50 protein-coding genes and 2 pseudogenes (2 of these 52 only partly in view) are annotated in these 56,207 nt (G+C 70.6%); 20 read left to right on the plus strand and 32 right to left on the minus strand.

The genetic code is table 11. The annotated features are described in order from the left end of the window. Positions 1-441 (plus strand): hypothetical protein (locus tag AB0M59_RS14705; protein WP_364614243.1); only part of this gene is annotated, 441 nt, incomplete at its 5' end. Between the two features lie 25 nt (positions 442-466). After that, positions 467-796, plus strand: a complete 330-nt coding sequence (locus AB0M59_RS14710) for a cytochrome P450 (RefSeq protein ID WP_364614836.1) — start codon at positions 467-469, stop codon at positions 794-796. Here AB0M59_RS14710 and AB0M59_RS14715 read toward each other — a convergent pair. Then, on the minus strand, positions 709-1,290 hold the full coding sequence (locus tag AB0M59_RS14715) for a TetR/AcrR family transcriptional regulator (protein WP_364614246.1): 582 nt from the start codon (positions 1,288-1,290) through the stop codon (positions 709-711). The genes AB0M59_RS14710 and AB0M59_RS14715 overlap by 88 nt on opposite strands. 74 nt (positions 1,291-1,364) lie before the next feature. On the opposite strand from AB0M59_RS14715, the gene AB0M59_RS14720 reads away from it, so the two are divergent. Both AB0M59_RS14720 and AB0M59_RS14725 read left to right on the plus strand, forming a co-directional pair. After that, on the plus strand, positions 1,365-2,393 hold the full coding sequence (locus tag AB0M59_RS14720; RefSeq protein WP_364614249.1) for an alcohol dehydrogenase catalytic domain-containing protein: 1,029 nt from the start codon (positions 1,365-1,367) through the stop codon (positions 2,391-2,393). 69 nt (positions 2,394-2,462) lie between these two features. Continuing rightward, on the plus strand, positions 2,463-3,281 hold the full coding sequence (locus tag AB0M59_RS14725) for a M55 family metallopeptidase (RefSeq protein WP_364614252.1): 819 nt from the start codon (positions 2,463-2,465) through the stop codon (positions 3,279-3,281). Positions 3,282-3,321: 40 nt separating this feature from the next. Here the strand turns inward: AB0M59_RS14725 and AB0M59_RS14730 are convergent, their stop codons facing one another. After that, a complete protein-coding gene (locus tag AB0M59_RS14730) occupies positions 3,322-4,173 on the minus strand; it encodes an NmrA family NAD(P)-binding protein (protein ID WP_364614255.1) in 852 nt (283 codons plus the stop codon). A gap of 32 nt (positions 4,174-4,205) precedes the next feature. Continuing rightward, positions 4,206-4,920, minus strand: a pseudogene (locus AB0M59_RS14735) (SDR family oxidoreductase). A gap of 84 nt (positions 4,921-5,004) precedes the next feature. Between AB0M59_RS14735 and AB0M59_RS14740 the strand changes: the two are divergent. After that, complete coding sequence (locus AB0M59_RS14740) at positions 5,005-5,637, plus strand: TetR/AcrR family transcriptional regulator (protein ID WP_364614258.1); 633 nt, start codon at positions 5,005-5,007, stop codon at positions 5,635-5,637. A 161-nt stretch (positions 5,638-5,798) separates the two neighbouring features. Here the strand turns inward: AB0M59_RS14740 and AB0M59_RS14745 are convergent, their stop codons facing one another. From AB0M59_RS14745 to AB0M59_RS14790, 10 genes are all read right to left on the minus strand, one after another. Then, complete coding sequence (locus tag AB0M59_RS14745) at positions 5,799-6,371, minus strand: alkaline shock response membrane anchor protein AmaP (RefSeq protein ID WP_364614261.1); 573 nt, start codon at positions 6,369-6,371, stop codon at positions 5,799-5,801. Beyond that, positions 6,368-6,895: a DUF6286 domain-containing protein gene (locus tag AB0M59_RS14750; RefSeq protein WP_364614264.1), complete on the minus strand. Its 528-nt coding sequence runs from the start codon at positions 6,893-6,895 to the stop codon at positions 6,368-6,370. Before AB0M59_RS14750 ends, AB0M59_RS14745 begins: the two co-directional genes overlap by 4 nt. After that, entirely contained in the window at positions 6,892-7,284 is a 393-nt protein-coding gene (locus AB0M59_RS14755) for an Asp23/Gls24 family envelope stress response protein (protein ID WP_364614266.1), read from the minus strand. Before AB0M59_RS14755 ends, AB0M59_RS14750 begins: the two co-directional genes overlap by 4 nt. 2 nt (positions 7,285-7,286) lie before the next feature. Next, positions 7,287-7,463 (minus strand): hypothetical protein, encoded by a 177-nt coding sequence (locus tag AB0M59_RS14760; protein WP_364614269.1) that lies wholly within the window; start codon positions 7,461-7,463, stop codon positions 7,287-7,289. Between the two features lie 58 nt (positions 7,464-7,521). Next, positions 7,522-7,860 carry a hypothetical protein gene (locus AB0M59_RS14765; RefSeq protein ID WP_364614271.1) on the minus strand — a complete coding sequence of 113 codons (339 nt, stop codon included), beginning with the start codon at positions 7,858-7,860 and terminating at the stop codon, positions 7,522-7,524. After that, positions 7,857-8,327, minus strand: coding sequence for an Asp23/Gls24 family envelope stress response protein (locus tag AB0M59_RS14770; protein ID WP_364614274.1), 471 nt, complete (start codon positions 8,325-8,327; stop codon positions 7,857-7,859). The genes AB0M59_RS14765 and AB0M59_RS14770 overlap by 4 nt, the downstream gene beginning before the upstream one ends. Positions 8,328-8,423: 96 nt before the next feature. Next, positions 8,424-8,732 carry a hypothetical protein gene (locus AB0M59_RS14775; RefSeq protein WP_364614276.1) on the minus strand — a complete coding sequence of 103 codons (309 nt, stop codon included), beginning with the start codon at positions 8,730-8,732 and terminating at the stop codon, positions 8,424-8,426. 893 nt (positions 8,733-9,625) lie between these two features. Beyond that, a complete protein-coding gene (locus AB0M59_RS14780) occupies positions 9,626-10,969 on the minus strand; it encodes an NtaA/DmoA family FMN-dependent monooxygenase (RefSeq protein WP_364614279.1) in 1,344 nt (447 codons plus the stop codon). Positions 10,970-10,979: 10 nt separating this feature from the next. After that, the gene (locus AB0M59_RS14785) at positions 10,980-12,185 is read right to left on the minus strand and encodes an LLM class flavin-dependent oxidoreductase (protein ID WP_364614282.1); all 1,206 of its coding nucleotides are present in this window, start codon (positions 12,183-12,185) and stop codon (positions 10,980-10,982) included. Between the two features lie 111 nt (positions 12,186-12,296). After that, on the minus strand, positions 12,297-12,785 hold the full coding sequence (locus AB0M59_RS14790; protein ID WP_364614285.1) for a carbonic anhydrase: 489 nt from the start codon (positions 12,783-12,785) through the stop codon (positions 12,297-12,299). 290 nt (positions 12,786-13,075) lie between these two features. Between AB0M59_RS14790 and AB0M59_RS14795 the strand changes: the two genes are divergently transcribed. From AB0M59_RS14795 to AB0M59_RS14810, 4 genes are read left to right on the plus strand one after another with little or no spacing between them, the layout of a single operon-like run. Beyond that, positions 13,076-14,683: an ABC transporter substrate-binding protein gene (locus AB0M59_RS14795; RefSeq protein ID WP_364614288.1), complete on the plus strand. Its 1,608-nt coding sequence runs from the start codon at positions 13,076-13,078 to the stop codon at positions 14,681-14,683. Continuing rightward, positions 14,680-15,633 carry an ABC transporter permease gene (locus AB0M59_RS14800; protein ID WP_364614839.1) on the plus strand — a complete coding sequence of 318 codons (954 nt, stop codon included), beginning with the start codon at positions 14,680-14,682 and terminating at the stop codon, positions 15,631-15,633. Before AB0M59_RS14795 ends, AB0M59_RS14800 begins: the two co-directional genes overlap by 4 nt. A gap of 31 nt (positions 15,634-15,664) precedes the next feature. Continuing rightward, positions 15,665-16,459 carry an ABC transporter permease gene (locus AB0M59_RS14805; protein ID WP_364614291.1) on the plus strand — a complete coding sequence of 265 codons (795 nt, stop codon included), beginning with the start codon at positions 15,665-15,667 and terminating at the stop codon, positions 16,457-16,459. Further along, positions 16,456-18,021, plus strand: a complete 1,566-nt coding sequence (locus AB0M59_RS14810; RefSeq protein ID WP_364614294.1) for an ABC transporter ATP-binding protein — start codon at positions 16,456-16,458, stop codon at positions 18,019-18,021. Before AB0M59_RS14805 ends, AB0M59_RS14810 begins: the two co-directional genes overlap by 4 nt. Positions 18,022-18,066: 45 nt before the next feature. Here AB0M59_RS14810 and AB0M59_RS14815 read toward each other — a convergent pair. The 4 genes and pseudogenes from AB0M59_RS14815 to AB0M59_RS14830 form a co-directional block, all read right to left on the minus strand. After that, positions 18,067-18,181, minus strand: a pseudogene (locus AB0M59_RS14815) (IS3 family transposase); the annotation flags it as partial. Positions 18,182-18,356: 175 nt separating this feature from the next. Further along, the gene (locus AB0M59_RS14820) at positions 18,357-19,271 is read right to left on the minus strand and encodes a type II CAAX endopeptidase family protein (RefSeq protein WP_364614297.1); all 915 of its coding nucleotides are present in this window, start codon (positions 19,269-19,271) and stop codon (positions 18,357-18,359) included. A 62-nt stretch (positions 19,272-19,333) separates the two neighbouring features. Then, complete coding sequence (locus tag AB0M59_RS14825) at positions 19,334-21,796, minus strand: FtsX-like permease family protein (RefSeq protein ID WP_364614300.1); 2,463 nt, start codon at positions 21,794-21,796, stop codon at positions 19,334-19,336. Then, complete coding sequence (locus tag AB0M59_RS14830; protein WP_364614303.1) at positions 21,796-22,545, minus strand: ABC transporter ATP-binding protein; 750 nt, start codon at positions 22,543-22,545, stop codon at positions 21,796-21,798. Before AB0M59_RS14830 ends, AB0M59_RS14825 begins: the two co-directional genes overlap by 1 nt. 160 nt (positions 22,546-22,705) lie before the next feature. Between AB0M59_RS14830 and AB0M59_RS14835 the strand changes: the two genes are divergently transcribed. Together AB0M59_RS14835 and AB0M59_RS14840 are read left to right on the plus strand one after the other, a co-directional pair. Then, complete coding sequence (locus AB0M59_RS14835; RefSeq protein WP_364614306.1) at positions 22,706-23,911, plus strand: sensor domain-containing protein; 1,206 nt, start codon at positions 22,706-22,708, stop codon at positions 23,909-23,911. Beyond that, positions 23,902-24,537, plus strand: coding sequence for a response regulator transcription factor (locus tag AB0M59_RS14840; RefSeq protein WP_364614309.1), 636 nt, complete (start codon positions 23,902-23,904; stop codon positions 24,535-24,537). The genes AB0M59_RS14835 and AB0M59_RS14840 overlap by 10 nt, the downstream gene beginning before the upstream one ends. Positions 24,538-24,782: 245 nt before the next feature. Here the strand turns inward: AB0M59_RS14840 and AB0M59_RS14845 are convergent, their stop codons facing one another. After that, positions 24,783-26,858 (minus strand): PQQ-dependent sugar dehydrogenase, encoded by a 2,076-nt coding sequence (locus AB0M59_RS14845; protein ID WP_364614312.1) that lies wholly within the window; start codon positions 26,856-26,858, stop codon positions 24,783-24,785. A 170-nt stretch (positions 26,859-27,028) separates the two neighbouring features. Here AB0M59_RS14845 and AB0M59_RS14850 point away from each other — a divergent pair, with 170 nt between their 5' ends. Beyond that, positions 27,029-29,827: a glycoside hydrolase family 2 TIM barrel-domain containing protein gene (locus AB0M59_RS14850; protein WP_364614315.1), complete on the plus strand. Its 2,799-nt coding sequence runs from the start codon at positions 27,029-27,031 to the stop codon at positions 29,825-29,827. Between the two features lie 471 nt (positions 29,828-30,298). On the opposite strand, the gene AB0M59_RS14855 is transcribed toward AB0M59_RS14850, so the two are convergent. The 8 genes from AB0M59_RS14855 to AB0M59_RS14890 are packed head-to-tail and all read right to left on the minus strand — an operon-like array spanning position 30,299 to position 39,717. Next, entirely contained in the window at positions 30,299-31,756 is a 1,458-nt protein-coding gene (locus AB0M59_RS14855; RefSeq protein WP_364614318.1) for a sulfatase, read from the minus strand. A gap of 34 nt (positions 31,757-31,790) precedes the next feature. After that, positions 31,791-32,450: a bifunctional 4-hydroxy-2-oxoglutarate aldolase/2-dehydro-3-deoxy-phosphogluconate aldolase gene (locus tag AB0M59_RS14860; RefSeq protein ID WP_364614321.1), complete on the minus strand. Its 660-nt coding sequence runs from the start codon at positions 32,448-32,450 to the stop codon at positions 31,791-31,793. Beyond that, a complete protein-coding gene (locus AB0M59_RS14865; protein ID WP_364614324.1) occupies positions 32,447-34,519 on the minus strand; it encodes an ABC transporter ATP-binding protein in 2,073 nt (690 codons plus the stop codon). Before AB0M59_RS14865 ends, AB0M59_RS14860 begins: the two co-directional genes overlap by 4 nt. 2 nt (positions 34,520-34,521) lie before the next feature. After that, positions 34,522-35,259: an SDR family oxidoreductase gene (locus tag AB0M59_RS14870; RefSeq protein ID WP_364614327.1), complete on the minus strand. Its 738-nt coding sequence runs from the start codon at positions 35,257-35,259 to the stop codon at positions 34,522-34,524. Further along, positions 35,256-36,119 (minus strand): ABC transporter permease, encoded by an 864-nt coding sequence (locus AB0M59_RS14875; protein ID WP_364614330.1) that lies wholly within the window; start codon positions 36,117-36,119, stop codon positions 35,256-35,258. Before AB0M59_RS14875 ends, AB0M59_RS14870 begins: the two co-directional genes overlap by 4 nt. Further along, positions 36,116-37,063, minus strand: a complete 948-nt coding sequence (locus AB0M59_RS14880) for an ABC transporter permease (RefSeq protein ID WP_364614332.1) — start codon at positions 37,061-37,063, stop codon at positions 36,116-36,118. The genes AB0M59_RS14875 and AB0M59_RS14880 overlap by 4 nt, the downstream gene beginning before the upstream one ends. 10 nt (positions 37,064-37,073) lie before the next feature. Continuing rightward, positions 37,074-38,600, minus strand: a complete 1,527-nt coding sequence (locus AB0M59_RS14885; protein ID WP_364614335.1) for an ABC transporter substrate-binding protein — start codon at positions 38,598-38,600, stop codon at positions 37,074-37,076. Positions 38,601-38,613: 13 nt separating this feature from the next. Beyond that, the gene (locus AB0M59_RS14890) at positions 38,614-39,717 is read right to left on the minus strand and encodes a mandelate racemase/muconate lactonizing enzyme family protein (protein WP_364614338.1); all 1,104 of its coding nucleotides are present in this window, start codon (positions 39,715-39,717) and stop codon (positions 38,614-38,616) included. 120 nt (positions 39,718-39,837) lie between these two features. Here AB0M59_RS14890 and AB0M59_RS14895 point away from each other — a divergent pair, with 120 nt between their 5' ends. Together AB0M59_RS14895 and AB0M59_RS14900 are read left to right on the plus strand one after the other, a co-directional pair. After that, the gene (locus tag AB0M59_RS14895) at positions 39,838-41,817 is read left to right on the plus strand and encodes a hypothetical protein (protein ID WP_364614341.1); all 1,980 of its coding nucleotides are present in this window, start codon (positions 39,838-39,840) and stop codon (positions 41,815-41,817) included. Beyond that, entirely contained in the window at positions 41,814-43,025 is a 1,212-nt protein-coding gene (locus AB0M59_RS14900) for an ROK family transcriptional regulator (RefSeq protein WP_364614344.1), read from the plus strand. The genes AB0M59_RS14895 and AB0M59_RS14900 overlap by 4 nt, the downstream gene beginning before the upstream one ends. Before the next feature lie 480 nt (positions 43,026-43,505). Here the strand turns inward: AB0M59_RS14900 and AB0M59_RS14905 are convergent, their stop codons facing one another. Continuing rightward, positions 43,506-45,152, minus strand: a complete 1,647-nt coding sequence (locus tag AB0M59_RS14905; RefSeq protein WP_364614347.1) for an MDR family MFS transporter — start codon at positions 45,150-45,152, stop codon at positions 43,506-43,508. A gap of 92 nt (positions 45,153-45,244) precedes the next feature. On the opposite strand from AB0M59_RS14905, the gene AB0M59_RS14910 reads away from it, so the two are divergent. Then, a complete protein-coding gene (locus AB0M59_RS14910; protein WP_364614350.1) occupies positions 45,245-45,844 on the plus strand; it encodes a helix-turn-helix domain-containing protein in 600 nt (199 codons plus the stop codon). A 202-nt stretch (positions 45,845-46,046) separates the two neighbouring features. Here AB0M59_RS14910 and AB0M59_RS14915 read toward each other — a convergent pair whose 3' ends face one another. Continuing rightward, positions 46,047-47,597: a family 43 glycosylhydrolase gene (locus AB0M59_RS14915; RefSeq protein ID WP_364614353.1), complete on the minus strand. Its 1,551-nt coding sequence runs from the start codon at positions 47,595-47,597 to the stop codon at positions 46,047-46,049. A 402-nt stretch (positions 47,598-47,999) separates the two neighbouring features. After that, positions 48,000-49,964, minus strand: a complete 1,965-nt coding sequence (locus AB0M59_RS14920; protein ID WP_364614356.1) for a right-handed parallel beta-helix repeat-containing protein — start codon at positions 49,962-49,964, stop codon at positions 48,000-48,002. A gap of 396 nt (positions 49,965-50,360) precedes the next feature. Between AB0M59_RS14920 and AB0M59_RS14925 the strand changes: the two genes are divergently transcribed. The 3 genes from AB0M59_RS14925 to AB0M59_RS14935 all read left to right on the plus strand — a co-directional run bounded on the left by AB0M59_RS14925 (position 50,361) and on the right by AB0M59_RS14935 (position 53,780). Next, on the plus strand, positions 50,361-51,203 hold the full coding sequence (locus tag AB0M59_RS14925) for an SAM-dependent methyltransferase (protein WP_364614842.1): 843 nt from the start codon (positions 50,361-50,363) through the stop codon (positions 51,201-51,203). A 147-nt stretch (positions 51,204-51,350) separates the two neighbouring features. Then, complete coding sequence (locus AB0M59_RS14930; RefSeq protein ID WP_364614359.1) at positions 51,351-52,670, plus strand: serine/threonine-protein kinase; 1,320 nt, start codon at positions 51,351-51,353, stop codon at positions 52,668-52,670. A 258-nt stretch (positions 52,671-52,928) separates the two neighbouring features. Beyond that, on the plus strand, positions 52,929-53,780 hold the full coding sequence (locus AB0M59_RS14935) for a formate/nitrite transporter family protein (protein WP_364614362.1): 852 nt from the start codon (positions 52,929-52,931) through the stop codon (positions 53,778-53,780). A gap of 101 nt (positions 53,781-53,881) precedes the next feature. Here the strand turns inward: AB0M59_RS14935 and AB0M59_RS14940 are convergent, their stop codons facing one another. After that, complete coding sequence (locus AB0M59_RS14940; RefSeq protein ID WP_364614365.1) at positions 53,882-54,745, minus strand: helix-turn-helix transcriptional regulator; 864 nt, start codon at positions 54,743-54,745, stop codon at positions 53,882-53,884. A 131-nt stretch (positions 54,746-54,876) separates the two neighbouring features. Here AB0M59_RS14940 and AB0M59_RS14945 point away from each other — a divergent pair, with 131 nt between their 5' ends. Both AB0M59_RS14945 and AB0M59_RS14950 read left to right on the plus strand, forming a co-directional pair. Further along, entirely contained in the window at positions 54,877-55,827 is a 951-nt protein-coding gene (locus tag AB0M59_RS14945) for an NADP-dependent oxidoreductase (protein WP_364614368.1), read from the plus strand. A 53-nt stretch (positions 55,828-55,880) separates the two neighbouring features. Next, entirely contained in the window at positions 55,881-56,078 is a 198-nt protein-coding gene (locus AB0M59_RS14950; RefSeq protein ID WP_364614370.1) for a hypothetical protein, read from the plus strand. 36 nt (positions 56,079-56,114) lie between these two features. Here AB0M59_RS14950 and AB0M59_RS14955 read toward each other — a convergent pair whose 3' ends face one another. Beyond that, a protein-coding gene (locus AB0M59_RS14955) for a hypothetical protein (RefSeq protein ID WP_364614373.1) crosses the window boundary here: on the minus strand, positions 56,115-56,207 show its 3' portion. It continues 69 nt past the right edge of the window; only the last 93 of its 162 coding nucleotides appear in the window; its start codon lies off the right edge, out of view; its stop codon occupies positions 56,115-56,117. Continuing rightward, positions 56,204-56,207, minus strand: the final stretch of a protein-coding gene (locus tag AB0M59_RS14960; protein WP_364614376.1) for a hypothetical protein. It continues 302 nt past the right edge of the window; only the last 4 of its 306 coding nucleotides appear in the window; the start codon falls outside the window, past its right edge; its stop codon occupies positions 56,204-56,206. The genes AB0M59_RS14955 and AB0M59_RS14960 overlap by 73 nt, the downstream gene beginning before the upstream one ends.

The raw sequence follows: 56,207 nt of genomic DNA on the forward strand, positions 1-56,207 counted from the left end.
GAACGCACCTTCGAAGAGCTGCACGCGTTGTTCCCCAACCCGTCCTCGTTCGACGGCCGAGCACCGCTCGACCGTCTCGAGGCGTGGTTCTCGGCGGCCTGCAGCTCCCTCGACCGGCGGCCCGACTACCTGCAGCTCCTGGTCGCCATCAGTGTCGGTCCGCAGAGGGACGCCGAAGCGGTTCAGGTGACCGTGCGCCGCATCCGCGACTACGCCCACGCCTCCTGGGTGGACGCGCTCACCCCGATCTTCGCGCCCAACGGCGGCAAGAACAACGAAGCCCTCGTCCAGCAGCTGGCCGTCCTCGGACGCGCCCTGACCGACGGCCTTTCGGTGACCAACAGCTTCGACGGCACGAGCTACACCTCGCAGGTCGCCCCGTTCGTCGCCCTGGTCCGCGGTCTGGCCGCGCAGCGGGACGGCGCGAAGCGGAAGCGCTGACCGCGGTCCCCCGCGCTCCTCGCTGCTGACCCGCCGGGCCACCGAGCCGACCACCCTCGGCGGGTACCGCATCCCGGTCGGCGCGGAGGTCGGGTTCAGCCTCACGGCGTTGCACCGCGATCCCCGGGCGTTCGACCCCGACCGGTGGCTCGATCGCCACGATCCTGCGGAAGTGGCACCTCGCCCACCGGCCGGGAACCAAGGTCCGGGAGCTGCCGATGGTCACCGTGCAGCCGTCCGGCCTGCGCGTGGTCGCGGAACGGCGACTCAATGCGGCGTCGTGAGCGCCGACCGGATGGTGCGCTCGACGATGTCCTCGAGAGTTGCCGGGATCTCCCGGTCGGCGCCGAGGTAGCGGCGCACGGCGGCGTAGGGCAGGTCGACGACGACGAGGAGGATCTCCGCTGTCGGGCGCCCGGTCACCGTCTTGAGGTCGGTCACCAGGCGGCGGATGTGCTGGTCCCAGCGGGCCTGGTCGGCATCTCGCAGGCTTCGGCTTTCCGCGGGCCAGGCAGCCGGCTCGAAGGAGCCGACGCCGGCCAGCAGCACCCGCGCGTCGGCCGGGCTGTCCCGGCACCAGGACACGGTCCGGCGCCCGAGAGCGACCGCCGCGGCCACCGGCTCATCGGCGAACAGCGGGGTCAGTTCGGCGTGGAAGCGCTGCACCGCCCGGTTCCAGACGGCGGCGAGCAGGGCCGCGCGGTTGGGGAACCGGTGGTAGACCGAGCCGCTGGACACCGCCGCTTCGCGGATCACGCCGGCGATGGTGATCGCGTCGGCACTGCCTGCGGCGAGCAGTCGTGCTGCCGCGTCGAGGATCGTCGACGTGTCGTGAACGAGGCGTGGCATGGGTTGACGATACCGAACACCCATTCTAGAGTCAGATCTCTAGAGGGTGTCGTCTAATCAGCGTCGGGAGATCCATGCGAAGCCTCGTTCTCACCGGTCCCCGCAGCCTGGAATGGCAGGACCGGCCGGCGCCCCGGCTCTCCGCGGGCGGAGACGCGCTGGTTCGGCCGATCGCCTCGTCCGCTTGCGATCTCGACCGCCGGCTCGTGGTGTCGCCCGCGCCGTTCGAGACCCCGTTCGCGCTCGGCCACGAGGCGGTCGGCGAGATCGTCGACCTCGCCGACGGCGATTCGGCGCTCCGGGTCGGCCAGCGGGTGGTCATCCCGTGGCACATCAGCTGCGGCACGTGCGAGAACTGCCGTCGTGGCCTCCCGGGCGCCTGCGCTTCGGTGCCGCGCCTCGCCTCCTACGGCACCAGCATCGGTGGCCGCTGGGGAGGGTTGTTCGACGAGCTGGTGCGCGTCCCGTGGGCCCAGTACAACCTCACGCCGCTACCACCGGCCATCGAGCCGTTCCTGGCCGCTTCCGCCGCCGACAACCTCACCGACGCTTTCCAGGCCGTCCGGCCGACCCTCGACGCCCACCCCGACGCCGAAGTGCTCGTGGTGGGGGGAACGGCCAGCCTCGGGCTGCTGGCCGTCTTGAGCGCCGTCGCGCTGGGCGCGGCGAACGTGACCTACTTCGACGTCGACGAAGGGCGCTGCGCCAAAGCCGCTGCCGCGGGCGCGACCGTCACGACTGCTGATGAGTACCCCGATCGGCTCGACGGCACCTTCGACCTGGTCGTGGATGCTTCGGCCGCGAGTGCGGGCTTCCGGTGCGCCCTGCTGTCCACCCGTCCGGGCGGTACGTGCGTCATCCGGTCGATCTACTTCGGAGAGCCACGTCTGCCGTACTTCTCCTTGTACGGCACGGGTGTCAACCTCGTCATCGGACCACCCCACGCCGGCCCGCACGTACCCGACGTGCTGAAGCTCCTCGGCGACCGAACCCTGGACCCGTCACCGATCCTGGCCGGCCCGTACAGCTACGACGACGCCGTCGAGGTGCTGCTGGACCCGCCGTCGGCCAAACCGGTCTTCACCCGCCCGGACGCCCGATGAGCCGGACCGGGTGGTGCGGCACCGTATCGTCGATCGCGGTCGGGTGGTCGACGGGAAGGTGGGGTCAGGGTGCGGGTTCTCGTCTCGGTCGACATGGAGGGCGTCGCCGGAGTAGTCCACAACGATGACATCCGTCCCGGTCACGGCGAATACGAGCGCAACCGCGCGCTGCTGACCGCGGAGGCCAATGCCGCGGTGCGAGGTGTGCACGCGTACGCGGCGGACGCGGAGGTGCTGGTGGCCGACGCGCACGCGCAGTTCCGGAACCTGGTGCCCGAACTGCTCGACCAGCGGGCCGAGCTGGTGCGGGGCACACCCAGGTCCCTCGGGATGATGGCCGGGCTCGCCGCCGACGTCGACGCCGTGCTGTTCATCGGCTACCACGGCAAGGCCGGTACGGCCCGTTCGGTGCTGGCGCACACGATTTCCGGTGCGGTCATCGCCGATGTGCGGTGCGATGGTGCGTCCCTCGGCGAACTCGGCCTCAATGCCGCCCTGGCCGCCCACTTCGACGTGCCGCCGGCCCTGGTCAGCGGTGACGACACCGTGGCCGCCGAGGCGGCCGAGGCGGCCCCGGGCATGCGCTGTGTGGTGGTCAAGTGGGCGCTCGGCGCTCATGCGGCCAGGACGGTGCATCCCCACGAGGCGTGCCGGCGAATCGAGCTCGAGGTGCCGCAGGCCCTCGACGAGCGCGCTGCGGTGCGCCCCCGTCGATTCGAAGGCCCGGTGCGGCTGGAGGTCCGGGTGCACCGGCCCCACATGGTCGAACACGCGTTGCTGGTGCCGGGGATGGAACGCACGGACGGGTGCACGGTGCGCTACGAAGCGCCCGACTTCCCGACCGCGTACGACGTCCTCGAACTCATCACGGTTCTCGGCGCCGTGTGATCAGGTCCGACGTGCGGTTGAGAAGCGCTTCCGTTGCAGCTCAAGCGAAGGCCGCGGCGTGCTCGGCGATGAAGGTCTGGAGACTATGCGGTGCGGTGCCGGTGAGGGTCGCCACTTCGTCGGTCAGCCAGGCCGCGTCGCCCTCGGCGATCAGCCCGAACGCCTGGGCGTTCGAGGTCGCCACGGCCTCGGGAACCCCGGCCCGGATCATCGCGGCTCGGTGCTCGTCCGGGCGGATCCGGCGGTACTCGATGTCGTGTCCCAGCGTGATGGACAGTTCTTTCGCGATGTCGGCGTAGGTGATCAAGCCCGGGCCGGTCAGCCGGTAGGTGCGGCCCGCGTGAGCCGCCGGTGCGATGGCGACCCGGGTCGCGACGGCCGCGACGTCCCTGGCGTCGATCATCCCGACCGGTCCGTCGCCGGCCGACATCGTGAAACCCCGGGTCTGCCGGACCACCGGCGCCAGGGCGAGCAGATTCTGCAGGTAGGCGTTGGACCGCAGCAACGTGTGGGGCAGGCCGGTGGTGGCCAGGTGCGCCTCGATCCGGGCCTGTCCCCGTCGCCGGTCGACCGGGGAATCGGCCGAGGCCTTGCTGGTGATCTTGACGAGGTGGGTCACGCCCTGCCGGACGGCGCTGTCGATGACCGCGATTTCCTGGGCGGGTACGGCCGGGCTCACCAGGATGACGGTGTCGATGCCGTCCATGGCCGTGTCCAATGTGTCCGGGTGATCGAAATCGCCGGTGACGATCTCGATCTCGCCGGCGAGGTCGGCGCGGTGCGCCACTCGGGACGGGTCGCGGACCAAAGCCCGCGCGGGATGGCGCCGCGCGGACAGCAGCCGCACGGCTTCGGAGCCGACCGTGCCGGTCGCGCCGGTGACCAGAATCATCGTGTTCCCTTCGGATGGTGGGGTGTGGACGTTCAGAGCGTGGCGACCCGGCCCGCGTCGACGGCGAGCACGGCGCCGGTGATCGGGCGGGCGTCCTCGCCGGCGAGGTAGGCGATGACGCGGGCGACCTCGTCGGGTTCGTTCGCCCGGCCCAGCGGGCTGGCGGCCGCGAGCGTGTCGAGCAGGTCGCCCATGCCCCGCGTGATTTCGGTCCGGCTCGGGCCGAGCGCGACGGCGTTGACGCGCACGCCGGCCGGGCCGAACTCGGCGGCCCACGAGCGAGTCAGCGCCTCCAGCGCCGCCTTGCTCGCCCCGTAGGCGGCCATGCCCGCGGCGCCCCGGGCGGCGACCACGGTGGACGTTCACGATCGCGCCGTGACCGCGTGCGGCCATGGGCGGGGCCAGCGCCGCGGTGAGGAAGAACGGAGCCCGGACGTTCACGGCGCTCATCGCGTCGAAGGCCGTGCCGGTGGTCTCGGCGGTCGGGCCCAGCTCCCAGTAGCCGGCGTTGTTGACCAGCACGTCGACCTCGCCCGCCTCGTCGGCCAGGCGTCGCACGTCCTCGAGCACGGCGAGATCGGCGCGGATGAAGCGTCCGCTGGTCTCGGCCGCGACCTCCTTGCCCCGGGCTTCGTCGCGGCCGGTGACGATCACCGTGGCTCCGCGCCGGCTGAACAGCTGCGCGGTCGCCCGGCCGATGCCCGAAGTGCCACCCGTGATCAGCACGGTCGTCGGCTCAGCACTCACTCGTCACCCCTTCTCGGATTGGATCGTGCTATCCAATCTAGGCACGGTAGGATTGGATAGTCAAATCCAGTACAGGAGGATTCGATGTCGGCTCGCGCGGCGCCGCAGGAGGCACCCAGCACGCGGAAGGGGCGCGCGACGCGCGACCGGATCGTCGCGGCCGCGGCCGACTTGATGTACCGCCACGGCGTGGCGGGCACCAGCACCCCGGCGGTGCGCGATGCGGCCGGAGTCAGCTCCTCGCAGATCTATCACTACTTCGCCGACAAGGACGACCTCACGCGAGCGGTCATCACGTTCCAGTCCGAGGCGATCCTGGCCCACCAGGCACCGTTGCTGGCCAGGCTCGACAGCATCGGAGCACTACGGTCGTGGCGCGACGTGGTCGTCGACGCCGCCCGCCGGCAGAACGGGGCCGGCGGCTGCCCGCTGGGCAGCCTGTCCAGCGAGCTGTCCGACGAGCACCAGTGGGCACGCGACGCCTTGGCCGACGGCTTCACCGCATGGTCCGAAGCCATTCGCGCCGGTTTGGCCGCCATGATCGAAAGCGGCGCTCTGCGGCCGGAGACCGATGCCACCGCGCTGTCGCTCGCGCTGCTGGCCGCGGTTCAGGGCGGCCTCGTCCTCGCGCAAGCCCAGCACACCACCGACGCCCTCGAAGCCGCTCTGGACACCGTGATCGCCCATATCCGCGACCACGCCGAACCGCCGGCCTGAATGTGCGGCCAAGCTCCTTGGGCAGGACGCCTGGTTCAGTTGGGGCACCTCGGCATCATCGCTGCGCTGGTCGCCATCCCGGTCGCCGCGGCCCTGCTCCCGCTGGCCGAAGAGGTGCTCGATCCCCGCCTCGACAAGGCCTGAGGACAACGTTCGGCGAGTCAGCTGATGCGGGTCCCGGCCTTCGTGGAGAACCGGAACTCGACGGTCGAGGGCAAGGCATCGAGATCGAGGGCTTGACGCAAGCGTGGGAGGCCCTCCTCCCCGATCCGGTCACGGATGGCGGCGACGTCGCCGTCCTGCTCGACGCTGACGACCAGCGCGACGGCCGGGTTCTCGCGGGTGCCGGCCAGGGTGGCGTGTGCGGCATGGACACCGGGGTAGGTCGACACTTCGGCGAGGAACGGCAGGATCGCGGTGCTCGCGGCCAGTTCGGTGCGGCCGGTGTCCGGGTCGGACTCGAAACGCCAGGTGTGGCTCTTGGGTTTGCGGACCAGCTGCGCGAGCAGCCACCGCAGCAGAAGCAACCCCAGGATGACCGCGACGGCAGCAGCGACGTACGGCGCCCAGGTCGGCGGGGTGCCCACGCCGGGAACCAAAGCCGAGTCCGAGACGAGAACATCGAGTCTGCCGAAGTGAGTGGCGACGACGAAGCCGCCGGCGGTGAGCAGGACCAGTCCGAGTAAGGCGAGAAGGATCCGGTTGAGACGAGCCGGGCGGTTGAGGCTGGTCATGACGCGCTCCTGGCGGCGTGGACCTTGATCTTGACGGTCGGGTGGACGACGGGGTTGATCTGGTCGAGCCGGTGCTCGATCGCGCCGCGCACGGCGTCGGCGAGCCCGTCGGTGTTGGTGCGCCCGGTGGTCACCTTCGCGGTGACCTTGCGACGCTTGAGAATCAGTTTCGCGCCGGCGACACCGTCCACAGTGGATGCCGCGGCGCGGAGAGTGGAACGGTAGCTGCGCCGCGAAGCACCGGAATCCAGCTCGCCGTGCAGCGGCAGGATCGTGAGCTTGCCGGGCAGGATCGCGGTCAGCAGCAGAATGATCCCGAGCAGCGCGACGCCGCCGCCGGCGAGCGCGGGGATCAGGTCGTTCCAGCGCGCGTCGTGCAGTGCGTCGGCGATCGCCTGGTAGCTGACCCAGGGGGTCTGGTTCAGGATCATCTGGATCGCGACCACGGCGACGAACGCGCTGGCAGCCAGCAGGAAGAGGGCGGTGAGCGTAGCCGGGGCGGAGCGGCGGGGGCGGCGTTTCACTGAACCCTCCTGGACGCGTTGGTGACGGTGTGCAGCGCGGTGACGGTGACGTCCACCCGCGACACGGTGAGGCCGGTGAGTTCGGCGACCCGCCGCATCAGGTGCCGGCGGACGTTTTCGGTGGTGCGGCCGACCGATCGCGGGTAGCTGAGGGAGAGCCGCACGTCGAGCGCGGCGGTGTCGCCGTGCACTTTCGCAGTGACTTTCGCGCTGTTGTCAGGGTCTTCGCCGCCGACGGCGACGCCGAGCACGCGGTTCGCCGCGCCGCCGGCACCCTCGACCTCCGTCACGACCTGGGCGGCGATCCGTTCGACGGTGCGGTCGGAGACGGTGAGGGTGCCTCGCTCGTCGAGGTCGGCGACGGCTGGGCGTTGCCGGGTGGCGGTCATGGTCAGCCCCGGTCGCGGCCGGTGAGCTGCGAGAGGTCGAGCTTGCCGTCGAGGACACGGCCGGCGAGCAGGCCGAGCGCGCCGAGAACGAGCACGACGAGGAAAGCGCCGAAGCCGCCGAACGCGGCGGCGAGACCGAGCGTGAGGCCGGTGAGGAGGCCGAGGTGGGTGGTGGACATGAGCTTCTCCTTGCTGGTTGCCGATCGGCCCACGAGAAGAGGGAGCCGGTCGGAATGGTCAGGAACGGGCCGGAGGTTCGGTCGTGGTGAGCGGTTCTTCGACGGTGACCGCGATCGAGGTGGGTGCCGCGACGTCGCAGATGCGCACGTGCACCGGGCGCCCGACCGGTCCGACCGCGGCGCGGACGTCGGCCGCGATCCGGTGGACGGTGGCCGGGTAGCGGCCGGTGACCCCGATGGTGATCTCGTCGGGGCGGATCCGGACGCCGGGGATGCGGCGGCCGGGCAGCAGGGTGGCGATCTCGCCGAACCGGCCGCTGTGCAGGCCGGCGATGTCGGGCAGGGCCTGCACAGCGGTGGCGATGCGGCCGGCGTCGATCTCGACGCCGGTGGTCACTGGACGCGGCCGGTCACGGCCTGGGTGTCGTCGCCGTCGTCGTCGCCGGGGATGTGCACGTCGGAGACGTTGATGTTGACCTCGACGATCTGCAGGCCCGTGGTCTGCTCGACGGCGGTGATCACGTTCTTGCGGACCGCGTGGGCCAGGTCGGCGATGGAGACGCCGTACTCGACGAGGATTTGCAGGTCGACGGCGGCCTGGCGCTCGCCGACCTCGACCGACACGCCCTGCGCGACCGAGGCGGACGCGCCCGGGATGCGCTCGCGGATCGCGCTGAACGCCCGCGCCGCACCGCCACCGAGGGCGTGGACGCCGGAGACCTCGCGGGTCGCCAGGCCGGCGACCTTCGCCACGACGGTGTCGGCGATCGTGGTCGAGCCCTGCGTCGAGGCCAGCGCACCGGCGGTGGTCTTCTCGACTTCGGTCGAGTGAGCGGGGGTCTTGGTGGTGGCCGGGTTCGTCATGACGGTTCTCCTCGTGTCGAATTCGTTTTGTGAGGCGGAAGTTCACGGGTTCCCGTTGCCCTTCCACACCGCTAAGACCCGACGTTCGGGAGATCGTCACGACCCGATCGTGTGACTACGGTCTCCCTGCCGGACGCGCGCCACGGGTTTATCTCCGCTGAACGCGGACGCGTCGAAGTCGGTGACCACCAGCCGCAGCCGGGCGTTCGTCCGGCCGGACTCGTCCAGTGCCGAGCGCAGCTCCGCTTCGGCGCGCAGCAGGATCGGCGGCAGCGGCAGCGCCAGGGCGATCACCCGGATCCGGACGAGATCGTCGTCCATGTCGACTGACGGCGCGTCGAGGTCCCACGGCACCCACATGCGCAGCTTGTCGAGTGATTTCGCCAGCAGACGCGAGATCTGCATCTGCGAGACGCCGCCTGCCGGTGATCGACAGCCCGATTATCCCGCCTGCGGTCGCTGCCGTGGGCCTGCGCAACGGCGCACCCGAGTTGACTCACCGGCTATCAGCCCTACACCCGGCTCGGCCGCCCCGATCACCCGCGCCGAGTACCTGCGGGATCTCGCCGGCTGCAGCGGCTGTTCGCAGCGCTCGGATTCGTCTGGTTGGCTTGTGTTCCGCAGTTCGAGCAGGGTGTCGAGCGCCTCGGCCGCCCGGCCCAGCCGCGAGCGGCAGAGGGCCTGGGCGCGCACCAGCCACCGGCAGGTCGACGCGCGTGCCGCCCGCAGCGCGGCCAGCGGGTCGTCGCTACCGGTCTCCGTGAACGCGTTGCCCAGCGCGAGGCCCGCTTCGGCGTGGGCGAGCGCGGCTTCGTGGTCACCGGCGCGGGCGAGTCGGGCGCACGCGGCGGCACTGAGCAGCAAAGCCGAGGCGTCGACCTGGTCTCGGCCAGCGCGAGCCGGTAGCCGGCGGGGGTTGCTTCGATGACGCCGGGACCGAGCTGGGCCCGGGCGCGGGAGACGAGGATCTGCAACGCCTTGGCCGGGTGCTCCGGTTGTTGGTCGGGCCAGATCCCTTCGATCAGGCGAGCGGTGCCGCAGCCGGTGCGCAGGTCGTCGGCGAGCAGGGCCAGCAGCCCGCCGAGGCGGGCTGGTGATTCCCGGCCCCTGCCCGGTGACGGCCACGTCGATTCTCTCGAAGTGCCGCTCGCCGCCCTGCGCAGCTGGGCGGAGGAGAACATGCCGGCGATCGACCGGGTCAACACCGCGGCACGGACTGAAGTCCGGTTCCCCGGATCAGCCCGGCACGCCTGCGGCCGGAAACGGTCCTCTTCGGACTGTCCGAAAAGGCTGGACCGTCAAGACCCGGCCGGCTCGATCCCGAGGTGGGCACGCAGCGTGGAGCCGGTGTACTCGGTCCGGAACGAGCCACGCTCCTGAAGCAGCGGGACGACCGTGTCGGCGAATTCGTCGAGGCCGCCGGGGGTGACGTGCGGGACGAGGATGAACCCGTCGCTCGCGTCGGCCTGGACGAGGTCGTCGATCGCGGTAGCGACCGTCGCGGGTGAGCCGATGAACGTCTGCCGGCCGGTGACTTCGACGATCAGGTCGCGGGTGGACAGGTTCTTCGCCTCGGCGAGCTGCCGCCATTCGCGGGCGGTCGCGAGGGGATCGCGGTACATGCGGACGCTGGCGCGGCCGGGGGCGATCGTCGTGTCCCCGACCACGGGGTCGGTCGAGGGCAGCGGGCCGTCGGGGTCGTGGCCGGACAGGTCGGTGTTCCAGACCTGCTCGAGGAACTTGATCGCGGTCTGCCCGCTGACCTGCTGTCGCCGCACGACGTGGGCGCGCTCGTGGGCGTCGGCGTCGGTGTCGCCGAGCACGAACGTCGCGGCGGGCAGGATCACCAGCTGCTCCGGTGTCCGGCCGTACTTCGCCAGGCGCCCCTTTACATCGGAGTAGAACGCCTGCCCGGCTTCGAGGGTGCCGTAGCGGCTGAAGATCGCGTCGGCGGTCGCCGCGGCGAACTCGCGCCCCTCGTCGGAGTCGCCGGCCTGGATGATCACCGGACGGCCCTGGGGGCTGCGCGGCACCGGGAACCGGCCCTCGATGTCGAAGTGCGCGTCGTGGTGGGCGAAAGCACCCGCGGCGGGGTTTCGCAAGAACACGCCGGTCTCGGCGTCGGCGGCGAGTTCGTCACCGCGCCAGGAGTCGAACAGCTCCCAGGCGGTGCGCAAGAACGTCTCGGCGCGGTCGTAGCGCTGGTCCTGGGGGAGGTACCCGCCGCGGCGGAAGTTCTCGCCGGTGAAAGCGTCCCAGGACGTGACGACGTTCCACGCGGCGCGGCCGGCGGAGAGGTGGTCGAGCGAGGCGAACTGGCGGGCCACCTCGAACGGCTCGTTGAACGTCGAGTTGATCGTGCCGGCCAGCCCGAGCCGCTCGGTGACGGCGGCCAGCGCGGAGAGCACGGTGAAGGTGTCCGGGCGGCCGACGACGTCGAGGTCGTAGATCTGCCCGTTCTGCTCGCGCAGCCGCAGGCCTTCGGCGAGGAAGAAGAAGTCGAACTTGGCGCGTTCGGCAGTCTGCGCGAGCTTGACGAAGGAGCTGAAGTCGATGTGGCTGCCGGCTTCGGGGGCGCTCCACACGGTCGTGTTGTTGACGCCGGGGAAGTGCGCCGCGAGGTGGATCTGCTTCCGGGACATCTCGGCCTCCTCAGACAGCGGCGTAGCGGTTGGCGGGCCGGGAAAGACCGAGCAGACCTCGGAGGGTGTCTGCTTCGTAGCCGGTCCGGAAAGCTCCACGGGACCTCAGTTCCGGGATCAGGCCGCGGGTGATCGCGGTCAGGTCGTGCGGGACTCCGCCGGGCCGCAGCCGGAAGCCGGAGAGCCCGGCGTTCTGCCAATCGAGCAGCAGGTCGGCAAGGCCGGCCGGGGTGCCGGTGAAGACGTGGGCGTCGGAGGTGTACTCCGCACCCGACAACTCGTCGAGCCGGGCTTTGCGGTCGGTGGCGGCTTGCTCGGTTTCTTCGAGGAACACGACGACGTCGCCGAAGACGTGCAGTGTCTCGGAGGCTCGTCCGGCGCGTTCCTGCTCCTCGCGCACCGCGGCGACGATCGTGGTGGCCTGCTCGCGGTCGAAGGGCGTCACGTAGACGACGTCGGCGGAGCGGGCGGCGAGCCGGTAGGGGACGGCGGCGTGCGCCAGTGCGGTGACCGGCGGCTGGGCCTGCGGTGGCCGCGGGGTGATCGACGGGCCCTTGACCGAGAACCAGCGCCCGGTGAAGTCGATGTAGTGCAGCTTGCCGCGGTCGATGAACCGGCCGGTGGCGACGTCGCGGATCTCGGCGTCGTCCTCCCAGCTGTCCCAGAGGCGGCGCAGCACCTCGACGTAGTCCGCGGCCTCGTCGAACAGGTCCACGAGTGGGCTGGGCCGGTCCGGTTCGGCCGAGTCCTCGAGCCGGAACTCGCCGAAGTCACGGCGCCCGAAGTGCCGGTTGTCGGCGGCGCGCCCGGCGACCTGCACGCGAACCCCGGCCCGCCCGGAGCTGACGTAGTCGAGCGTGGCGATGGCCTTCGCCAGGTGGAACGGCTCGGTGTGGGTGACCACCGCGGTCGGCACCAGCCCGATGTGCGAGGTCAGCGGCGCGACGCGCGCGGCGATCAGCACCGCGTCGAGCCGGCCCTGGACGATGTCGGTGCGTTCGCCCGGCCGGTCGAGGTAACTCACGGTCTGCAGGGCCAGCGAGTCCTCGATGGTGACGAAGTCCAGCTCGGCCGCCTCGGCCTCGCGGACCACGTCGGTCCAGTAGCCGGCGGTGAGCAGCTCACGGGGTCGTGCCCCGGGTTCACGCCACGCGGCGGGGTGCCACCCCGCCCCGTCCAGCGCGACGGCGATCCGTGGTCCGGTTGCTGTTGCCATCCCGGCGTCCCTCCTGTCGGCCCTGGTGCGCAGTCTGCGCCGGATTCCGCGCCTCGCGCGGAACCGGCCAACTGCTGGGACGAGCGCGGGACGCCGGGAATAAACCGCGGGTCAGCCGACTTCGTTCAGCCTTCCGGTGGCGACGTCGAAGACGAAGCCCCGCACGGAATCCTTCTTCGGGATGAACGGGCTGTTCCTGATCCGGGCGATCGACTGGCGGACGTCCTCGTCGAGATCGGTGAAGGATTCCGCGGCCCAGGCGGGTTTGACGCCGACGTCCTGCTGGATGGACTTCTTGAAGTCGTCGTCGGTGAAGGTGAGCATGCCGCAGTCGGTGTGGTGGATGAGGATGATCTCCTCGGTGCCGAGCAGGCGCTGGCTGATGGCGAGCGAGCGGATCTCGTCCTCGGTGACGACGCCGCCGGCGTTGCGGATCACGTGGGCTTCGCCCTCGGCGAGTCCGAGGACGCCGTAGACGTTGATGCGGGCGTCCATGCAGGCGAGCACGGCGACGTGTTTGGCAGGCGGCAGCGGCAGCGGCCCGGTGAAGTTCGCGGCGTATTCGGCGTTGTTGGCCAGGAGCTCATCGGTGACCGACATGGTGGTCCCTTCCGCGTAGTGGAGTCGACCGAGTGGACGCGTCCCCGCAGTCGTGCGCAACCGTGCCCACGACCTGGGAGACCGTCCATGGCAGATGGTTGACAGACCACCCGCACGGTCGGCGACTTACGTCCGGATGGTGGGAAGGTGGATCGATTTCGCTTGTGTGTCAAGGGCGTGTTGTCGCCGTGCCAGTGAATGAGACTCCGGTTCGGAGTGTGGGACGGCCTCGAAGGCATGGCTAGCGTCGTGTTTCGAAGACCCGTCCATTCCCCGCTGGAGGCCGTCCGGTGTCCCCCACTTCCCGTGCCCGCAACGCCGCGGCCCTGCTTGCTCTGCCCCTGCTGCTGACCGCCTGCTCCGCCGCGGGCACCGAACAAGCCGCTTCCGGTCCGCCGAAGCCCGGCGGCACGCTCCGCCTGGGCATCTCCTCCGCGCCTGACTGCATCGACCCGCAGCAGACCGCCACGAACGCGTCCATCAACGTCGCGCGCCAGCTGGTCGACTCACTGACCGACCAGGACCCGAAGACCGGCGAGATCAAGCCGTGGCTGGCCGAGAAGTGGGAGGTCAGCGCCGATTCGACGGCGTTCACCTTCCACCTGCGGCCCGGCGCGACCTTCTCCGACGACAGCCCGGTCGACGCCGCCGCGGTCAAGACGAGCTTCGACGGCATCAAGGCCCTGGGCACGAAAGCCCAGCTCGGCTACGGCTACCTCGCCGCGTACAAGGCGTCGACGGTCGTCGACCCGCGGACCGTCCGCCTCGAGTTTTCCGTGCCCAGCGCGCAATTCCTGCAGGCCAGCTCGACGATGTCGCTCGGCGTCCTCGCGCCCGCCGCGTTCCGGAAGACGCCGGAGCAGCGCTGCCAGGGCAACGGCCTGATCGGCTCCGGGCCGTTCGTCTTCGAAAGCCTGAAGCAGAACCAGGAAATCGTCCTGGCCAAGCGCAAGGGCTACACGTGGGGCTCGTCGTTGTTCAAGCACCAGGGCGAGGCGTACCTCGACAAGATCGACTACAAGATCGTGCCGGAACCCGGTGTCCGCACCGGCAGCCTCGCCTCCGGCCAGCTCGACGCGGCGACCGACATCCAGCCGGTCGACGAGCCGCAGTTCGCCGGCAACGGCTTCAGCGAGAACATCCGGCCCAACCCCGGAGTCGTGTTCAACCTGCACGCCAACACCACCCGCGGCGTGCTCACCGACGAGAAGGTGCGCCAGGCCGTACTGAAGGGCGTCGACCGCACCGAGGTCGTCAACACCGTGCTGACGGCGAGTTACAAGCCCGCCACCAGCATCCTCGGCTCGGCGACACCGCTGTACGACGACCTCTCGCAGCAGCTCGCGTACGACGAGAAGGGCGCGGCCGCGCTGCTCGACGCCGACGGCTGGGTGTCCGGACCCGACGGGATCCGCGCCAAGAACGGGCAGCCGCTGAGCGCGTCCGTCGTGTTCTCGCCGGTGTTCAACCAGAACCGCAGCGTGCTGGAACTGGTCCAGCAGCAGCTCCGCAAGATCGGCTTCGACCTGCGGATCGAGCAGCACACCACGGCCGAGACCACCCAGATCCAGCTGTCCGGCAACTACGACTTCCTCTGGTACAACGTCACGCGCGCCGACCCGGACATCCTGCGCGGCCAGTTCTCCACCAAGGCCGGCAACCGCAGCAAGCTGACACCGGGCAACCCGCTCGACGTCGCCCTCGACGCCCAGTCGTCCACTGTGGACAACGCCAAGCGCAAGCCGTCGGCCGACGAGGTGCAGAAGCTGATCGTCGACCACGCCTACGCGGTCCCGGTGTTCGAGCTGACCCAGGTCGTCGCACTGAGCTCGAAGGCCCACGCCGTCGACTTCGAGGCGTCGTCACGGCTGCAGCTCTTCGACGCGTGGCTCTCGTGAGGCGCTACCTGCTCCGCCGCGTCGGGCAGGCGGTGTTCGTGCTGTGGGCGGCGTTCACGCTGTCGTTCCTGATCCTCTACCTGCTGCCGGGCGACGCCGTTTCGGCGAAGCTCGCCAGCGGGGAGGCCGGTTCGTCGGCGACACCCGAGCAGCTCGCCGCCGCCCGCGCGGAGTACGGCCTCGACTCGCCGCTACCGGTCCAGTACCTGAAGCGGCTGGTCTCGGCGCTGCACGGCGACTTCGGCCGCAGCGTCGCGACCGGCGACGACGCGTCGCACATGGTCGTCACGGCGCTGCCGCCGACGCTCGCGGTGACGAGCCTGGCGCTGGTGTTCGCGGTGCTCTTCGGCGGCGGCTCGGCGTTCCTCGGCACGTTCACGCGGTTCCGCTGGCTGCGGCAGGCGCTGCTGTCCTTGCCGTCGCTGGCGATCTCGCTGCCGCCGTTCTGGGTCGGGCTGCTGCTGATCCAGTTCTTCTCGTTCCGGCTGCGCCTGCTGCCGGCGCTCGGCACACAGGGCTTCTCCGCGGTGATCCTGCCCGCGATCACCCTCGCGCTGCCGACCGGCGCGATCATCGGCCAGGTGCTGGCGAAGAGCCTCGCCACGCAGCAGGCGGAGCCGTACGCGGAGATCGCCGCGGCCAAGGGCGCGAGCCGCTGGCGGGTCCACTTCGGACACCTGCTGCGCAACGCGGGCGTGCCGACGCTGACCGTCGCCGGCGTGGTGGCCGGCAACCTCGTCGCCGGTTCGGTGATCACCGAGACGGTGTTTTCGCGCGACGGCGTCGGCCGGATCACCGCGGCTGCCGTCACCGCGCAGGACGTCCCGGTGGTACAGGCGGTGATCGTGCTGGCCGCGCTGGTGTTCGTGGCGCTCAACCTGCTCGTCGACCTGCTCTACCCGCTGCTCGACCCGCGCATCGCCCGGACGCCGGAGGTGGCCCGTGGTTGACCTCGCCACCCCGCCGACGCGGAGCTTTCACGTGAAAGCTCCGCCCGGGCTCGTGCTGGCCGTCGCGGTGCTGGCGTTCGCGCTGCTCGCGGCCTTCGCGCCGGGGCTGCTGACCGGGTACGATCCGATCACCGGCGTCCCGGCCGAACGGCTGCAAGGACCGTCACTGCACCACTTCTTCGGCACCGACGAGACCGGCCGTGACGTCTACGCGCGCGTGATCCACGGCGCGTCGCTTTCCCTGCGGGCGACGGCGATCGCCGTGCTCGTGGCGTTGATCGCCGGGTCGGCCCTCGGTCTGCTGGCCGGGTTTCGGGGCGGCTGGGCCGACACGGTGATCATGCGGGTCGTCGACGTCTTCCTGGCCATCCCGCCGATCCTGCTGTCGCTGGCCCTGGTCACGGCGCTGGGCTTCGGCACGACGAACGTCGCGATCGCCGTGGGCATCGCGAACCTGGCGTCCTTCGCGCGGGTCATGCGCGCGGAGGTGCTTCGCGTGCGAAACGGCGTGTTCGTCGAAGCGGCACGCGCGTGCGGAGTGCGCTGGTCCGGCGTGCTGCTGCGGCACGTCCTGCCGAACGCGGCGGGCCCGGTGCTCGCGCTGGCGACCCTCACGCTCGGCACGGCCGTGCTCGAGGTGTCCGCTTTGAGCTTCCTCGGCTTCGGCGCGACGCCACCGACGCCGGAGTGGGGCTCGCTCGTCGCGGGTGGGCGCAGCTTCCTGGCCACGGCCTGGTGGATGACGACGTTCCCGGGGCTGACGGTCGCGGCGGTGGTCCTCGCCGCGAATCGGCTGTCCCGCGCACTGGACGGAGGAGACCGATGACCCTGCTGCGCATCGCGGACCTGGCCGTGTCGTACCGGACGCGAGCCGGCGTGGTACCGGCCGTGCGTGACGTCGGGTTCGACGTCGGCGCCGGTGAGGTGGTCGCCGTCGTCGGCGAGTCGGGCTCGGGAAAGTCGACGACCGCACACGCGGCGATCGGGCTGCTGCCGCGCGGCGGCCGGATCGACGGCGGCTCGATCACCTTCGACGGCCGAGACCTGCTTTCGCTGTCGGACAAGCAGTGGCGCGGGGTGCGCGGACGCGAGATCGCGCTGGTGCCGCAGGACCCGGCGGTGTCGCTGAACCCCGTGCACCGGATCGGCGACCAGGTCGCCGAGGTGCTGCGGATCCACGGCCTCGCGGACCGGCGCGCCGCCGGTGTCCAAGCGATCGAACTCCTCGAACGAGCGGGCGTGCCGCAACCGGAGCTGCGGGCCCGGCAGTACCCGCACCAGCTGTCGGGCGGACTCCGGCAGCGCGTGCTGATCGCGGCCGCACTGGCCGGGCGGCCGAAGCTGATCATCGCCGACGAGCCGACCTCTGCCCTCGACGTCACCGTGCAGCGGCGGATCCTCGACCACCTGACGTCGCTGGCTCTCGAATCGGGCACGGCGATCCTGCTGATCACACACGACCTCGGGGTCGCCGCGGATCGCGCGTCGCGGATCGTGGTGCTTTCGCAGGGTGAAGTCGTCGAGGAAGGCTCCTCGGTCGTCAGCGCGCCGACGCACCCTTATACACAGCAGCTCCTCGCGGCGGCGCCGAGCTTGTCGAGCGCCTTGCGTCCGCCCGCGCCGGCCGCCGCACCGCTGGTGTCGGTCCGGGACCTGGCGAAGACGTTCGACGGCGGGATCCGCGCGGTCGACGGGGTGTCGTTCGACATCCCGCGCGGCCAGACCCTGGCCCTGGTGGGCGAGTCGGGCTCGGGCAAGTCGACGACGGCGCGGATGCTGCTCCGGCTGGAGACACCGTCGGCCGGCTCGGTGGAGTTCGACGGCCGCGACATCACGTCGCTCGCCGGTCCTGAGCTACGCCGGCTGCGGCGGCGGATGCAGATCGTCTACCAGAACCCGTACGCGTCGCTGAATCCGAAGTTCTCCATCGAAGACGTCGTCGCGGAGCCGCTGCGGGCGTTCGGGCTTCCGCACACCTCGGTCCCGGAGTTGCTGGACCAGGTCGCCTTGCCGACGTCGGTGGCGCGCCGGAAACCGGCGGAGCTGTCGGGCGGCCAGCGACAGCGGGTGGCGATCGCGCGAGCGCTGGCGTTGAAGCCGGACCTGGTGGTGTGCGACGAACCGGTGTCGGCGCTGGACGTTTCGGTGCAGGCTCAGATCCTGCGGCTGCTGGCGGAGCTGCAGTCGTCGCTCGGCCTGTCGTACCTGTTCATCTCGCACGACCTGGCGGTGGTCCGGCAGCTCGCGGACCGCGTCGGAGTCATGCGAGCGGGCGCACTGGTGGAGCTGGGCCCGGCGGCCCGGGTACTGGAGGAGCCGGAGTCGGAGTACACGAAGGAGCTGCTGGCGGCGATTCCCGGACGTCGGCTGAGCACTACGCGAAGGTGACCCCGCTGGGAGGCCTGGGCTTACCGGAAGTGAGGTCCGCGGGTGCGAGGCGATGGGATACCCGACGATCTTGTGGGAGTAGCAGTCCTTGACCGCACACAAGTACAGTTTGCCCTCGCCGGTGGGATGCTCGGTGATCGGTCAACCACTGGGTATTCGGCGCGGCAGCGGCCGGCCGGGTCGTCGGCGTGGATCTCGAGTGCGGCATCGATCAGATGCGCGTCGTGTTGTGCGGGCCCTGCCTGCGGGCCGCGTCCCACTCAGTGCGGCTCAACACCTGACGGATACGGCAAAACCCTGGCCGAACTCGGCCAGGGTTTGCCGCGGGGCAGTGGTTAACGGCTCGGTGGTGGTGTGGGCACCGGCGATGCCGGGGCGGGCGCCGGTACTTCGTGGCCGCGGTACCCGAGCCGGCCCCGGGTGGTGATGATGACCACCGCGGCGGCCAGGCCCGACGTGACCAGGAACGTCAGCGCGATGTCGTCGACGTCCGTGCCGGGGAAGAGCTCCGCCCAGGCGATCGACATGACGTTGTTGACGCTGGTGTGCACCAGCATCGCGATGGGCAGGCTTTCGCCGCTCCGGTTGAACACCCACGTCATCAGGATGCTGAAGAGAGTCGTGGTGGCGACGAACTCGACGAGCGTCCACACGGTCACGTCCGGCCAGTGGCCCCACTCGGAGAAGAACAGCGGCAGGTGCCACAGGCCCCACAGCGGCCCGAGGATGAGCGTGCCGCGCAGCGGTCCGAACTTGGGCTGTAGGTGGGGCAGGGCGAAGTCGCGCCAGCCGGGCTCTTCGGCGAGGCCGGTGGTCACCATCTGGAGCACCAGCCCGGGAACCAGTGCCACGAACACCATCGAGCTCGGGAGGTGGATGTCGCCGCCGTTGAGGGCCAGGCCGGTCACGACGAGCGCCGCCGGCACACCGAGGATCGAGCCGGCGTACCAGCGCCAGTTCACGTTCCACTTCAGCAGCCGGCCGGCCCAGCGTCGCAGGCCCAGCCGGCCCTGGGCGGCCGCGGTGACGATGAACGCCGCCAGGATCGGGCCGAGGTAGGCGCCGGGCAGCACGCCGAGCACCTGGGTCGTGCCCAGGATCTTCGGGAAGTCGAAGTCCGGCTCCACGCCGAGACCGGTCTTGCCGAGCACGTACGGTGTCCACGCGATCCAGCTGAGCGCGAACGCGAGGGTGAAGAAGCTGACGAGCGGGTTCCGGGCGATCAGGCCACGGATTCCGCTGTGCGGCATGGTTTTGTGCGGAACTGGCACAACGATCCTTTCTCTGATGTCTGATGTCTGATGTGGACGATTCAGTCGCCGACGCGCATGGCCGCGACGGCGGCCGGACGCAGGGCGAACCGGGTGGGAATCGCGATGGCGCCCCAGCCGAGGAGAGCGGCGGCCGCGACGATGCCGAGGTAGATCAGCGGCGGCACGGCGGGCAGTGCGGCTCCGGTCAGGCTGAGGCTGATCCCGACCAGCGGCGGCAGCGCGGCCAGTGATCCGAGCACGACCGCGGCCACGACGACGACGGTCGCCTCGCGCCGCGTCATGGCGCGGACCTGGCGCGGTTTCGCCCCGACCAGCCGCAGCAGCGCGAACTCGCGGATCCGAGCCGCGGTGGCCAGGACCAGGATGTTCACCACCGCGATCGCGATGAAGGCGATCAGCACGAGGTTGAGCAGCAGGTTCACCGCGGACTGCGCGCCCGCGGCGTCGTTCTGCGCCGTCGCGAACGACTTCCGGTCGGTGACGCGGATTTCCGGGTACGCCCGCAGGAAATCGGCTCCCGGCGCGCCCGAGACCAGGATCTCGTCGTCGAGCCCGCTCGTGGTGTGTCCGGCGACGGCGTCGTGCGGCAGCGTCAGGTCACCGAACCCGAGGCCGCTGCCGTAGATCGCGACGACGCGGGCGTGGTGGGGCGTGCCGTCGCCGAGCCGCATCGTGACCGTCTCGCCGAGGCCCACTCCGAACGTGCCGGCCGCGTTCTCGCTCACGGCGACGGCGTCTCCGGTGAGACCGTCCAGGCTGCCCCGGCGCACGTCGAGGTTCAGGACACGACCTAGCCCGTCCGGCGTGACGCCCTGCGCGGAGTAGGCCTCGGTCATCGGCTCGCCGAACGTCTTCGACGTGACCAGAACCTGCGTTCGCACCACGGAAATCGCCGCGGCCACACCCGGCGCTCGCCGGGCCGCGTCGGCCACGGCGGGGGCGATGCCGCCATTGGCCACGAGCACCTGGTCGGCGAGCAAGCCGGTCTCGGTCTGGTGCCGCGCCGCGGCGGCGGTCGTCGTCACGGTGAAGATCTGCACTGCCGCCAGCGTCACGCCCATGATCAGCGGGGTGGTCGCGGCACCGAGCCGCCGGGAGCGGGCGCGGGTGTTGGCCCCGGCGAGGAACCCGGTGGACCCGTGGCCCAGCCCGAGCTTGCCGAGCACCGCCGCGGTCGCGGTGAGCAGCCGCGGGCCGAGCAGCGCGATGGCGACGACCAGCAGCAGTGCCGACGACGCCGCGCCGGCCGTCCCCGCCGTTCCGTTGATCACCAGCGGGAGCGCGATCCCCGCGACGGTCCCGGCGATCGCGAGCAGCCAGCCCGTGAGCACCCGGCCGCGGCCGAGCTTGGGCGGTTCGACGGCGGCTTCGCCCAGCGCGTCGACGGGGCTGATCCGCGCCGCGCGGCGGGCGGCGATCAGGCCGGCCGCGACCGCGGAGAGCACGGACCCGACGACCGCGGCGACGATCGGGAGCGGGCCGATCACGAACCCGAAGCCCTCGGGGATCGAGCCGTAGCGGACGAACACGCCGTGCAGCCACAGGCTCAGGGCGACCCCGGGGCCCGCGCCGAGCACGGCCGCCACCGCGGACACCAGCGCGGTCTCGATGCCGATCAACCGGTAGATGTGCCCCGGCCCGGCCGCGATCGCCCGCAGGAGGGCGAACTCGCGACGGCGCTGCTGGATGGCCAGGCCGAGGGTGCTGGCGACCACCAGCAGGACGATCATCAGCATCGTCCCGCCGAACGAGGCCGCGACGACCGTCAGGAACGACCGTGCCGCGCCGACGTCGAGGAACTCGGCCGCGGCCCGGTCGTCGCCGGTGGCCGTCACCACGCCCGGCACGGCCGCGCCGATCCGCCGGGCGAGGTCCGCTTCGTCGGCGCCGGGCTCGGCCAAGACGGCGACAGCGTCCACCGTGTCCGGCCGGCCGGCGGCGACGCGGGCTTGTTCGTCGGTGAAGAACGCCGACGGCTGCCCGGCCGCGATGGTGCCGACCACCCGGTACGACGACGCGACCCCACCGACCGTCACGTCGACCACGGCGCCGACGCGCCCCGCGTCGAGCACCACCTCGTCGGGTCGCTCCGGGGCCCGGCCGCCGGTGAGCGTGCCCGCACCGAGCCGCGTCGAGGACCACCCGTGGGCGACGAGCGGGACCGAGCCGGCCGCACCCCGCAGATCGGCCGTGACGCTCACGTCGGGCACCACCGCGGCGACCCCGGGCACCCGGGCGATGTCGCCGGCCCGGGTGACGGGCAGCGGAACGCGCTCGGCGAACCGCTGGTCCTCGCCGTCGGTCGACGTCGACTGCTCGGCGGTGACGACCACCGCGGCGACGGCGTAGCGCTGCGGCGGGATTCCCGAGCGCAGCCCGGATTCGAGCAGGACACCGCTCGCGGTGATCAGGGCGGAACCGGCGAACACCGCCACGAACGCGGCGGCGAACGCCGTTCGGCGCGCGCGGATCGTCTGCCAGGCCAAGGCGAACATGCTCATCACCACTCCCCGAGGTGGGTCATGCGCTGGGCGATCCGCTCCGGGGTCCCGCCGGTCAGCTCGCCGGCGATCCGGCCGTCGGCGAGGAACACCACGGTGTCGGCGTAGGAGGCCGCGACCGGGTCGTGCGTGACCATCAGCGCCGTCTGACCCCACCGGTCCACGGTCTGTCGCAACGTGGCGAGCACCTGCCGCGCGGTGCGGGTGTCCAGCGCGCCCGTCGGCTCGTCGAGGAACACCACCTCGGGCCGGGTGACCAGGGCCCGGGCGATCGCGACCCGCTGCTGCTGACCACCGGAAAGCTTGCTCGGGCGGCGGTCGAGGGGGACGTCCAACTCGACCGACCGGACGACCTCGGCGAGGAACACCGGGTCGAACCGCTGGTTGCCCAGGCGCAGCGGGAGCACGATGTTCTGCTCGACCGTCAGCGCGTCCAGGAGGTTGTAGGACTGGAAGACGAAGCCGATCCGCTCCCGCCGCAGCGCGGTCAGCTCGGACTCGCGGCGCCCGGTCAGCTCGGTTTCGCCCAGCATGATGCGACCCGACGTGGGCCGGTCCAGCCCGGCGGCGCAGTGCAGGAAAGTGCTCTTGCCCGACCCGGACGGGCCCATGATCGCCGTGAAGCTCCCGCGCCGCAGGCCGAGGCTGACGCCCTTGAGCGCGTGCACCGCGGCGTCACCCTTGCCGTAGGTCTTGGCCACCGAGTCCATCTGCACCGCGTACTCGAGCCCGTTCGCGACCGCTGTCATGGCCTGCGTCCTTTCCCCTGGAATCCGGTGATCCCGACGCTATGAGCGGGCGGGGCGCGGCACACGGGGCCGGGATCCCGAACCGGGGGTGTAGCCGGCTACACCCCCTCGGGGGGTTCAGTAGAGTTCGGACACTGCACCGCAGGCCAGGGGAGCGGCGATGACGACAGCGATCAGACGCAGCACCGGCGCGACCGCGGTGCTGGCATCCGGGCTGCAGACCGCGCTGCCCGCGCTGGCCGGCGTGGTCGTCGCGCCGCTGCTCGTGCTGCTGCTGCCGTTCGTGCCGGCGGTGGCCAAGCCGGTGCGTGCACTGGCCGGGCTGGAACGCGAGCGGGTCGGGCGCCACCTCGGGTACCGGCTGCCGGAAGCCGCCCACGCCGAGGGCGGCGGCCGATTGCGTGCGGTCCGGGACCCGGCCACCTGGCGCGACCTGCTCTGGATGGCCGTCCACGGCTTCGCGGGCACGTTCCCCGGCCTGACCGGCATCGCGCTGTGGCCCGCGATCGTGATCAGCGCGCTGACGCCCGCGTACTGGTGGCTGTTCCCGCCGCGCACCATCACCGGGATGTTCGTCATCATCGAGACGTGGCCCGAGGCGCTCACGTTGCCCCTGTTGCAGGCCGTGGCCTACGCCGCCGCGGTGTACTGGCTGGTGCCGCTGATCGCCCGCGGCCAGCTCCGGCTCGCGCGCTCGCTGCTCGGACCCGGCGACGCCGAGGTGCTGGCCCAGCAGGTCGAGACCCTCACCCGGACCAGAGCCGAGGCGCTGGAATCGCACGGCGCCGAGCTGCGCCGCATCGAGCGCGACCTGCACGACGGGATCCAGGCGCAGCTGGTCGCCGTCGCGGTGCGGATCGGCCTGGCCGAACGCACCCTGGGGGCCGAACCGGAGAACCCGGCCGCGGCGTTGCTCAGGGACGCCAGGACGGGAATCGAGGACTCCCTGGGCAACCTCCGCGAGATCATCCGCGGCATCTACCCGCCGATCCTCGCCGACCGCGGGCTGGGCGGCGCCGTCCACGCACTGGCGGGCGGGCAGCGCATCCCGGTATCGGTCCGGGTTCCCGACGACCTGCCCCGCCCACCGGCGGCGATCGAGGCGGCGGCATACTTCGTCGTCGCCGAGTCACTGACCAACGTCACGAAGCACAGCACGGCCGCGCACGCCGAAGTGATCCTCGACGGCGACGGGCACAGCCTGCGCGTCACGGTCCGCGACGACGGCCAGGGCGGCGCCGACGCCGAGGGCGGCAGTGGGTTGTCCGGCATCCGGCGCCGGGTCGCGGCGCTGGACGGAACTGCCCGGATCGACAGTCCGGTGAACGTGGGAACGACGATCGAGGTACTGCTGCCATGCGCATAGTGCTCGCCGAGGACAACGCCCTCCTGCGGGAGGGGATTTCGCTGCTGGTCAAGAGCGCGGGGCACGAGATCGTCGGGATCGCGGCCGGCGGCCCGGAAATCCTGCCGACGCTGCTGGAGCACCGCCCGGACATCGCGGTGCTCGACGTCCGGATGCCCCCGAGCTTCCGCGACGAAGGCCTGCGCGCGGCGATCGAGGCCCGCGAGCACCTTCCCGGGTTGCCGGTGCTGGTGCTGTCCCAGTACGTGGAGCAGGCCTACGCGAAGGAACTGCTGGCGACCGGCGCGGCCGGCACCGGGTACCTGCTCAAGGACCGGGTCGGCCGGGTCGAGGAGTTCCTGGACGCCCTCGAGCGCGTCGCGGCCGGGGGCACCGCGCTCGACCCCGAGGTGGTGTCACAGCTGATGAACAAGCGCGACCCGCTGGACAGCCTCACCGCCCGGGAGCAGGAGGTGCTGCACCTCATGGCGCAGGGCCACGACAACCTCTCGATCGCCAAGGACCTGGTCGTCACCGAACGCGCGGTGACCAAGCACATCGGCAACATCTTCCGCAAGCTCGGCCTGCCCACGAGCGACAGCGGTCACCGGCGGGTGCTGGCCGTGCTGGCGTACGTCAACGCCTGAGAATTCGACCTCGTACTTCCCGGCTCGGCTGACGAGGTCCACCAGTCGTCGAGCCACGGCTACCAACTCGGCGTCGCGATCGAGATCCAGCCCGGCCAGCCGCCCCCGTCACCAACGCATTCACGATCAACTCAGCTGACACCCCGTCATCCCAGCCCTCGGTGTTGGAGCACCGTCAGTGACGAAACCTGAAAGGGGATGGGAAGTTGAGGCGACCGAGATCGAGGTAGACGATAGTTGCCTGGCTAGCCGCCCAGCGCGACGTGGAAGATCTTCTCGTTGCTGTTGTCGGGGATGCTGTCCTTGTCGCCGTTGTTGGTCGTCGTGAGCCACAGGCCGCCGTCGGGGGCGGGTTCGACCGTGCGCAGCCGTCCGTAGGTGCCGTTGAAGTACGCCTGGACGTTCGTCAGGTCGTTGCCGCTGATGACCTCGCGGTACATCCGGGTCCCGCGTTCGCAGGCGACGTAGAGCACGTCGCGGACGATGGCGATGCCGGAGCACGAGCCGTCCGCGGTGGGGTAGGTCCGCTTCGGGGCGATGAAACCCGCGGTGCCGCACGTCCCGGACGTGCCTTCGCACGCCGGCCAGCCGTAGTTGCCGCCCTTGATGATCAGGTTGGTCTCGTCCATGATCGCGTTGCCGAACTCCTGCTCCCACAACCGGCCCTGGGAGTCGAAAGCCAGGCCCTGCGGGTTGCGGTGGCCGTAGCTCCACACCGCGTTGCCGAAGGGGTTGTCCGACGGCACGGTGCCGTCCGGGTTCAGCCGCAGGATCTTGCCGTTGAGGCTGGCCTTGTTCTGCGCGTTGTCGCCGTTCTGGGCGTCACCGGTGCTGGCGTAGAGCTTGCCGTCGGGACCGAAGCGCAGCCGGCCGCCGTTGTGGAACTTGTTGCGCAGCAACCCGTTGAGCAGGACCTGCTCCGACGCCGTGTCGAGCTTGTCGTTCTCCAGCTTGATCCGCACGATCCGGTTGTCGGACGGCGAGGTGTGCATGATGTAGAGCCAGTGGTCACCGGCGAACCCGGCCGAGACGGCCAAGCCGAGCAGGCCGCCCTCGCCGTCGGTGTTGTCCACCCCGGGGACCGTGCCCACCGACGTCTTGGCCCCGGTGGCCGGGTTCAGGTGGACGATGTCGTGGGCGTCGCGCCGGGTGTAGAGGATCGTGCCGTCCGGCAGGGTCACCAGGCCCCACGGGATGTCGGTGTCGGTCGCGATCTGCGTCACCGCGCACACGGAGTCGCCGCAGGCCGCGCCGGTGGTCACGGTCGTGGTCGCGCTGGGCGGCGACACGTTCGCCTGGGCGTCCCGCGCGACGACGTAGTACGAGTAGCTCGTGTTCGCCGCCAGCCCGCTGTCGACGAAGGTGGTCGCGGGCGGCGCGGTGGCCGTTCCGGTGACCGCGCCGACCTTGGCGCCACCGCGGTAGACGTCGTAGGCCCGGACGCCGATGTTGTCCGTGGCCGCGGTCCAGTTCAGGGTCACCGTGGTGCCGGACGCGCTGCCGGTCGGCTTCGTCGGCGCGCTCGGCGCCTGGGTGTCCGGCTGGCACCGCGGCGGCGTGATCGGCACGGTGGCGCTGGCCTGTGAGACGTTGCCCGCGGCGTCCCTCGCGTTCACGTACAGGCCCCAGGTCACGCCGCCGACCACGGTGAGGCTCGTCGACAGGGTGCTCCCGCTCACCGACTTCATCAGCTGGCCGTCGTGGTAGACGTCGTAGAACGTCACGCCCACGTTGTCGGTGGCGGCGTTCCACGAGAACGTCACGGCGTCGCAGACCAGGTCGCTCACCCGCGGGTCGGCCGGCACGGTCGGCGGCTGGGTGTCGCCGAGGGAGGTCCGCCACTGCTGGTTGCCCCCGCCGGTGCAGGTCCACAACCCGACCAGGGTGCTGTTCGCGGTGCCCGCCGCGGTGACGTCCAGGCAGAGACCCGACTGCACGCCGGTGATGGCGCCGTCGGCGCTGATCCGCCACTTCTGGTTGGCGCCGCCGTTGCAGGGGTAGATCTGCGCGTCGGCCGGGGAGGTGGTGCTCGCGCCGGCGACGTCGAGGCACATCGCGGCGTCGTACACCCGCAGCTCGCCGGCCGCTGTGAACGTCCATGCCTGGTTGGCCTGCCCGTTGCAGTCGTAGATGTTGACGCGCGTCTTCGCCGCGGTGCTGTTGCCGACGACGTCCAGGCACCGCCCGGAAGCCACGCCGACCACCGTCGAACCGGTGGCGGCGGTCGCGGTGGTGGCGGTCGGCGCGACCACCGCGCCGGCGGCGATCACCGCGGTCACGACACCGAGGCGCAGCCGACGGCGGAGGTTCGAGGAGAACATGCTCCTACCTTTCACGGTGGATCAGCCGGGGACCACAGGAGGGGCGGAGTGCCGCACCACTTTCGTGGGCCCTCGCTCGGACGTCAAGACTTGTCCGGCTGCTTGTCCGCCCAGTGACTGCTTCCCGTTGTACGGTGTGTCATATATCAGATCGGATCTCGGGAGGTCTGGTGGAACTGACCCGTCGTCAGGCTCTGGCGATCAGCGCGGCCGGCGTGGCCGCGGCGGGATTGCCGACGTCCGGAGCCGCTTCGGCGGCCGGAACCGGCCCGGTGACCGAAACGCTGCTCCTCACCGGCAGCGACGCCGACCACACCGTCGACTGGGACTTCCAGGTCACGGCCGGCCGGCGCGCGGAGGAGTGGGCCACGATCCCGACACCGTCCAATTGGGAGTGCCACGGCTTCGGCAGTTACCACTACGGCGGGGATCTCGTCCCGGCGGAGAAGGGCAACTACCGGCACTCGTTCACGCCACCGGCGTCCTGGGCCGGCCGTCGGATCTTCCTGGTGTTCGAGGCCGCGATGACCGACGCCGACGTGCGGGTCAACGGTGTCTCGGCGGGGCCGGTGCACCAGGGCGGCTTCTACCGTTTCCGCTACGACGTGACGGCCCTGGTGCGGCTCGGCGAGCCGAACCTGCTCGAGGCGACCGTCAGCAAGGAATCGGCGGACAACTCGGTGAACGACGCCGAGCGCCGCGGCGACTTCTGGAACTTCGGCGGGCTCTTCCGGCCGGTGTCGCTGCAGGCGTACCCGGCCGCCCGGATCGACCGCGTCGCGATCGACGCTCGCGCGGACGGAACCTTCGCCGCTCAGGTCACGCTCGCGGGGGTGACCGCGGCGGCCCGGCTGACCGCGCAGCTGCGCCGGCTCGACGGCACGGCCGTCGGTGGCGCCTTCTCGGTCGCCTTGGCGAGCGGCGCGACCAGCGCGACCCTGACGACCACCGCGGCCCGGCCACCGTTGTGGACGGCCGAAACGCCGAACCTCCACCAGGTCGAGCTGACGCTCGTCAGCGCCGCCGGGGAGCCGTTGCACAGCACCGTCGAGCGCTTCGGGTTCCGCACGATCGAGGTCCGGGCCGGTGACGGCGTCTACGTCAACGGGAAGCGAATCGTCCTCAAAGGAGCGAACCGGCACACCTTCTGGCCGACCTCCGGCCGGGCGTCGAGTCCGCGGCTCGCCCGGCTGGACATCGGGCTGATGAAGGACATGAACATGAACGCCGTCCGGATGTCGCACTACCCGCCGGACGCGTACTTCCTCGACCTCTGCGACGAGCTCGGGCTCTACGTCCTGGACGAGCTGACCGGCTGGCAGCACCACTACGACGAGGGCGTGGGCGCGCCGCTGGTCGAGGCCTTGGTCGAGCGCGACGTCAACCACCCGTCGATCCTGTTCTGGGACAACGGGAACGAAGGCGGCTGGAACACCGCGCTGGACGACGACTTCGGGCAGTACGACCCGCAGCGGAGGGCGGTCCTGCACCCGTGGACGACGTTCAGCGGCGTCGACACGAGTCACTACCAGACCTACAGCAGCACCGCGAGCAAGGTCGCCGGCAGCACGATCTTCCTGCCGACCGAGTTCCTGCACGGGCTCTACGACGGCGGTGCCGGAGCCGGCCTGAACGACTACTGGAAGCTCATGGGCGGGTCGCAGCGCTCGGCGGGCGGGTTCATCTGGGCGCTCGTCGACGAAAGCGTCGCGCGCGACGACCGCGGCGGCGCCCTCGACACCAACGGCAGCCGCGCCCCCGACGGCATCCTCGGACCGTACCGGGAGAAGGAAGGCAGCTTCTTCACGATCAAGGACATCTGGTCACCGGTCCAGCTGGCCAGTCCGGCCTACTACGACTCGGTTTTCCCGACGTCGTTCGACAAGACCGTGAAGCTCGTCAACCGGTACGACTTCACGAACCTCCGGGCGTGCCCGTTCAGCTGGCAGCTGCTGGCGTTCCCCGCGCCCGGCGCGGGCACCGGTCACCGGATCCTGGCTCAGGGCCAGGCCGGCGCGCCGGACGTCGCCCCGGGAGCCACCGGCGCGGTGACGCTCGGCCTGCCCGCCGACTGGGCCGCCGCCGACGCGCTGCGGCTGAGCGTGACCGACCCGACCGGCCGGGAAGTCGCGGGTTGGACGTGGCGCGTCCGCAAGGCGCCGGACTTCGCCGCGCGCCTGGTCAAGCCGGCGACCACGGGCAGCGTCACCGCGACCGAGACCGCCGCCGACGTCGTGCTCGTCGCCGGAGCCACCCGGGTCACCATCGGAAAGGCCGACGGACGGCTGACCGGCGTGCGCCGCGGCGGTACGCCGGTGTCGCTGGCCAACGGTCCCGCCCCGGCCGGGGGAGCGGCCACGCTCACCGCGTTCAGCCACTTCCGCGACGGCACCGGCTGGGTCGTGCACTGCGACTACAGCGGTGATCTGACGTCCGTGCGCTGGCGCCTGGACGCCAACGGCTGGCTGCGGCTGGAGTACAGCTACCGCGCCACCGGCGACCACGACCACCTCGGCGTGAACTTCGACTATCCGGAGGCGAACGTCCGGGGCGTGACGTGGCTCGGGGACGGGCCGTACCGCGTCTACAAGAATCGGCTGCGCGGGGTGGCTCCCGGCGTCTGGAGCAAGCCGTACAACAACACGGCGACCGGGGCGAGCGGGTTCGCGTACCCGGAGTTCAAGGGCTACCACGCGCGGACCTGCTGGGCGGCGCTGGACACGACCGAGGGCACGGTCACGGTGGTCGCCGCGGAGGAAGGTCTGTTCCTGCGGCTGTTCACCCCGGCCACCGGACCCGATCCGCAGAACGCGGTGGTCACCTACCCGGCCGGCGGCCTCTCGCTCCTGGACGGCATCGCGCCGATCGGGAACAAGTTCCACGGCGTTGCGTCGCTGGGCCCGGAGAGCCGGCCGAACGCTGCCACCGGCGACTACCACCGCACCGTGTATTTCCGCTTCGACGCGTGACCGGGTCCGGCAGGAAGGTCCCGTAAGCATTCGGAGCTGTCCGCCGGACGAATCGGTGGGGGTTTCCAGCGCGAAATCTTCTTCGTCGACAAGGGATTCAGTCCAACCGTCTCTGGTCCAGCGTTCGTGCTCGCCCGAAGTACGGCGCGGTTGCGGTGTCGAAGCGGGTGAACTCACTGGTTCGGTCGCCGGCCACGCCGATGACGATGACGCCCGCGAGGTGCAATCCGTTGGTGGCGCGGTCGCCGACGTACTCGCCCCGGCGAATTGACCGTTCGCCCCGATGGACACTGTGCCGTCGATTCGGCCTGGGTCAGCGCTGATCGCGTTGACGAACCGATGCGCCTCGCTCCCGGCGGTACTCGAACGGCAGCGGCGGCATCCGGACGTCGTCCGTCATGAGCGCGATGAAAGGCGCCGCTGTCCGGCGCGCTTGCCCGCCGGCACCAGCAGCCTCATCCTCGACCGGCTTCAGTGTCGGCAAGCGGTCGCGCCGTGGCAGGAGATCATGGCCTGCAGCGTGTCGTGCAGTTGCTTCGCGGTGTCTGCCGGAAGGTCGGCCGCGGTGTTGTGCAGTTCCTGGGGGTCTTTGCTCCGGTCGTAGTATTCCTTGGTTCCGTCGGTGTACTCGACGTAGGTGTAGGTGGCGCCGCGGATCGCCTCGTAGGTGCTCGGGTTGCCGCTGTTTTTCGTCGGCTTGTCCGGGTCGGTTTTGTCGAAGTCCGGGCCGTGGTGCTCGACCAGCCCGACCGTGCGCCAGGCCTGCGGTGTGGTGCCCCTCAGCAGCGGCACCAGGCTTTCGCCGTCCACCTGGTCGGGTGTGCGGGCGCCGGCGAGTGCTTCGAAGGTCGGCCGCAAGTCGATGTTTTCCGCCGGTTGGTCGACCGTCGCGCCGGCTTTGACGCCGGGGCCGGTGACCACCAGTGGCACGTGCACGTCGGTGTCGAAGGCCGTCTGCTTGCCGGGAGTGAGCCGGTATTCACCCATGTGGTAGCCGTTGTCCGAGGTGAAGACGATGTCGGTGTTGTCGCGTACCCCGGCCTTGTCGAGCGCGGCTTGCACGGTGCCGATCATCGCGTCCACCGACTGCACGGCCTGCGCACGCTTGCGGAAGTCCTGGTCGATCTTCTGCTTTTCCTTGTCCGTCAACGGTGTGCGGGACGCGAGCCACGGTGGCGCCGCGGACGGCAGAGTGTCGAAGGCGGGTCCGCGCGGCGCGGTGAGACCGGGAAAGGCGTCGGCGTCGCGGGGCGCCGGGGTGTAGGGGCCGTGCGGGGCGAACGTGGCGAGCTCGATCGCGAAGGGGGTGTGCGCGCCGGCCGAGCTGCCGACGAACTGCGCGGCTTTGCCGGCCATGACGTCGACCAGGTAGTCCTGGGGCGTCTTGCCGTAGTGCTTGATCGTGCCGTTTTCGTTGAGGTCGTAGTCGAATTCGCCGTAGCCGTTGCCGGCGACGTCCCACTCGTTCCAGCCCGGGGGCACGCCGCTGGTCTTGGGGTCGTAGCCGTTGAGGTACTTGCCCATCATCGCGGTGTGGTACCCGGCCTGCTGCAACGACGTCGCGAAAGTCGACTTGTCGTCGCCGCGGCCGTGGAACGTGGCGTACCCGCCGTCCTTGCCGCCGTTGGTGAACACCCCGGTGTTGTGCGGCACCATGCCCGTGAACAGCGACGACCGCGACGGGCAGCAGAGTGAGTCGGTGACCGTGTAGTCGGCGAAGGTGGTCCCGGTCTTGGCCATGTCCTGCACGTGCGGCAGGTACTGGAGCAGGTTCATCGACAGGTCGTCGGTGAGGACGAGGACGATGTTCGGTTTGCCGCCCGCTGCTCCGGAAGCTTGGGGCGACGTCGAACCGCCGGTGCTGCAGGCTGCGGCGGCCATCGTCACGGTCAAGGCCAGGGTCAGGAAAACACGGGTCCGGTGTGCCATGTCCGCAGGCTATGGGCGTCACGACAGAGCCGCATCAGCGCTGTGTTCGGGTTCGGTAAGGGACCGGTCCGGCCACCCATCCATCCAGCCAGGTGCGTGCTCGGGTGCGCAGTGCGGCGAAGTCTCCCGTCACGAGGCATTCCCCGGTCAACGGCGAGCCGACGCCCACCGCCACCGCGCCCGCCGCCAGCCAGGATCGAGCGGCCGCCAGGTCGACGCCGCCGGTCGGGACGACGCCTGCCTGCGGTAGCGGGGCGTGGAGTTGGCGGAGGAACTCGGGCTGGTGGGAGCTCGCCGGGAAGAGCTTGACCAGCTCGGCGCCGGCCTGCAGTGCGGTGTCGATCTCGGTGGGGGTGAACGTGCCGGGCAGGACCGCGATGTCCCGGGCCGACGCGTATTCGACAACGGGGACGGAAAGCGCTGGGGACACCAGGAAGCGGGCGCCGGCGTCGATCGCGCGCCGGGCGTCGTCGAGCGTGCGGACGGTGCCCGCGCCGACGAAAGCCCCGCCGTCCAGTGCCTCGGCCGCCGCGGTGACGACGTCCAGCACGTCCGGGCCGGTGAGGGGGAACTCCAGGACCCGGACACCTTCGTCGACGAGCACTCGGCTGCCGTCGAGGAGGTGGCCGGCTTCCCCGCCGCGGAGGATCGCCACCAGACGCGACTCCCGGATCGCCTGGATGACGGCGTTCACGACGCCTCGGACACGAGCGTCGGCCGGCCGGCACCGAGGTCGCCGGGGAAGTGGCAGGCGGCGAACCGGCCGGGGTCGACCTGACGGAGTACGGGGCGTTCCGTGGCGCAGATCGTGCGCTCGGGGTGCACCGCGGGCCCGATCGGGCAGCGGGTGTGGAAGCGGCACGCCGAGGGCGGGTTCACCGGGCTTGGCACGTCTCCGCTCAGCACGATGCGCTCCCGCCGTCGCTCGGCTGCCGGATCCGGGGCGGGCACCGCCGAGAGCAGGCTCGCGGTGTAGGGGTGCCGCGGGCGGGCGGTGACCTCGTCGGACGGACCGGATTCCACGACCCGGCCCAGGTACATCACCATGATCCGGTGCGAGATGTGCCGGACCGTCGCGAGGTCGTGGCCGATGAACAGGTAGGCGAGACCGAGCTCCCGCTGGAGCCGCTGCAGCAGGTTGATGATCTGAGCCTGCAGGGAAACGTCGAGCGCCGACACGGCCTCGTCGCACACGAGCAGCCGGGGTTCGACGGCCAGGGTGCGCGCGATGACCACCCGCTGCAGCTGGCCGCCGGAGAACTCGTGCGGGTACCGCGTCGCGGCCCGCGGCTCGAGCCCGACGAGCTCGAGCAGCTCGCCGACGCGCCGCCTGGCCGGTGCGCCCTTGGCGATGCGGTGCACCAGGAGCGGTTCGGCGATGGCGTCGCCGATCGTCAGCCGGGGGTTGAGCGAGGACAGCGGATCCTGGAACACCAGCTGGGTCTGGCCGCGGTAGCGGGCCAAGTCGGTGCCGCGCAGCGTGCCGACGTTCCGGCCGTCGAATTCGATGGTGCCCGAGGTGGCCGGGTGGATCCCGAGCAGTGCTTTGGCCACAGTGGACTTTCCGCAGCCCGATTCGCCGACCAGCCCGAGTGTTTCCCCTGGCGCGATCGAGAAGTCGACATCGTCGATGGCGCTGACGTCGACGGTCTCGCGCCGCAGCCGGCCGGTCCGCCGGGTGACGGGGAAGGTCTTCAGGAGGTTTTCGACCGTGAGCAACGGCTTTTCCGTGCGGGAATCCTCGGCGCGTTCCGGTGGCGCCGGGGGAGCGGGCAGGGGTGGCAGGTCACCGTCCTCTCCGGACACCCAGCACGCCCACACCCGGTTCCCGCCGTCGCCGAAGTCCGGTGGCCGTTCCTCGTGGCACCGCGCGGTCGCCGCGTAGCACCGAGGAGCGTACGTGCATCCGGGAGGCGGCGTGACGAGGTCGGGTGGGCGGCCCTCGATCGGGACCAGCGGCACCTCCCGCGAGCCTGCCAGCTGGGGCGTCGCCGCCAGCAGGGCGCGGGTGTAGGGGTGGCGCGGGGCCGCGAACAGCTCGTCCACCGGTGCCTGCTCGACGATGCGCCCGGCGTACATCACGGCGACCCGTTTGCACGACCGGGCGACCACGCCGAGGTTGTGCGTGATGAGCACGATCGCGGTGCCGAGGTCCCGGTTGAGCTCCGCGAGCAGGTCCAGGATCTGTGCCTGGATGGTGACGTCGAGCGCGGTGGTCGGCTCGTCGGCGATGATGACGTCGGGTTCGTTCGCCAGCGCCATGGCGATCACGACGCGCTGGCGCATTCCGCCGGAGAAGGCGTACGGGTAGTCGGCCAGCCGGCTTTCCGGGTCGGCGATGCCGACGCGGCGCATCAGGTCGACCGCACGCGTCCGGGCCTGGGCGCCGGTGAACTTCCCGTGCGCGGTCATGGCCTCGACGAGCTGGTCGCGGATGCGCATCACGGGGTTCAGCGAGGACATCGGGTCCTGGAAGATCATGCTGATGCCGCCGCCGCGGACCTTGCGCAGCTCGCGCTCGGGCAACTCGACGAGATTCCGGCCGTGGTAGCGGACCTCGCCCGACTCGATCCGGCCCGGAGCGCGGACCATCCGCAGCACCGACGTCGCGGTGACGGACTTGCCGGACCCGGACTCGCCGACGATGCCGAGCGTCTCGCCGGCGCCGACGTCGAACGACACGCCGTTGAGTGCGTGGACCTGGCCGCGTTCGGTGTCGAACGTGGTGACCAGGTCCCGGACGCTGAGGATGGTTTCGCTCATGGTCATTCCCCTTCCGGCAGCCGCGCCAGCAGCCCACCGTCGACCGGCAGCACCGCGCCGGTGACGAAGGAGGCGTCGGGGCCGGCGAGGAAGGCGACGCACCGGGCGACCTCCTCCGGCCGGCCGACGCGGCGCAGCGGGTAGTTGTGCTCGATGCGGGTGAGCTCGGCGGGGTTCTGCCAGCGGTGGGCGTTGCGCGCCACCGCGATGAACGCGGGTGCGACGGCGTTGACCCGAACCCCCAGTGGGCCCCACTCGAGCGCGGCGTTGCGGGTGAACGCGGTCAGCGCCGCCTTCGCGGCGGCGTAGGCGCCGAACCCGCGCTGGGCGCGGAACGCGTGCACCGAGCCGACGTTGACGATGGCGCCCGGCTTGCCGTCCAGCCCGCGGACGAACCGGCGGCTGAGCGCGACCGGCGCGCGGAGCGAGACGTCGAGCGTGCGCGCCCACCCTTCGTCGGTGCCGTCGCTCAGCGGCGCCCGTTCTTCCGCGAAGGCGCAGTTGATGAGCACGCCGGTTTCGAAGGGAGCGGAGGTAGCGGCCTGGATGCAGGTTTCGCGGACGGCGTCGTCGGTGACGTCGCCGGTGACGGTCTCCCACGGCGCGTCGTCGCCCCTCTCGATGTCGAGGCCCACCACCGTGCTCCCGAGGCTGTGCAGGTGTGCCGCGATCGCACGGCCGATGCCACGGGCGGCACCGGTGACCACGCACGTGGTCGATTCCCATGTGGTCGGGTTCATCGGCGCAGCAACCCCTTGTTCAGTCCGTCCGCGATCAGGTTGAAGCCCAGCACCAGCGCGACCACCACGATGATCGGCCCCAGGGCGTACCACGGACTCTGGTTGACGAAGTTGGCGCTGGTGCGCAGCAGCGCGCCCAGCGAGGGCGCCGGCGGCGAGATGCCGAGCCCGACGAAGCTCATCGCGCCCTCGATGAACACCGCCATGGACAGGCTCAGCGCGGCCTGGACGATCAGCGAGTCGAGGGCGTTGGGCAGGATGTGCCGCAGCAGGACGCGAATGCGGCTGGTGCCGATCACCTCGGCGGCCACCACGTAGTCGCGGGTGCGCTGGCCGCGTACCGCGGTCCGGGTGAGCCTGCCGAAGAGCGGGACGTTGACGAGCACGACCGTGACGACGATCGACGTCATGCCGGGCCCGATCGCGGTCGCCGACACCGCGACACCGAGCACGAGCGCGGTGAAGGCGAGCAGCACGTCGAAGACGCGCTCCAGGATGGTGTCGACGATGCGGTGCAGGCCGCACAGCAGCCCGAGCAGCGTCCCGACGACGGCCCCGAGCGGGACGGCGAGACCGGCGACGAACACGTCCTGCCGGATCCCGTAGAGCACCCGGGTGAGGATGTCGCGACCGAGTTCGTCGGTGCCCAGGAGGTGGCTCGCGCTGGGCCCGGCGAAGCTGTCGGCGGTCTGCGCGTCGAACCCGTAGGGCGCGATCCAGGGGGCGAGCAGGCCGAGCGCGATCAGCAGGACCACGATGGCGAGCCCGGTGACGGCTTCGGGATACCGCAGGGCACGGGCCCAGCGCGAGCGTTCCCGTGCGGGTACGCCGGCCACTGATGTCGAGATCGCGGTCATCATGCCTCCAACCGGACGCGGGGATCGACCGCGGCGTGCGCGAGGTCGGTGAGGGTCTGCACCACCACGAACACGGCGACGGTGAGCAGCAGCAGGTCCTGCACGAGCACGTAGTCGCGGTTGAGCACGGAGTTGACCAGCAGGTCGCCGATCCCGTGCCAGGCGAAGATGGCTTCGACGACGATGGCGCCGCCCAGCATCTGGCCGACCTGGATGCCGAGCACGGCGAGCACGGGCGGCAGCGCGTTGGGCACGATGTGCGCCGACACCAGCCGCCGGCGGGGCAGGCCCTTGGCGACGCCGGTCCGGACGAAGTCCTCGTCCATCACCTGGCGGATCGACGCGCCGAGGAAACGGGCGAACACGGCGACGGCGGGCAGGGCCAGGCAGAGCGCGGGCATGAGCAGCGACCGGAATGCGAGCCCGGCGTCGTCCCCGAATCCCACGTAGCCGCCCGCGGGCAGCAGCCGCACGGTCACCGCCAGGGCGAGCACCAGCAGCACGCCGGTCACGTAGGGCGGGAGCGCGAACGACAGTGAGACGAGCGCTCCGACGGGCCTGGTCACGAGTGGCCTGCGGCTGGTCCCCAGCAGCACCCCGCCGAGGGCGCCGAGCACCACGGCGAGCAGCAGCGCGGCGCAGGTCAGGGTGATCGTCTGGGTGAGCGCGGTACCGATCGCCTCGACGGCGGGCACCTTGCGGATGTAGGAGGTGCCGAGGTCGCCCGTCACCAGGCCCCGCAGCCAGTGCACGTACTGGAGGACGACGTTCTGGTCGAGCCCGAGGCCCTGCCTGATCGCCGTCCGGGTCTCTTCGGTGGCGTCGGGACCCGCCAGCGCGGTGACCGCGTCGCCCTGGGTGAGCCGGGGGACCGCGAAGACCACCACCGAGGCCACCAGCAGCACCAGGATGGCCGACGGTACCCGCCGGAGTGCGTACCTGATCATGTCGGCGCTCTCAATCCGTCAGGTACGCGTCGTCGAGATCGATGTAGTCGTACATGGTGTAGTCCAGGTTCTTCAGTCGGCTGGAGACGGTGAAGGTGTGTGCGCTGACGACCAGGTCGCTCACGAACTGGTTCTCGAGCAGGAAGTCGTTCGCACGGCCGTAGGCGGCGGGATCGTTCGCGCTCCACAGCTGGTCCGCGACGGCCCGGTACTCGGGGGAGTCGAAGTTGGAGGCGTTCTTCTTGGCGTTGAAGGGAAACGCGCCCTTGACCAGGGTGGCGGGGCTCAGCTGGCCGAAGCCGTGCACGTTCACGTAGAGGCCGGGGAGGTTGCCGTTGCCGAGCTTGGCGAAGAAGTCGGCGGCCTGCAACGGGACCAGCTTCGGGTCGAGCCCGGCGTTCTTCAGGCCGAACTGGACGATCTCGGCGATCGTCTGGTTGGTGAGGAAGCCCGAGTTGAACGCGACGTTGACGGGTTTGCCCACGGCGCCCGCGGCGGCGATCAGTTGCCGCGCCTTGCCGATGTCCTGGTGGTATGTCCCGGCTTTTGCGGGGTCGAACGCCGGCGAGGACTCCGACCAGGGCAGGGAGCTCGTCCGGCCGATCCCGGCCAGTGCCTGGTCGAGGATGCGCTGCCGGTCGATCGCCCACGCGATCCCTTGTCGCACCCGGACGTCGTCGAGCGGTTTGAGCTTCACATTGGACGCCACGTAGTAGGTGGCGTCGTCGGCCTCGCTGGCGATGACCCGGAAGGCGGGGTCGCCGCGCAGCACGGCCGTGTCGAGCGGGGCGAGGTCGAGCCCCACCTCGCTCTGCCCCGACCGCAGCGACGACAGCATCGACTGCGACTGGCTCTGCACCTCGATGTTCACCCCGTCCAGGTGCGGCAGGCCCGTCTTCCAGTAGTGCGGGTTCTTCTTCAGCTTGACGCCCACGCCCGGGGTGTAGGAGTCCACCGTGAACGGTCCGGTGCCGACGAACCGCCTGCCCTTGAGCAGGTCGTCGAAAGTGGCCTGGTCGACGATCGGCATGAGTTCGAACAGGTCGAAGAGGTTCGAGACGGGCTGTTGCAGGGTGAGCGTCACGGTGTGGGCGTCGGTGGCCTTCATACCCGTGATGGCCGCGGCGACGTGCTTGAGCTGGGAGCTCACGTCTTTCCGCTGCACGGCCTTGAGCGTGAAGAGGACGTCGTCGGCGGTGAACTCCCGGCCCGAATGGAAGGTCACGCCGTCCCGCAGGTGCAGGGTGATCGACTTCTTGTCCGAGCTCTGCTGCCAGCTCGTGGCCAGTTCCGGCTGGGGCTGGAGGGTCTTGCGGTCGTAGGTGGTGAGCGTGTTGAAGACGGTCCGGATGATCGCGAAGTTCGGGTTGTTCTGCGACAGGAACGTGGTGGGGGCGATGTCCGCGCTCTGCAGGATCGTCACGGTGCCGCCGCCGGGGCCCGCGGAAGCGCTGGCACCACAGCCCATGAGCGCACCGGCCAAGAGGGCCGCGCCCGCCAGGGCCGCCGTGCGACGGTGCACGAGTTGCTGGTTCATGGTCGCGGGACTCCTAGATGTTCGCCGTCCACAGGACGCGGCAGCTGGGGTGGTCGGTGCGGAGCCGGACGCCGAGCCCGGGGCGGTCGCTCACGTGCAAGTGACCGTCAGTGATGTTTTCGGCGCCGTCGACCAGTTCGGGCCGCCAGGGCACCTCGCCGAACTGGTGTTCCAGCACTGTCGCGTTCGGACACGCGGCGAGCAGGTGGGCACTGGCGGCGGTGGCGACCGGGCCCGACGGGTTGTGCGGTGAGATCGCCGTTCCGGTGGCGGCGCGGGCGATCGAGAGGGTCCGCTCGATCCCGCCGGCGTGCTTGACGTCGGGCATGAGGACGTCGACGAGGTGCTCGGCGACCGCGGTGCGCGCCTCGTCCAGGTGGAACATCAGCTCGCCGCCGGCGAGGGGCAGCGTCGTGGCGGCTCGGAGCCTACGCAGGTCTTCGACGTGCTGCACGGCGAAGGCGTCTTCGAGCCACGCCACGCCGAGCTCTTCCATCGCCGGGAGGACCCGGTGCACGTCTTCGGCGGTGAGACGTTCGTGGAAGTCCACTTTGAGTCCGACGTCCTCGCCGATGGCGGTGCGGATGGCTCGCAGCCGAGCGACGCCGGTGTCGGCCAGGTCCTGGCCGGGCTCGCGGACGTCGAACGGGGCGCACTTCACGGACGTGAAGCCGGCCGCGACGGCGCGGGCCGCCATCTCGGCGACGTCGGCGGGGGACCGGCCGCCCGGCATCCGGTTGATGTTGGCGTAGAGCGGGACGCGATCGGGGGAGACGCCGCCCAGCCACTTCCACACGGGCTCGCCGTCGGCTTGGGCGGCGAAGTCGACGAGTGATTGCTCGAGACCGCCCAGCACCGTGGCGGCGGCGAATTTTTCCTGCTGTGGCAAGGATTCAACCGCACGCGTCAGCTCGTCGACGACGGAGGTCCGGTCGGCGAGGAGGTCACGTCCTTCGAGCGACGGAGTCAGGGCGGTCAGGCGCCGGATGACCGCGTCGGTGTCGCCGGCGTCGGAGCATTCACCCACGGCGCTGGTGTCTCCGTCGCGCAGCACCACGAAGTGCCACCGAGTCCTCGCACTGACTCGTGACTCGATCAGCTCCAGCGTGCGGACCACTCGACCTCCCGGGGGATTTACTACACACTAGAAAATTAATAAGGTTCGGTCAACAGCTCGGTCGCGCGAAATACTTCAAGCTGTTAAGTTAATCGTCCTCGGACTACGGGGAGGCTCACGGTGAACCAGCAGGCACAACGCTTCCTTCGCGAGCGCGGCCGGTTGGCCACCGCCACGGCCGCGATGCTCGCGGTCACCGCCGCCGCCGCGCCGGCCTCGTCCGCGCGGGACGCCGCACCGACGACGATCACGGTGTCGAACGATCGCTACGTGACCTCGGACGGCAAGCGGGTCGGCGCGATCCCGGAGAGCATCGTCGGGGCCAACCAGCGCTGGCCCGACGACGGCAAGGGCATCTGGGATCCCGGCCGGGACGCCCCGGCGCCCGGGATCGTCGAGCTGAGCAAGCAGACCGGCCTGCACACGCTGCGCTACCCGGGTGGCACGGTGGCCAACATGTTCGACTTCACCCGCGCGATCGGCCCACAGGACCAGCGGGGCTGCCAGACGTCGGCGGGGTTCGCCAACGGCCGCTTCGTCGCGGTGGACAGCCGTTTCGGGCCCGACGAGAACGAGCGGCTCGCCGACGACATCGGCGGCGACACCCTGGTGATGGTGCCCTCGATCGGCCGGACGGCGGCGGACGCGGCGGACTACGTCGAGTACCTGAACTCACCCGCGGACGGCACGCACACCAACCCCGGCGGCGGTGTCGACTGGGCGGAAGTCCGCGCCCGCAACGGTCACCCGGCGCCATATGGCATCCGGCACTGGGAGTTCGGCAACGAGCCCTACCTCGCCGGACAGCACTACTGGATGTCCGACGACGAGACGACGCGGCTCGGGCAGTTCATCGATGGCGGGTGGCAGCACCAGACCGCGCAGGACCCGCAGTACCAGGACAACGACGGCCTGTTCACCGGCTGCGACCTGCTGCACCGGCAAACGGGATCGGGCGCGGCGAACCAGCAGTACCGGGTCCGCTTCGGCCCCATCGCCTTGCCCGGTGACGGGCCGGCGGCCGAACCCGTCGTCAAGGTCGGTGGTGCGCTGTGGCAGCGGGTGGATTCCTTCGCGGGACAGGCGCCCGTTGCCCACGTCTACACCGTCGGCAAGGCCGCGGGGACGGTCCGGTTCGGTGACGGGACGCATGGCGCGGTGCCGCCCGCCGGGGCGTCACTCTCGATCGACTACACCAGCGGCCACCACGACGGGTACGTCGCCTACCGCGACGCGATGCGGAAGGTCGACCCGTCGATCGAGGTCTGCTCGGGCTGGGGACGGCCGGCGTTCGCCAAGGCGATGGGAACACGTGCTTACGACTGCCTCGGCACGCACTCCTACAGCACTCCGGCGCCGGACGGAACGTTGACGCGGTACGGTAATCTGCAGGCCGCGACGGCCGACCGCGACAAGGAGCTCCGCGACCTGCGAGACCGGATGGCCCACTACTTCCCCGACACGGCCCGGCGGCCGAAGCTGCTCGTCACGGAGTACGGCACGATCGGCGTGGCGGCGCCGCAGTACGAAGCGCGGCTCGCCCACGTCCTGTACCTCGCGGCCATGGTCGCCGGCCAGCTCGAGAACGACGTGCGGGTCTCGATCAACTCCAACACCGCCGACCTGCCGAACGAGGACGGGACACCGGACGTGCAGAATCTCTTCGGGAGTCCACCCGAGTTCGTCCGGACCGGCCGGGCGGAAATGCTGTCGATGTACGCCTCGATGGCGGGCGGGCACCTCGTCACGACGAGCATGACCGGGAATCCCGTGCTCCCCGCGCCCGCGGGGGACTACCCGGCGCTGCGCGCGGTGACCAGTTGTGACGGCCAGGCGACCCGGATGGTGGTCGTCAACCGCGACGCCGAGCACGGCTTGCCCGCGGACGTGAAGCTGCCGGGGCCGATCGCCGGCCCGGTCACCGTTTCGACCCTCAACGGGCCCTCGGTCGACGCGCTGAACTTCCCCGGCCAGGCGCCGGAAATCTCCACGCGTACCGTCCGCGAGCACGCGCAGGCCGGTTCACTGCGGCACACCTTCGAACCGCACAGCGTGACGCTCCTCGAGTTCCCCGGCGGCGGAAAGGCCTGCGCCTCGTGACGACCCGGGCCTCCAGTCCAGCCGGTCTGCAGCTCGACAGCCTCCGGCGCAGCAACGCCTCCGTGGTGCTCAAGGCGGTCCGGGACACCGGCCCGGTGTCCCGGTCGGAGATCGCCGCCGTCGTCGGGCTGAGTCCCGCGGCCATCACGAAGATCATCGTCGAGCTGGAGCGCGCCGGGTGCATCACCGAAGCCGCACCCGCGCAGTCCCAAGGCCGCGGCCGGCCCCGCACCCCCGTCACGCTGGACCTGGCGCGCCACCGGTTCCTCGGTGTCCACATCGGAATGCAGCGGGTCACCGCGGGACTCGTGGACCTCGGTGGCAACCTGATCGGGCTGCGTGCGCGCAAGCACCGGAGCTCCGCGCCGAGTTCGGTGCTGTCCACGGCGAGGCGGCTGGTCGGCGAGCTGATCGACCAGACGGGCGTCCAGCCGGCCGACGTGGTGGGCTATGGGGCGTGCACCGGCGGCTGGGTTCCTCCCGATTCCGGTGCCGTCCGCGCGTTCGAGGGTCTCGGCTGGCGTGACGTGGCGTTTTCGGACGGTCTCCGGGTCGAGGGCCTGCCGGTGCCCCGCGTCGAGTCGACGGTCCGGGCGCTGGCACTGACCGAAGCCCGGCTCGCGGCGAACGCGGGCCGGCGGAACATCCTCTACCTCTTCGTCGGCAACGTCATCGGCTGCGCCCACGTGGTGGACGGCGCCATCGCCCGCGGCCAGCACGACGCCGCGGGCATCATCGACCACGTCAGCTCCGGCGCCAAGGCCGCCGTGGCGTGCACGTGCGGTCGCTACGACTGCCTGTGGGCCGTCGCCAGCGACGCGGCACTCACCGCCGCCGCGCACAACCACGGACTGCTGACCGGCGACGCCGGCATCGACGACCTCGTCACGCTGTCGGAGGGGACGGGGCAGCAGGCCCGGACGGCGCGGCGCATGCTCGACCAGCGGGCCACCCGTGTCGGCACGACGGTGGCGGGGCTCATCGACATCTACGACCCGGACCTCGCCGTCATCGGCGGGGGTGACCTCGCCACGTCGGCCGTCCACTTCGAACGGATGGCCTCGACAGCTGCCGAACGCGGCGGCGGCCGGGGACGTGAGCCGGTGCCGGTCCGGCCCGCGGTCCTGGTCGGCCCACCTGGCTTGGTCCAGGGCGCGGCGACGTCCGCGCTCGACGCCTTCTACGCGGATCCGCTGGCCTTGGCTTGACGCGCGTTGCCGCGATGGTCGATCCGGAGCGCCTCCGCGATCCGGTCCACCAACCACCCCTAGGACCCATGCCCAATCGGCCATGTCCCGCCATGGCGCGCCGGTGCGAACCCGTCACCGGATCCCGTCGATCAGCTGCCGCTTGCTCCACAACGACGGCCGACCCGGCCGCGACACGCCCAGCAACACCAACTCCAGCACGACCGCGCTCAGCTCGGAGAATCCCGCGCCGCCGGCAAGGTCTCCACTCAGGGCCCTTCTCCGCAGAAGCGCGGGGAGGCGGTCCGGCAACCGGCACTCGGCCGTTGACCGCATGCCGGTGGTCCGATCGACGGCCACGGCCCACCGGCCGCCCGGAAACCCGGCCGAACGGGTAGCCGAGAGGCTGACTGCTGACATTCGGGAGCGTCTGCTCTCGCGTCTACCGCGAGCCGTCCCGTCGCCGGCACGAGGCTGGCGGCGGGACGGCTCAGGCACGGCTCAGTCCTCGACCAGGACGTCGCGTCGATCGCCGGCGTGCGCTGACGGTGCGTCGCCCGTGGCGGGTTCGCGGGCTGCGACCGAGTCCGGCAGCACAACCGGATCGGCCGTGGCGGTGGCGCCGTCCGGCGTGGCACTGCCGCGAAGGGCGATCTCCCGGATGACCATCGCCGCGATGACGGCGAGCAGGGCGACACCGGCGGCCCAGACGTAGGCGGTGGTGATGCCGCTCGTGACGGCGGCCCGGTAGGCCTCGCGCACGGTCGCCGGCAGGCCGTTGAGCATGGCGGGGGTCAGCTGTCCGCCGACGATCCGCGAACCCGCGGAACCGAGGCGTTCGGTCATGACGTCCTGCACGTTGGTCGTGTAGAAGACGCCGAGCAGGGCGACCCCGAGCGACCCGCCGATGGTGCGGAACATGGTGGCGACACCGCTGGCCGCGCCGAGGTCGCGCTGCTCCACGCTGTTCTGCATCACGAGCATCGTGTTCTGCATCAGCAACCCCATGCCGACCCCGAGCACGACCATGAAGATCGACGTCGTCAACCGGGTGGTGGACAGTCCCATCGTCGCGAGCAGCCCGAGACCCGCGGCGGTCAGGAGCGAGCCGGCGATCATCGGGGCCTTGTAGTGCCCGGTGCGGGACACGTACTGACCCCCGAGGAGCGAGGTCACCAGCATGCCGGCCATCAGCGGGAGCAGCAGCAATCCGCTGTCGGTCGCCGAGGAGCCCTGCACGATCTGCTGGAACTGCGGCAGGTAGGTCACGGCGCCGAACATCGCGAAGCCGGTCAGGAACGTCATGACGGTGGCCGCGGAGAAGTTGCGGCTGCGGAACAGGTTCAGCGAGAGGATGGGCTCGGTGACCCGGCGCTCGACCCAGAGGAACAACGCCGTAGCGACCACGGTGAGCACGCCCAGCCCGATGACCTGCCACGAGCCCCACGCGTACTGGCTGCCGCCCCAGGTGGTCAGCAGGGTCAGTGCCGCGATCGCGACCGCGAGCAGGCCCGCGCCCTTCCAGTCGATCGAGGCTTCGCGCCGGTAGCGGGGCAGCTTCATCGTGAACCACACGACGACCAGTGCCAGCGCGCCCAGCGGCAGGTTGATGTAGAACGTCCAGCGCCAGCTGAAGTTGTCGGTGAGGTAGCCGCCGAGCAGCGGGCCGCCGATGAACGCCAGCGGCATGACCGCGGCCATCAGCCCCTGGTAGCGGCCGCGATCACGCGGCGGGACCAGGTCGCCGATGATCGCCATCGCGCCGACCATCAGGCCGCCCGCGCCGATTCCCTGCAAGGCCCGGAACCCGATCAGCTGACCCATGTCCTGCGACAGGCCGGCCAGCGCCGACCCCAGCAGGAACACCGCGATCGAGACCATGAACACGCCCTTGCGGCCGTAGAGGTCGCCGAGCTTGGCCCAGACCGGGGTCGACACCGCGGTCGCGAGGGCGTAGGCGGTCACCACCCAGGACAGGTGCTCGAGGCCGCCGAGGTCGCCGACGATGGTCGGCATCGCGGTGCCCACGATGAGGTTGTCGAGCATGGCCAGCAGCATCGCGATCATCAGTCCGCTCATCGCGGTGTAGATCTCGCGTTTGCTGAGCGCGGCCGGTGGTGCCTCGGCCGTTCTCGCGGTGTCGTCCATGGTGTTCTCCCTGTCTTGGGCCCCGGTCAGTCGAACTAGCTAGTCAACAGACTAGCATTGAAACCTAGTCAGTTGACAAGTAAGCTGAGAACATGACTGGCGACTCGGACGGACGGCGGACCAACACCCGGCAGCGGATCCGGGAGGTCGCCCTGGAGCTGTTCGCCGAGCGCGGCTACGACCAGACGACGCTGCGCGGGATCGCGGACCAGCTGGGCGTGACCCAGGCCGCGGTCTACTACCACTACCGCACCAAGGAAGACATCCTGACCAGCCTCCTCGACGACCTGATCGAGGGCATGGACAAGATCATCGAATGGGGTCCGACGCTGGAGCCCGGTCCGGAACGCCGGCTGGGGGTGCTCGAACGCTACAGCGCTCTGCTCGCCGCCACGTTCGAGAAGGCGCCCCAGCTGATCCGCTTCCTCCAGGAGAGCCAGACCTCGATCAAGGACATGGCGGCCGGGGCGGGGATCCGGGAGCGGTTCCAGGGGCTGAAGGCGCTGCTGGTCGACCCGGCCGCCGATATCGAGGAGCAGTTGAGCGCACAGCTCGCGCTGCTCGCGTTGCACCTGGGCACCTTCGCCCTCGACGAGGTCGACGCCGACCGTGGGGCCCGCGGAGCCGCGGCGTTGCGGGTGGCCATGAGGCTGGCCGGCGCCGAGCACCCCGCCGGCCGGTCGCGGGGGTGACCGTGACCGGGGTTGCCCGCCGGCGCCGGAACGTGCTCAGGTCCTGAATCCCCGAGATCAGGCAGCGCGCTGACCCCAGCCCGCGGGGTCCTCGCCGGCCGGCGCGGGCGCGCTCACCCGGCAAAGGACTACCCGGCAACCGTGTGCCGGGACCAGCCGGCTGATCCCGGCCCCGTACCGGATTTCCGCTCCCTGGCGCGGCTCACCGAACAGCGGTCCAGAACTTCAGGGACCGCCCGGTCTCCGCGCGGAAGGTCACGCCGCCGTCGTTGCTGTAGGCCTCGCCGCCTCCCGGGTACGGCGCGGAATCGTTGTACGCCAAGCCGTAGCACCCGGTCGTGGTGGCCGAGCGCACCAGCAGTCCGTAGCGCTGGCCGGCCGTGACGCCGATGTTCGGCTGCACCGTGATGTCGCGCGGTGACCAGCCGATGCTCGTGGTGGGCACGACGGTCGTGCTGAGCGCGGTGCCGGTCGGCCGGGAGGCGTCGTCCGCGCGGTAGACGCTGATCTCCAGCCCGGCATTCGGGTTGCCGGCCTGGAAACTGGTGTAGGAGACCCCGGACAAGGTGCCGGTCCGGCCGGCGACGAACGTCTGGAACCGGGCGACGCCGGAGCCGACGTCGCAGTACGAGCGGAACCCGTCGACACCGTCGGACTGGTCGGCTCCCGGGAGCGGAAGCTGGTGGCCCGGTGCGCCCTTGGCGAGGGTGAGGGAGAAGTTGTTCCGGCAGGTGATCGGCGCGATCGCCCCGGCCGCGGTGAACTCCAGCGGTGTCCAGAAGAAGTTCGCGAGTGCCTCGTTGCGCTGGCCGCTGTTCCAGAGGTCGCTGGCGTAGACGTAGGCGGTGCCGGACGGCGTCGGGATCGTCGAGACGAAGGAAGGTTGCCCGCCGCACGAGTTCTCGCTGATCTTCGTCGGCGTGGACCACGGCCCCAGCGGGCTCGGCGCGGTGCGATAGGACGTCCCGGTGCCCGAGCAGTAGCCGCAGTTGGGGTCGGAGTACGTCAGGTAGTAAGTAGTGCCGCGCTTGAACAGTGCCGGCGCCTCCGTCCGGCTCTGGCCGACTCGGGTGTACTGCCCGGTTCCGGTGAGGTAGTTGCGCGACAGGCGTTCCACGACGATGTCGCCACCGCTGCGCCAGTCGGTGTAGGCGAGGTAACCGGTGCCGTCGGTGTCGACGAACACGTCGTGGTCGCCGTTGTTGGTTTCCCGGGCGGGTGCGTTGTTGTTCACCGCCAGCGTCGGTACCGCCACCTCGGTGAACGGGCCCGTCGGTGAAGCGCTGGTGAGCACGCGGAAGCCGACCTGGTTGTCGTAGACGTTCACCCACAACACGTACCGGCGAGCGCCTGCGTCGTACCCGACGTGGGGACGGAAGCAGCCATAGGTGGCACCGTCGCACCGGCTTTGCCAGACGCCGCTGGCGTCGAAGAGCCGGCCGCGGTCGGTCCAGTGCACCAGGTCGGGGGAGCCGTAGACCTTGAAGCCGCAGAAGGGAGAATCTGTGGCCTGCCAGGCGAACCCGCAGTCGTAGCTGGTCCCGTAGAGGTAATAGGTGCCGCCGAAGAAGGCGATCTCTCCGTCGTGGGCGTCCACGGCGTTGCCCTGGGTGTCGAATCGGACGACCTGGTTGCCTTGGGCGTCGAAGTTGGTCACGGTCGTGGTGAAGGCGCACTCGGTCGCGGCGGTCGCCGGCGAAGCCAGCGCCAGGGCGGTCGCCAGTGCGAAGACGAGAGCGCGGATCGATCTCATTGGTTTCCTTTCGGAACGTTGAGCTGAGCGTCCGATCGACATGATTTGAAACGATTCAATTACCAGGCAACGTACGTGACCGGGGTCACGATCGTCAAGGAATGACCACCAACTTGTCCGGCCGCGTCAGCCGACGGCCGGTGACCGGCCGTGCCGCCGCTCCCGGTGCACAGCCTTGAAAGGAACGTCGCCGCGACCGCGACGCCCCCTCGCCCGCCTTGTCCTGTGCCGTGACCCCGTCGTTGGCGATGTCCAGGACGAGCGACTGGGACCTCGCGGTGCCGTCCAGCCGGACGGACACCCGGATGCCGGCCCCTACCCAGCCCGAAGCCCACCACCGCCGCCGGGATGCGGCGGCGGTGGGCTGTAGCTGAGCGAGGCCGGCACCTGGCCGGCCACGAGTCAGCCGGCCGGGGTCCAGTCGAGGATGTCGGCGTACGCCGCTTCCAGGCCCGCGTTGGTGCGGATGCTCGCCGGGATGCCGCCGGCGTCGGTGATCGCGTGGTTGTTCTTGATCACCACGGACTTCTGGTTGTAGTCGGCGCTGCCGTTCTCCCAGTAGTTGTTCTCGATGTCGAGCGGGTCGTAGGTGCCCTTGTTCAGCGTGTAGTCGGTGTGCTTCGAGCCCCACGCGAGATCGGCGTTGTACAGGCCGTTGCCGGTGATCGTGATGTTCCCCGCGCCGTTGTCGGTGTAGACGGCCTTGCCCGCGCCCTTCTGGTCGTGGATCACGTTGCCGGTGACCTTCTCGCCGCCGGCCATGCTCGGCCCGGTGTTGCCGTTGGTGTAGATCCCGGCGCCGTCGGCGAGCAGCTGCATGTGATTGAAGATCAGGTTGTTCGAAAGCGCGTTGTTGTTGCTGTAATTGGGTTCCGCCTTGATCTTCACCTTGTCCGGCCAGCCGCCCCAGCCGATCGAGATCCCGCTGTAGGGCACGTGGTCGATCTGGTTGTGCGAGACCGTGGTGTGCTCGGTGTAGCCGAGGTCCATCCCGATGCCGCCCGCGTACTCCACCGACGTGGCGAACACGTGGTTGTCGAGCAGCCGGTTGCCGCTGGTGTGCTGCGCCGCCGCGGTGGGCAGCGTGATGTCGACGCCGCCGAGTGCCAGCCCGTTGCCGGAGATGTCGGTGAACACGTTGCCCTGCACCAGGTCGTTCTGCGAGCCGGTGCCGAGGTCGAGCCCCGCCGCGCCTAAGTGGACGAACGCGTCCCGCGTGAAGCTGATGTTCTTGTCGTAGGCAAAGGAGACGTTGCCCGGTTCCTTGGTCCAGTTGCCGTACGGGCACTTCCCGCTGTCGACGAACTGGCACAGCCCCTGCTGGTCGAAGCCGTGCGCGCCGGTCAGCGTGTAGTTCGCCTGGATCTCCGAGAATCCCTCGGGCGTGCTCGGGAAGTTCCAGGTCGCGTAGGAGAACTGGAGGCCGCTGAACGTGATGTCGTGGACCGGCGCCGACGCCGTCCCGATGCCGGACACCAGGGTTTCCAGCGCGGGCGCGGTCACCGTCTCCTTGGTGATGTCTTCACCGGATTTCGGCACGTAGAAGACGGTGTGCGCGGTGTTGTCGAGGTACCACTCGCCGGCGGACAGCAGCTCGTAAGCGTTTTCCACGGCGGTGGGCAGCTCGGTGATGGCCTGGCGGCCGACCAGTTCGACCGTGCGTCCGGAGTCGTCGGTGCGCATCACGCGTTTCGTCGAGTTGTCCCAGCACGGCTGCGCCATCTTGATCGTCGTCGGCGAGATCGTGTTCACCGGGCACCGCGGCTGCGTCCACGCGCCGAGGCCGCCGGTGTAGACGAAGTCGATGTCCTTGGGGTTGCGCCAGTTGTCCATCGCGGCCGACGACGTCGTGTAGCCGCCGGTGATCCTGGTCAGCGTCACCGGAAGGGTGCCGGTCGCGCGGGGGACGCGGGCACCGTTGATGTACAGCTGGCGCGTCCGCAGTGTCGCGGGGGCGGGCGCGGACCAGATGTTCTTGCTGCTGTCGGCGACTTTCCAGCCGGTGATCGGGACGCCGCCGCTGATGACCGGCCGGGCGCCGGGCGCGGCGGTCCACAGGACTCGATGGCCGTTGGCGCCGGAGTCGGCGGCGGTCAGTTGCAGCGGCGCGCTCAGTGCGTAGGTGCCGCCGGCGAGGCTGACGGAGACATCGCCGGTCATGCCCGGGATCAGCCCGCGCACGAGCTGCTGGGCGCGTTGCAGTGACCGGACGGCCTGGGCGTCGCTCGTGCCGTCGTGCGTGTCGTCGCCGTTCGGGGCGACGTGGACGACCTGCTGCGGCGCCGACGTCGCCGGGGTCGCCAGTACCCCGGTCGCCGCCAGCGCGAGGCCGGTCGCGAACAATGCCGCCTTGACTCGTTTACGCACCGATGACCGTCCTTCGTCGGAGGCTCTGGGCGGCTCAGAGTTTGACCGGCGCGACGAGGAACTGTCAACGATTGATCGGATGACTCATCCGGAGCAATGGTGTGAATCGGTCTTTTTCCCGCCATTATGTTCCGGTCATCGGATCTCTATTTCGCTTCGTGCGCCATTCGGGGGACCGAACCCGTTCCGCCGAGGATCAGCTGGCGCGTCACCGAACCAGCGCGGTGATCAAGTGGCGCGACCGGTTCGTCGCACACGGTTTGGCGGGTTTGGACGACGAGCCGGCTGCTGGGCCGCCACCTCGGCCTGGGCGACGCGACCGTGGCCAGGGCGCCTTCACGGAGGTGGCTGACTCGACTACCCTGGGTGCGATCTTCGTCAGCGCAGGCAGGGGAGATGGTCGTGTCATCCGAGGTGGGAACCGGGCCGAACACTCCGGTCGGGGTCGATCCGAGCCGAGCCAGCATCGCGCGCATGTACGACTTCGTGCTGGGCGGGAAGGACCACTATCAGGTCGATCGGGACGAGTTGGCGCGGTTGCGGCGGGTGATGCCCGAGGTAGCCGACCTGGCTTTGGAGAATCGCCGCTACTTGATCCGGGTGTGTCGGTTCCTCGCCGAGCGGGCCGGGATCGACCAGTATCTCGATTGCGGGTCGGGCCTGCCGACGACGGAGAACGTGCACCAGGTCGTGCAGCGCGTCGACAAGCTGTCGAAGGTGGTCTACGTCGACAACGACCCGGTCGTGGTCGCGCACGGGCAGGCGCTGCTGGAGGAGAACGACCGGACCCGGTTCGTCGCCGGCGACATCTTCGAGCCCGCGACCATCCTCGGGCACGACGTCGTGCGTGAGCACCTCGACTGGTCGCGCCCGATCGCGCTGATGTTCGTGGCCACGCTGCACCATTTCAAGGGCGACCGGCGTCGCCCGGCCGAGATCATGCGCGAGTACGTCGATGCGCTGCCTTCGGGCTCCTACGTTGCCATTTCCCACTTGTTCGACCCTGGCGAGGGCGGTGACCACGACACGATGGCCGCCTTCCAGGACGCCGTCGCGCGTGGGTCGCTCGGCGGGGCCACCGCGCGCACCGAGGCGGAGATCGCGGAGTTGCTTCCCGGCTTGGAGCTGGTGCCGCCGGGAATCGTGCTGCTGGCGAACTGGTGGTCGGACGGGCCGAATCTCAAGCCCCTCAACGCCGCCCAGCGCCTTATCGCCGGCGTCGTCGCCCGCAAACCCTGACGAACTGGCGTCGCTCATGGCGCCGCGGACCTGTCACGCGACCGTTGCACGCGTGTCGTGGCCGCGCGGAGCCGGTGAACCGGGGCGCCGTGGGGTGCGTGTGCCTGGTGAACGCGTTGGCCGCGAGACCGAGCACGGGAGCGATTCATGGCTGACGACGAAGAGCTGATCGGCGGCCGCTACCGGTTGCTGTCCCGTGTCGGACCCGCGCAGTTCGGCGTGGTCTGGCGGGCGCGGGACGAGCAGCTCGACCGGGTGGTCGCGGTCAAGCAGCTGGTTCCGCACCGCGCCACCGGCAAGGCGGCGTTGCGTGCGATGCGTGAGGCCCGGGTCGCGGCGAGGGTGTCTCACCCGCACGCGGTCACCGTGTACGACGTCCTCGAGCACGACGGCAAGTTGTGTCTGGTGATGGAGTTGCTGCCGACCAGCTTGACCGAACTGCTGCTCGACCGCGGGGCGCTGCCGCAGGGGATGGTGGCGACGATCGGAAGTCAGGTCGCGGCCGCGTTGGCGACCGCCCACGCGGACGGGGTGCTGCACCGCGACGTCAGTCCGGGCAACGTGCTGCTGGCCGCCGACGGCCTGGCCAAGATCGCCGACTTCGGGATCGCCCGTGCGGTGGGGGAACCGCTGGTGACCGATCGGCCGTTCGTTCCCGGTACGCCTGCTTTCCTCGCGCCGGAGGTCGCTGCCGGCACTGACGCGACTGAGCTCTCGGACGTCTACTCGTTGGGGGCGACGCTGTACGCGGCGCTCGAGGGCCGCCCGCCGATCGAGGCGGCGGAGGAGAACACGATCACTTTGCTGGCCCGGATCGCGCGGGAAGAGGTCCCTCCACCTGTCCGCAACGGGCCGCTCTCGGACGTTCTGATGCGACTGCTCGCTCGCGACCCCGCTGACCGGCCCCCGATGGTCGAAGCACAGGAGCTGCTCGCCAAGGCGGCTGCCGGGCCGAGAGTGTCGCAGGCCCGTCCGGTGACATCGTCGAGGCAGCGAAGGCCCAGGGCGAGGGGGGTCCTTCTCGCAGGCGTCGTCGCAGGGCTCGCCATGGTGTTCGCCGGCATCGGCTTGTCCGGCGGTGGCCTGCAGTTGCCGGGCTCGTCGATCGCTCGGCCTGGAGCTGTCCCGGTGACTACTGGTAATCCCACGGCGGTCGGGGTGGGTACGTGCGTGGCTGCCGCCGAGGTGGTCGAATCGTGGCAAGGTGGCTACAAAGCCTTGGTTACCGTCCGCAACACCGGGAACGTCGTCACCCGGGGCTGGACGGTGAGCTGGCAACCCGCCGGAGGACGGCGGATCGTCGATCTCTGGGACGGCGCGATCACGCGTGCCGGTTCTTCGGTTACGGTCGTCAACGCTGCGTGGAACGCCGGTGTGAAGGCCGAGGACGCGACCACGTTCGGCCTCATCGCGGTCGACCACGGTTCGAGCCGCGCCTCGGAGGTGCTCAGCTGCGCGGTCCGCTGACCACGCACTCGGCGCGGTTGCCTGAGCATAAGGGTTTCCGAGTGCCTTATCCGCTTGATCGCCGGCCTGGCGGGGCGATGGTCGCGCGGTGCTCAGGTCGCGATGGCTGCACGTCGTGACCTCACCGGACCGAATCGGCCGAGTGCGCTTCTCCTCACGAGACCGTCATGCCGGAGTCACTTCCAGGCATCCGGCAACAGTTCGACTGGGCAGGTGATCATCCGATCGCCGCAGGCGACACCTCCAGGAGGAGCAATCGTGCCCGTCCCGATTTCGGAAGCCCTCGGTGTCCAGGCCGACGCCGCGCGAAGCAAGATCGCCGAAGTGCGTCGCCCGGGCCGGTACCTGCTGAGTTCGGCGCTGGCGGGTGCGTACATCGGGATCGCCGTGGTGCTGCTGCTCGCCGTCACGGGACCGTTGAACGCCGTGCAGTCGCCGTGGACGAAGCTCGTGCAGGGGCTGGTGTTCGGGATCGCGCTGACGCTCGTCGTGTTCGCGGGCGGCGAGCTGTCGACCGGGAACATGATGACGATGGTGCACGGCATGTTCGCACGCCGCCGCGGCGTGGGCGCGGGCTTCGCCGTGATCGCGGGATCGTTCGCGGGCAACCTGGTCGGCTCGGTCGTGTTCGCCTGGCTGGTGCACGAAAGCGGGATCCTGCAGGCCGGGGCGACGCCCGGGCACGGGGCACCGGCGGCCGCGCTGCTGGCGGCGACGATAAAGGCGAAGACCGCGGAATCGGCGGCGATGCTGTTCTTCCGCGGGGTGCTCTGCAACCTCCTGGTCTGTCTCGGGGTATGGATGGCGGCCCGGACGAAGTCCGACGGCGCGAAGCTGGCGCTGCTCTTCTGGTGCCTGCTGGCCTTCATCGGCTCCGGCTTCGAGCACGTGGTGGCCAACATGACGGTGTTCTCCCTCGGCCTGTTCGAAGGCGTGCCGGGCGCGACGCTCAGCGCGTTCGCGGTCAACCTGGTCCTGGTCGGGCTGGGCAACCTCGTCGGCGGTGGCCTGATCGTCGGCGGGGGCTACGGCTTCCTCGGCCGGAACGCCCCCGACGCGGCAGGAGCGCCGCGCCCGGCCGAGGACGCGCTCGAGCCCGTCTCCGCGTAGCGGCCGCCTTCGCTCCGGCGTGCTCGACTGAGCCGGATCAGCCGCTGCGGTTCGCCCTCGTTCGAGGGCGGTGGTCATGTGCAGGCCCGCGGGTACGGTGATCAGACGGACGTCGTTGGTCTGCTGGATGCGTCGAGCAGGCCGCTCAGCAGCTGAAGTCGTTCGTGGTCCGGGCCGCCCGGCTCGGCGGTGTAGACGATGAGCACGGGCCCGGGAGCGCCAGGCATCGGGTAGGCGTCCCAGTCCAGGTTCAGCTCGCCGACCAGCGGGTGATGGACGCGCATCCGACCACGTGTGGTGTCTTCGACGTCGTGGCGGGCCCACAGCGTCGCGAATTCGCCGCTGCGGACCGCCAGCTCACCCACCAGTTCGACCGCGCGCGGGTGCCCCGGCTCGGCGGCGACCTGGGCTCGCAGCATCGCGGTCAGTTCGGCGACGGTGGCCGCCCGCTCCGGGCACGCCTGGTCGGCCTCCGGGTGCAGCAACAGCGCCAGCAGGTTCCGCTCGGCCCGGGGCAGCTCGGTGAACGCGCCGAGCAGCGCGCCGGCCAGCGGGTTCCAGGCCAGCAGGTCCAGGAAGCGCCCGACGACCAGGGCCGGTGAGGTCGTCGCGCGCAGCAACCGCAGCGTGGTCTCCGGCACTTCCTCCGGCGGGTACGCGCGTGCGGGACGGGCCGGAGTGCGCGCGGCGGCGGCGAGGCTGTGCAGGTGCCGGGTTTCCTCGGCGGTGAAGTTCAACGCGCCGGCGATGGCGTCGAGGACCTGGTCGGAGGGCCGCACGTCGCGGCCCTGCTCCATGCGCTGGTAGTAGTCCGAGCTCACACCGGCCAGCAGGGCCAGTTCTTCGCGGCGCAGCCCGGCGACGCGCCGTCGCGGGCCCGGTTCCAGGCCGACGTCCTGCGGCCGTATCCGGGTTCGCCGGGTTCGCAGGAAGTCGGCGAGCGCGCGGCGGGGGTCGTCGGTCATCGGCCCAGTATGCCGGTGGTGTGACGGGCGAGGGTGGGTCTGGCGGTCCCAGGAAAACCTGAACGACCGAGCTGACGCGAGCAGGGCCCAGGATCGGTGTCGCACCAGCCGAGGACGGAAGGAAACGCGACATGAAGGCCGCACAGATCATGAGCTTCGGGACGCCGGAGGTCCTTCGGGTCACCGAGACCGAGCGCCCCTCGCCCGGCGCCGGGGAAGTCCTGGTGGCGGTCGAGGCGTCGAGCGTGAACGGACACGACACGATCATCCGTGCCGGTGGAGTGAAGATGGTGTCGGGCCGCAAGTTCCCGATCGGGGTCGGCCTGGACTTCGCCGGTGTCGTCGTCACCCTCGGCGCCGGCGTGGCGGGTTTCCGTGCCGGGGACCGGGTGTGGGGGATGGTGCACCCGCGGCGGCGGCACACGACCGCGGCGGCGGCCGAGTACGTCGTGGTCGCCGCTGATCGCGTCGGCCTAGCTCCCGCGGGTGTCTCGGCGGTCGAGGCGGCTTCCCTGGTCGTGGCGGGCAGCACCGCGTTGATCGCGTTGCGCGAGAGTGTGGGCCTGGGTGACGGCGAGCGGGTCCTGGTCCGTGGCGCGGCGGGTGGTGTCGGTACCGCGGCCGTGCAGCTGGCGCACGCGATGGGCGGGCACGTCACCGCGCTGGCCCGCGACCGTCACGCCGCGGCCCTGCGTGAGCTGGGCGCCGACGAGGTCCTCGACTACGGCAGCACCACCTCGGAGGCGATCGGGCCGTTCGACGTCATCCTCGACACGGTCGGCTCCGAGTTGCACTGCTACCGCAGCAGGCTGTCCAAGGGCGGGCGGATGGTCACCGTCGGATTGTCGGCTCCGGCGCTGGCCGCGATCGCGGCGTCGGCCATCCACGGTTCCCGGCGTATCCGCACGTTCAGCGCCAATCCCGGCTCTGCAGTGTTGGGCGATACGGCCGGTTACGTCAGTTCCGGCGCACTGCGCCCGGTCGTGCACAGCGTGTATCCGCTGACCGACGTCGCCGCCGCGCACCAGGCATTCGAACGCGGCGGCGTCATGGGAAAACACGTGCTCGCCGTTTCCGGCTGACGCATCGGACGTGTCACCTACCCGGCCGACCACCGGAAGTGATCGCCCGCTCGATGCCGCGACAGCCCGGCCACCGCCGGGCCCAGGTTGCCGTGGAAGGAGCCGGCCGGACGCGAGAATCACCGGACCCGTTGTTCTTCCGCGACAACACCGCGATGCTGTTCGGCGACGCCAAGGAACGGATCGAGGACCTGCTGCGCGCACTGCCCGCCACGAGCGCGAACCACCCGGCCGCGCCGGCCGAGGTTTGAGCTGCGAGCTCGGCGCAGGTGCCGGTCCGCGAAAGATCAGTCGCTCGACGTCTGCGGCTCAGCGGTCAGCGTCGCCTCATGGAATCCCGCGGCGAGCGCGCGCAAGGCAGCGTCCAGGTAAACCGTCAG

The sequence above is a fragment of the Amycolatopsis sp. NPDC051371 genome (assembly GCF_040682155.1).
Taxonomy (GTDB): Bacteria; Actinomycetota; Actinomycetes; order Mycobacteriales; family Pseudonocardiaceae; genus Amycolatopsis.

What these genes read in the sequence shown, in the direction of transcription:
- AB0M59_RS14715 (WP_364614246.1), bottom strand. Translation starts at nt 1,290, where the DNA reads ATGCCACGCCTCGTTCACGACACGTCGACGATCCTCGACGCGGCAGCA.
- AB0M59_RS14720 (WP_364614249.1), top strand. Translation starts at nt 1,365, where the DNA reads ATGCGAAGCCTCGTTCTCACCGGTCCCCGCAGCCTGGAATGGCAGGAC.
- AB0M59_RS14730 (WP_364614255.1), bottom strand. Translation starts at nt 4,173, where the DNA reads ATGATTCTGGTCACCGGCGCGACCGGCACGGTCGGCTCCGAAGCCGTG.
- AB0M59_RS14740 (WP_364614258.1), top strand. Translation starts at nt 5,005, where the DNA reads ATGTCGGCTCGCGCGGCGCCGCAGGAGGCACCCAGCACGCGGAAGGGG.
- AB0M59_RS14745 (WP_364614261.1), bottom strand. Translation starts at nt 6,371, where the DNA reads ATGACCAGCCTCAACCGCCCGGCTCGTCTCAACCGGATCCTTCTCGCC.
- AB0M59_RS14755 (WP_364614266.1), bottom strand. Translation starts at nt 7,284, where the DNA reads ATGACCGCCACCCGGCAACGCCCAGCCGTCGCCGACCTCGACGAGCGA.
- AB0M59_RS14760 (WP_364614269.1), bottom strand. Translation starts at nt 7,463, where the DNA reads ATGTCCACCACCCACCTCGGCCTCCTCACCGGCCTCACGCTCGGTCTC.
- AB0M59_RS14770 (WP_364614274.1), bottom strand. Translation starts at nt 8,327, where the DNA reads ATGACGAACCCGGCCACCACCAAGACCCCCGCTCACTCGACCGAAGTC.
- AB0M59_RS14775 (WP_364614276.1), bottom strand. Translation starts at nt 8,732, where the DNA reads ATGCAGATCTCGCGTCTGCTGGCGAAATCACTCGACAAGCTGCGCATG.
- AB0M59_RS14780 (WP_364614279.1), bottom strand. Translation starts at nt 10,969, where the DNA reads ATGTCCCGGAAGCAGATCCACCTCGCGGCGCACTTCCCCGGCGTCAAC.
- AB0M59_RS14785 (WP_364614282.1), bottom strand. Translation starts at nt 12,185, where the DNA reads ATGGCAACAGCAACCGGACCACGGATCGCCGTCGCGCTGGACGGGGCG.
- AB0M59_RS14790 (WP_364614285.1), bottom strand. Translation starts at nt 12,785, where the DNA reads ATGTCGGTCACCGATGAGCTCCTGGCCAACAACGCCGAATACGCCGCG.
- AB0M59_RS14810 (WP_364614294.1), top strand. Translation starts at nt 16,456, where the DNA reads ATGACCCTGCTGCGCATCGCGGACCTGGCCGTGTCGTACCGGACGCGA.
- AB0M59_RS14820 (WP_364614297.1), bottom strand. Translation starts at nt 19,271, where the DNA reads ATGCCGCACAGCGGAATCCGTGGCCTGATCGCCCGGAACCCGCTCGTC.
- AB0M59_RS14825 (WP_364614300.1), bottom strand. Translation starts at nt 21,796, where the DNA reads ATGAGCATGTTCGCCTTGGCCTGGCAGACGATCCGCGCGCGCCGAACG.
- AB0M59_RS14830 (WP_364614303.1), bottom strand. Translation starts at nt 22,545, where the DNA reads ATGACAGCGGTCGCGAACGGGCTCGAGTACGCGGTGCAGATGGACTCG.
- AB0M59_RS14835 (WP_364614306.1), top strand. Translation starts at nt 22,706, where the DNA reads ATGACGACAGCGATCAGACGCAGCACCGGCGCGACCGCGGTGCTGGCA.
- AB0M59_RS14840 (WP_364614309.1), top strand. Translation starts at nt 23,902, where the DNA reads ATGCGCATAGTGCTCGCCGAGGACAACGCCCTCCTGCGGGAGGGGATT.
- AB0M59_RS14845 (WP_364614312.1), bottom strand. Translation starts at nt 26,858, where the DNA reads ATGTTCTCCTCGAACCTCCGCCGTCGGCTGCGCCTCGGTGTCGTGACC.
- AB0M59_RS14855 (WP_364614318.1), bottom strand. Translation starts at nt 31,756, where the DNA reads ATGGCACACCGGACCCGTGTTTTCCTGACCCTGGCCTTGACCGTGACG.
- AB0M59_RS14865 (WP_364614324.1), bottom strand. Translation starts at nt 34,519, where the DNA reads ATGAGCGAAACCATCCTCAGCGTCCGGGACCTGGTCACCACGTTCGAC.
- AB0M59_RS14870 (WP_364614327.1), bottom strand. Translation starts at nt 35,259, where the DNA reads ATGAACCCGACCACATGGGAATCGACCACGTGCGTGGTCACCGGTGCC.
- AB0M59_RS14875 (WP_364614330.1), bottom strand. Translation starts at nt 36,119, where the DNA reads ATGATGACCGCGATCTCGACATCAGTGGCCGGCGTACCCGCACGGGAA.
- AB0M59_RS14880 (WP_364614332.1), bottom strand. Translation starts at nt 37,063, where the DNA reads ATGATCAGGTACGCACTCCGGCGGGTACCGTCGGCCATCCTGGTGCTG.
- AB0M59_RS14885 (WP_364614335.1), bottom strand. Translation starts at nt 38,600, where the DNA reads ATGAACCAGCAACTCGTGCACCGTCGCACGGCGGCCCTGGCGGGCGCG.
- AB0M59_RS14905 (WP_364614347.1), bottom strand. Translation starts at nt 45,152, where the DNA reads ATGGACGACACCGCGAGAACGGCCGAGGCACCACCGGCCGCGCTCAGC.
- AB0M59_RS14910 (WP_364614350.1), top strand. Translation starts at nt 45,245, where the DNA reads ATGACTGGCGACTCGGACGGACGGCGGACCAACACCCGGCAGCGGATC.
- AB0M59_RS14915 (WP_364614353.1), bottom strand. Translation starts at nt 47,597, where the DNA reads ATGAGATCGATCCGCGCTCTCGTCTTCGCACTGGCGACCGCCCTGGCG.
- AB0M59_RS14925 (WP_364614842.1), top strand. Translation starts at nt 50,361, where the DNA reads ATGGTCGTGTCATCCGAGGTGGGAACCGGGCCGAACACTCCGGTCGGG.
- AB0M59_RS14930 (WP_364614359.1), top strand. Translation starts at nt 51,351, where the DNA reads ATGGCTGACGACGAAGAGCTGATCGGCGGCCGCTACCGGTTGCTGTCC.
- AB0M59_RS14940 (WP_364614365.1), bottom strand. Translation starts at nt 54,745, where the DNA reads ATGACCGACGACCCCCGCCGCGCGCTCGCCGACTTCCTGCGAACCCGG.
- AB0M59_RS14945 (WP_364614368.1), top strand. Translation starts at nt 54,877, where the DNA reads ATGAAGGCCGCACAGATCATGAGCTTCGGGACGCCGGAGGTCCTTCGG.
- AB0M59_RS14950 (WP_364614370.1), top strand. Translation starts at nt 55,881, where the DNA reads ATGCCGCGACAGCCCGGCCACCGCCGGGCCCAGGTTGCCGTGGAAGGA.